Annotated in this window: 35 protein-coding genes (2 of these 35 cut by a window edge); 19 read left to right on the forward strand and 16 right to left on the reverse strand. The window is 41.7% G+C overall.

Translation table 11 applies throughout. The annotated features are described in order from the left end of the window. Positions 1-2,366: the 3' portion of an efflux RND transporter permease subunit gene (locus FEK29_RS07520; RefSeq protein ID WP_138257815.1), read on the forward strand. It extends 877 nt beyond the left edge of the window; 2,366 of the gene's 3,243 nt are visible here — the last part of the coding sequence; its start codon lies beyond the left edge, outside the window; its stop codon occupies positions 2,364-2,366. Further along, a complete protein-coding gene (locus FEK29_RS07525; RefSeq protein WP_138257816.1) occupies positions 2,359-3,810 on the forward strand; it encodes a TolC family protein in 1,452 nt (483 codons plus the stop codon). The genes FEK29_RS07520 and FEK29_RS07525 overlap by 8 nt, the downstream gene beginning before the upstream one ends. 66 nt (positions 3,811-3,876) lie before the next feature. On the opposite strand, the gene FEK29_RS07530 is transcribed toward FEK29_RS07525, so the two are convergent. The 6 genes from FEK29_RS07530 to dinB form a co-directional block, all read right to left on the reverse strand. Then, positions 3,877-5,658: an alkaline phosphatase gene (locus FEK29_RS07530; protein ID WP_138257817.1), complete on the reverse strand. Its 1,782-nt coding sequence runs from the start codon at positions 5,656-5,658 to the stop codon at positions 3,877-3,879. Positions 5,659-5,746: 88 nt separating this feature from the next. After that, positions 5,747-6,793: a phosphatidylinositol-specific phospholipase C1-like protein gene (locus FEK29_RS07535; protein ID WP_138257818.1), complete on the reverse strand. Its 1,047-nt coding sequence runs from the start codon at positions 6,791-6,793 to the stop codon at positions 5,747-5,749. 128 nt (positions 6,794-6,921) lie between these two features. After that, the gene (locus FEK29_RS07540; protein ID WP_138257819.1) at positions 6,922-8,667 is read right to left on the reverse strand and encodes a RagB/SusD family nutrient uptake outer membrane protein; all 1,746 of its coding nucleotides are present in this window, start codon (positions 8,665-8,667) and stop codon (positions 6,922-6,924) included. A gap of 39 nt (positions 8,668-8,706) precedes the next feature. Continuing rightward, positions 8,707-11,793: a SusC/RagA family TonB-linked outer membrane protein gene (locus tag FEK29_RS07545; protein WP_138257820.1), complete on the reverse strand. Its 3,087-nt coding sequence runs from the start codon at positions 11,791-11,793 to the stop codon at positions 8,707-8,709. Between the two features lie 395 nt (positions 11,794-12,188). Beyond that, on the reverse strand, positions 12,189-15,221 hold the full coding sequence (locus FEK29_RS07550; RefSeq protein ID WP_138257821.1) for a DNA polymerase III subunit alpha: 3,033 nt from the start codon (positions 15,219-15,221) through the stop codon (positions 12,189-12,191). A 122-nt stretch (positions 15,222-15,343) separates the two neighbouring features. Further along, the gene (gene dinB / locus FEK29_RS07555; RefSeq protein ID WP_138257992.1) at positions 15,344-16,558 is read right to left on the reverse strand and encodes a DNA polymerase IV; all 1,215 of its coding nucleotides are present in this window, start codon (positions 16,556-16,558) and stop codon (positions 15,344-15,346) included. Positions 16,559-16,686: 128 nt separating this feature from the next. Between dinB and FEK29_RS07560 the strand changes: the two genes are divergently transcribed. After that, positions 16,687-17,508, forward strand: coding sequence for a 3-keto-disaccharide hydrolase (locus FEK29_RS07560; protein ID WP_138257822.1), 822 nt, complete (start codon positions 16,687-16,689; stop codon positions 17,506-17,508). 16 nt (positions 17,509-17,524) lie between these two features. Then, complete coding sequence (locus FEK29_RS07565; protein WP_138257823.1) at positions 17,525-18,493, forward strand: 2-hydroxyacid dehydrogenase; 969 nt, start codon at positions 17,525-17,527, stop codon at positions 18,491-18,493. 42 nt (positions 18,494-18,535) lie between these two features. Here FEK29_RS07565 and FEK29_RS07570 read toward each other — a convergent pair whose 3' ends face one another. Further along, positions 18,536-19,648, reverse strand: a complete 1,113-nt coding sequence (locus FEK29_RS07570; protein ID WP_138257824.1) for a Gfo/Idh/MocA family protein — start codon at positions 19,646-19,648, stop codon at positions 18,536-18,538. A gap of 212 nt (positions 19,649-19,860) precedes the next feature. On the opposite strand from FEK29_RS07570, the gene FEK29_RS07575 reads away from it, so the two are divergent. Together FEK29_RS07575 and FEK29_RS07580 are read left to right on the forward strand one after the other, a co-directional pair. Beyond that, positions 19,861-20,754 (forward strand): hypothetical protein, encoded by an 894-nt coding sequence (locus FEK29_RS07575; protein ID WP_138257825.1) that lies wholly within the window; start codon positions 19,861-19,863, stop codon positions 20,752-20,754. A gap of 99 nt (positions 20,755-20,853) precedes the next feature. Next, on the forward strand, positions 20,854-22,206 hold the full coding sequence (locus FEK29_RS07580; protein WP_240042693.1) for a hypothetical protein: 1,353 nt from the start codon (positions 20,854-20,856) through the stop codon (positions 22,204-22,206). A gap of 229 nt (positions 22,207-22,435) precedes the next feature. On the opposite strand, the gene FEK29_RS07585 is transcribed toward FEK29_RS07580, so the two are convergent. After that, a complete protein-coding gene (locus tag FEK29_RS07585; protein ID WP_138257826.1) occupies positions 22,436-23,521 on the reverse strand; it encodes a Gfo/Idh/MocA family protein in 1,086 nt (361 codons plus the stop codon). Between the two features lie 459 nt (positions 23,522-23,980). On the opposite strand from FEK29_RS07585, the gene FEK29_RS07590 reads away from it, so the two are divergent. From FEK29_RS07590 to FEK29_RS07605, 4 genes are all read left to right on the forward strand, one after another. Next, on the forward strand, positions 23,981-28,126 hold the full coding sequence (locus tag FEK29_RS07590) for a hybrid sensor histidine kinase/response regulator transcription factor (RefSeq protein WP_138257827.1): 4,146 nt from the start codon (positions 23,981-23,983) through the stop codon (positions 28,124-28,126). Positions 28,127-28,433: 307 nt separating this feature from the next. Further along, positions 28,434-29,552 carry an endo-1,4-beta-xylanase gene (locus tag FEK29_RS07595; protein ID WP_205123400.1) on the forward strand — a complete coding sequence of 373 codons (1,119 nt, stop codon included), beginning with the start codon at positions 28,434-28,436 and terminating at the stop codon, positions 29,550-29,552. Positions 29,553-29,562: 10 nt separating this feature from the next. Next, positions 29,563-31,017, forward strand: coding sequence for an MFS transporter (locus FEK29_RS07600; protein WP_138257828.1), 1,455 nt, complete (start codon positions 29,563-29,565; stop codon positions 31,015-31,017). Between the two features lie 5 nt (positions 31,018-31,022). After that, entirely contained in the window at positions 31,023-32,060 is a 1,038-nt protein-coding gene (locus FEK29_RS07605; protein ID WP_138257829.1) for a glycoside hydrolase family 43 protein, read from the forward strand. A gap of 77 nt (positions 32,061-32,137) precedes the next feature. Here FEK29_RS07605 and FEK29_RS07610 read toward each other — a convergent pair whose 3' ends face one another. The 8 genes from FEK29_RS07610 to FEK29_RS07645 all read right to left on the reverse strand — a co-directional run bounded on the left by FEK29_RS07610 (position 32,138) and on the right by FEK29_RS07645 (position 45,091). Continuing rightward, positions 32,138-35,395: a VCBS repeat-containing protein gene (locus FEK29_RS07610; protein ID WP_161595329.1), complete on the reverse strand. Its 3,258-nt coding sequence runs from the start codon at positions 35,393-35,395 to the stop codon at positions 32,138-32,140. Positions 35,396-35,579: 184 nt separating this feature from the next. Then, the gene (locus FEK29_RS07615; protein WP_138257831.1) at positions 35,580-37,112 is read right to left on the reverse strand and encodes a RagB/SusD family nutrient uptake outer membrane protein; all 1,533 of its coding nucleotides are present in this window, start codon (positions 37,110-37,112) and stop codon (positions 35,580-35,582) included. A 31-nt stretch (positions 37,113-37,143) separates the two neighbouring features. Continuing rightward, a complete protein-coding gene (locus FEK29_RS07620; RefSeq protein ID WP_138257832.1) occupies positions 37,144-40,224 on the reverse strand; it encodes a SusC/RagA family TonB-linked outer membrane protein in 3,081 nt (1,026 codons plus the stop codon). Between the two features lie 510 nt (positions 40,225-40,734). Next, positions 40,735-41,085 carry an L-rhamnose mutarotase gene (locus tag FEK29_RS07625; RefSeq protein ID WP_138257833.1) on the reverse strand — a complete coding sequence of 117 codons (351 nt, stop codon included), beginning with the start codon at positions 41,083-41,085 and terminating at the stop codon, positions 40,735-40,737. Then, a complete protein-coding gene (fucP, locus tag FEK29_RS07630) occupies positions 41,082-42,407 on the reverse strand; it encodes an L-fucose:H+ symporter permease (protein ID WP_138257834.1) in 1,326 nt (441 codons plus the stop codon). The genes FEK29_RS07625 and fucP overlap by 4 nt, the downstream gene beginning before the upstream one ends. A 19-nt stretch (positions 42,408-42,426) precedes the next feature. Then, positions 42,427-43,221: an SDR family oxidoreductase gene (locus FEK29_RS07635; RefSeq protein WP_138257835.1), complete on the reverse strand. Its 795-nt coding sequence runs from the start codon at positions 43,219-43,221 to the stop codon at positions 42,427-42,429. Between the two features lie 6 nt (positions 43,222-43,227). Further along, positions 43,228-44,061, reverse strand: coding sequence for an amidohydrolase family protein (locus FEK29_RS07640; protein WP_138257836.1), 834 nt, complete (start codon positions 44,059-44,061; stop codon positions 43,228-43,230). Between the two features lie 13 nt (positions 44,062-44,074). Then, positions 44,075-45,091, reverse strand: coding sequence for a zinc-binding alcohol dehydrogenase family protein (locus tag FEK29_RS07645; RefSeq protein WP_138257837.1), 1,017 nt, complete (start codon positions 45,089-45,091; stop codon positions 44,075-44,077). A 211-nt stretch (positions 45,092-45,302) separates the two neighbouring features. Between FEK29_RS07645 and FEK29_RS07650 the strand changes: the two genes are divergently transcribed. The 9 genes in view from FEK29_RS07650 to FEK29_RS07690 are tightly spaced (at most 49 nt apart) and all read left to right on the forward strand, a layout consistent with a single transcriptional unit that may run on beyond the window. Beyond that, the gene (locus FEK29_RS07650; RefSeq protein ID WP_138257838.1) at positions 45,303-47,774 is read left to right on the forward strand and encodes a glycoside hydrolase family 95 protein; all 2,472 of its coding nucleotides are present in this window, start codon (positions 45,303-45,305) and stop codon (positions 47,772-47,774) included. A gap of 2 nt (positions 47,775-47,776) precedes the next feature. After that, entirely contained in the window at positions 47,777-49,342 is a 1,566-nt protein-coding gene (locus FEK29_RS07655) for a glycoside hydrolase family 43 protein (RefSeq protein ID WP_138257839.1), read from the forward strand. 23 nt (positions 49,343-49,365) lie between these two features. Continuing rightward, on the forward strand, positions 49,366-50,481 hold the full coding sequence (locus tag FEK29_RS07660; protein ID WP_138257840.1) for an alpha/beta hydrolase-fold protein: 1,116 nt from the start codon (positions 49,366-49,368) through the stop codon (positions 50,479-50,481). Positions 50,482-50,502: 21 nt separating this feature from the next. Continuing rightward, complete coding sequence (locus FEK29_RS07665) at positions 50,503-51,669, forward strand: alpha/beta hydrolase-fold protein (protein WP_138257841.1); 1,167 nt, start codon at positions 50,503-50,505, stop codon at positions 51,667-51,669. Positions 51,670-51,698: 29 nt separating this feature from the next. After that, positions 51,699-52,901, forward strand: a complete 1,203-nt coding sequence (locus tag FEK29_RS07670) for an esterase (protein WP_138257842.1) — start codon at positions 51,699-51,701, stop codon at positions 52,899-52,901. A gap of 17 nt (positions 52,902-52,918) precedes the next feature. Next, positions 52,919-54,277 carry a glucuronyl esterase domain-containing protein gene (locus FEK29_RS07675; protein ID WP_138257843.1) on the forward strand — a complete coding sequence of 453 codons (1,359 nt, stop codon included), beginning with the start codon at positions 52,919-52,921 and terminating at the stop codon, positions 54,275-54,277. Between the two features lie 30 nt (positions 54,278-54,307). After that, a complete protein-coding gene (locus FEK29_RS07680) occupies positions 54,308-56,059 on the forward strand; it encodes a glycoside hydrolase family 43 protein (protein ID WP_240042694.1) in 1,752 nt (583 codons plus the stop codon). 49 nt (positions 56,060-56,108) lie between these two features. Next, positions 56,109-57,002 (forward strand): alpha/beta hydrolase, encoded by an 894-nt coding sequence (locus tag FEK29_RS07685; RefSeq protein WP_205123401.1) that lies wholly within the window; start codon positions 56,109-56,111, stop codon positions 57,000-57,002. 36 nt (positions 57,003-57,038) lie between these two features. After that, a protein-coding gene (locus tag FEK29_RS07690) for an alpha/beta hydrolase-fold protein (RefSeq protein WP_138257844.1) crosses the window boundary here: on the forward strand, positions 57,039-57,671 show its 5' portion. 2,079 nt of this gene lie beyond the right edge of the window; 633 of the gene's 2,712 nt are visible here — the first part of the coding sequence; it begins with the start codon at positions 57,039-57,041; the stop codon falls past the right edge of the window.

Here is a 57,671-nt window from a genome sequence, read left to right on the forward strand (position 1 = left end):
AACAGACTTTTGGCAGTAATGCCAGTGATGTTATCGATGCCGTAAAGGACAAGCTTACAGAGTTGGAGAAAGACCTCCCTTCCGGACTTGATTATAAAATCAGTTACGACGTATCCAGTTTCTTAAATGCTTCCATAGAACAGGTAATGCACACGCTCAGGGATGCTTTTATCCTGGTTGCCATTGTGGTATTTCTGTTCCTGGGCGATTGGCGCTCCACGTTAATACCCATCATTGCGGTTCCCGTATCCCTCATAGGTGCGTTTTTCGTAATGCAGCTATTTGGATTGTCCATCAACTTGATAACCTTATTTGCCTTGGTTTTGGCCATTGGTATTGTGGTGGATGACGCCATTGTGGTCGTGGAGGCCGTCCATGCCAAAATGGAAGAAAAACATGTTGGACCATTTGAGGCCGTGAAGGTGGTCGTCAATGAAATTGGGGGCGCGATCATTGCCATTACCTTGGTGATGGTTTCCGTATTTATTCCCATTGCCTTTATGACAGGACCTGTGGGTGTATTCTATCGCCAGTTTTCCATTACCATGGCGGGATCTATCGTAATTTCAGCGGTGGTGGCCCTTACTTTGACACCCGTTCTTTGCGCCATGATCTTAAAAAACAACCATGGAAAGCAAAGAAAGAAATCCCCGTTGGACAAATTCATCGATTGGTTTAACCGTGGATTCGAAAAATTGACCGGTAAATATGGGAAAGTATTGGACCGTATCGTAGCAAGAAGGGTATTGACCTTTGGTATCCTTATCGCATTTTGTGTAGGTATATTTTTCACGAACAAAACCTTGCCCTCCGGATTTATTCCCAATGAGGATCAAGGTATGATCTATGCGATTATCCAAACACCTCCAGGATCAACATTGGAACGCACCAATGATGTTGCCAGAAAATTACAACAGATATGTGAGGAAACAGAGGGTGTGGAATCGGTTTCATCCCTAGCAGGTTATGAGATTATGACAGAAGGCCGTGGTTCCAATGCGGGTACCTGTTTGATCAACCTAAAACCATGGTCTGAACGGCATCATTCCGTTCACGAGATTATGGAGGAACTGGAAGAGGAAACCAAGGATTTGGGTGCGGTAATCGAATATTTTGAACCACCAGCCGTTCCCGGTTTTGGTTCTTCCGGGGGTTTTTCCCTACGTCTTTTGGATAAAACGGACGGAACCGATTACCATGAATTTGAACGTATCAACAATAATTTTATGGATGCGCTATCAAAACGTGAAGAGATTACCGGCCTTTTCACTTTCTACTCTGCCAACTATCCGCAGTATGAACTAAAAATCAACAACAAAATTGCGATGCAGAAGGGGGTGAGTATAGACAAGGCCATGGAAAACCTGAACATTTTAATCGGTAGTACCTATGAGCAAGGATTTATCCGTTTTGGAAGGTTTTTCAAGGTATACACCCAAGCAGCACCAGAGTACAGGGCATTACCTTCCGATCTGGAAAAATTGTTCGTAAAGAACGAGGAAGGCGAAATGGTACCCTACTCTGCCTTTATGACGATGGAAAAACGTTTGGGACCCAATGAAATTACCAGGTACAACCTTTACAATTCGGCATCCATTAGAGGACTTCCTGCAAAAGGATTTACAAGTGGCGATGCCATTGAAGCGATCAAGGAGGTAGCGGAAAAAAAGCTTCCACGCGGGTATGATGTAGATTGGGAAGGTCTTTCGTATGACGAGGCAAAAAGAGGCAATGAATCGCTGTATGTATTCATCGTTGTGCTTATTTTCGTCTACTTTGTATTGGCGGCGCAGTATGAGAGCTTCCTTTTACCTTTTGCAATTTTACTCTCACTGCCCGTAGGTATTTTTGGGTCCTTTGTAATGCTCAAGGCGATGGGACTAGCCAATGACGTGTATGCACAAATAGGACTTATCATGCTGGTTGGGCTACTAGGCAAGAACGCCGTGCTTATCGTGGAGTTCGCCGTTCAGAAAAGAAGGCAGGGAAGTACTATTTTGGCCTCCGCCATTGAAGGGGCCAAAGTACGGTTTAGACCTATTCTTATGACTTCCTTTGCTTTCATCGCCGGACTTATTCCTTTGGTCATCGCCCACGGAGCTGGAGCTATCGGCAACCGGACCATTGGAGGGTCGGCCATGGGTGGAATGCTGTTGGGAACCCTATTCGGGGTACTAATAATCCCGGGTCTTTACTACATTTTCGCAAAGATGGCCGATGGTCGAAGTCTCATCAAGGGAGAGTCCAACGAACCGGTTTCCGAAGAGTTCATGAGAATTTCCGAAGAGGAAAGCAGGACTAAAACGGCCTTAAAGGAAATGAAAAAACTCTTGAAAAAATTAACCAAAAGAAATGACAATGAATAACTACAGAGTACCTAAAATAGAAAGCTACGGTAGGCTTTTCGTCTGTATTGTTCTTTTTGGGGCCTTCCATTCCTGTGTTCCAACGAAAACGCTAAAGCAGGAGGACAAAAGCTTACCGGAAACCTACAGGGCCTTATCCAATGATACCTTGAACACCGCAAAAACAAAGTGGCGGGAATTCTTTTCCGATCCCTACCTTGTATCGTTGATCGATACTGCCTTGGTAAACAACCAAGAGCTGAATATTATGTTGCAACAGATCGATATCGCACAAAATGAGGTAAAGGCCAGAAAAGGGGAATATCTGCCATTTATCGATGTCAATGCTGGTGCCGATATTGAAAAAGTGGGAGAATACACCCGAAACGGTGCGGTTGAAAAAAACCTGAACATTCGGGAGGATGAGGAATTTCCAGAGCCCCTGACCAATTATTCGGCCGGAATTTTCGCTTCTTGGGAACTGGATGTTTGGAAAAAGTTACGTAACTCAAAAAAGGCAGCGGTCATGGAGTATTTGGCCACCGTAGAGGGCAAAAACTTTATGGTCACAAGTCTTATTGCCGAGATAGCGGATTCGTACTATGAATTGATCGCTTTGGATAACCAATTGGCCATCATTGAGCAAAACCTTGAGATACAAGGAAATGCCCTGAGAATGGTACGTCTTCAAAAGCAGGCGGCAAGAGCGACCGAACTTGCGGTACGCAGGTTTGAGGCCGAAGTCCTAAAGAACCAAAGCCATAAATTTGAGGTGCAGCAGCAGATAGTAGAAACGGAAAACAAGCTCAATTTCCTCCTAGGCCGCAATCCCCAAAAAATAAATCGCAACTCACAAAATTTCATTGAGAGCGAAATCGATACCATGTACGCCGGTATACCTGCACAATTGCTTCAAAACAGGCCCGATATCCGCAAGGCGGAATTTGAGCTGGAGGCCGCTAAACTGGATATAAAAGTGGCAAGAGCCAATTTTTATCCTTCCATTGGTATAAAAGCTGGAGTTGGGTTACAGGCATTTAAACCCAAATACCTGACCGAAACCCCGCAGTCCCTTTTATATTCGGCGGTGGGCGATTTGGTTGCCCCCTTGATAAACCGAAATGCCATTAAGGCAGTATACAATACGGCCAATGCCAGACAGGTACAGGCGGTCTATGAATATGAAAAATCGATTCTTCAAGGATATATTGAGGTTACGAATCAATTATCCAACATGGAGAACCTCAAAAAAACCTATGATTTAAAGGCCCGGCAGGTTGAGGCCTTAACGGAATCCATAAACCTTTCAACACAATTGTTCCAATCGGCAAGAATCGAGTATATAGAGGTGCTGTTTACCCAAAGGGAAGCTTTGGAATCCAAAATGGAGTTGATAGAAACGAAACGGGACCAGCTTGTTGCCCGTGTGGCTATTTACAAGGCTCTTGGTGGTGGATGGAATTGATTTCCGCCGAAACCTAAATTAAAAGCCTCCATTCTAGGGGGCTTTTTCTTTTTTTTTAAAGAATGGTTAGTTCTTGGCCTCCATAATTTCCTTGAGCTTTGAAAATATCTCGGAGTTTTCATACACCCCTTGAAAATTTTGAGCTTGTGGCCCATAGGCAAATAAAGGAACCATGATGGCAGTATGATCTATAGTCAAAAAATCACCTTGAACCTCGCCTTGTTCCAAATTTCCGCCCACGATTCCAAAGCCGGACGTTTCATGATCGGCCGTAATCAGAACCAACGTATTGCCCGTTGTATCGGCAAACTTCAATACCTCGGCAACCGTTGCATCAAAGTCCAACATTTCATCTATGATGGTGGCTACATTATTGGAATGACCGCCATTATCTATTTGGGCTCCTTCCACGACCATGAAAAAAGGTTCTCCATCTTTTGAAAGAACTTCCATGGATTTTTTTACGGATTTTGGCAACATATCCCCCCTGCCCATTTCTAGGGTCGGCATCTTGCTTTCTCCCAAAAATATCGCGGTCTTATTTTTTAGATCGGTAAATTCTGTCAGCGTGATTGGCTTAAACACCTTGCCCAATTCAGCAATATAGGAAGCTCCCCCGGCAATAAAAAAATCCAATTTGCTTGTTTTCAGATCCTTTAGAATACCATCGGTATTGTCCCTATCCTTTACATGGGCATAGAATGACGACGGTGTAGCACCGTAAATGGCATCGGTCGTAATTATTCCTGTTCTATACCCTTTTCCGGATGCGACATCGACCAAGTTAGGCAACACCTCATCATTGGGTCCCAACCCAATGGCCCTATTATTCGTTTTTTGTCCCGTGGCCATGGCCGTTGCCCCTGCGGCCGAATCGGTTATCAAATCATCAAACGCGGATGTTTTTATCAACCCAATGTCCTTAATAGTTGTGATACTCAATTGACCCCTATTCGCGAACATAGCGGCCGAAATTTGGGCCAATCCATTACCATCGCCAATCAAAAGCAAGATATTCATTGGTTTAGAATTTGGATCAAACTTGTATTGTGGCCTATATATCGAATTAACCTCGCCCTTATAACTCCTGCTATCCAAAGATTCCAAATAATTATATGCCTTGGCCGGTTGATCGGTGTTGATAAAATCCACCCCCAATGTGGCCAACCGTGCCCAAGCGGTCTTGGTATCTGGGGTTGCCCAAAACCGAAAAGGTTTATTGAACGTATGGGCTCTTTTTATAGCAGCTTTGGCTTGGTTCAGTTCTTCTTCCACCATTCGGCCATATCCGTTCCAAACTGAATACTTTTGAAAGCTAAGGCTGATCATGGCCACCTTTTCCATTGGTACCGTTTCCAAATTGTCCAAATTTTGATGATCAAAGTATATGTAATCCGGATAGTTAACATAATCACTTGGATCCGGACGATTTCCTGATATTACAAAGGAGACTTTATCTCCTTTTATAAGATCAGGATATTTTTTTAATACCTTTTGTATTTCCTTTAGGGTAGGTATTGCAGGGGACTTTAGATCCAGTAAGAGTTGTAAGTTCCGTAGTTCACCTTTTTTCTCTAGTTCAGATAAGGGTTCCAAGTAAAGTGAGGATAGCGTGCGACCTTCCTTGATATTTGATTCCTCGTGGGTAACGTACAGGGTATTATCCTTTAGAAACAAATCAACTTCTATAGATGAAGCGTTATTTATATACGCTTCTACAAAAGGGAAATCCTGATGGTAATCATTATGGGAATGTACTTTGTAAGGTATTTGTCCATAGCCAAAATGTAGGGCAAAGACCAGAATCCAAAGCGATAATAGGCGTTTTAGTAAATCGTCAATTTTCATTTTAAACAAGATTATTCTATGTCCTTATGGTTAAAGTTCTAGTAAGAGGCCCCAAGGTAACCATGGTTTGCGGTATTTGTTGGTTGCGCTATTCTTTTATTCTCTCAAATGTACCCATACCAAAATCAACTTTGTAGTGCGATTCAAAAAGTTTGCTAGGCAGATAATAATCGGTAGTAATTATTTGGGCACCCGAAGCTTTAGCTTTCTCAAACCTTGTATAGTCATTATTTCTTGCCTCAACCGTTCCCGAATCCGCACGAGTGCGGACCATAAAACCCTTGGAAACCAAATTCCGGATTTTGTCAAAATTCCTAACCGGATCATTTACGATCATAAAGGCCGCTTCTGGACTTCCCTCCGGTTTATTGATAAACAGTGCCGCATTTTTAAGTCCGGGGAATGTATCTAGATAGAGATCACACCTAGTCTCACTTTCATCCAAAATAAAGAGAAAACGCCCCTTTACCTCGTCCAAACTGGGCCATCCCTTTTCAATTATGGCACGTTCGAGTGATTCGTGATTCCCTCTCACCATATCCGGAGTTATCAATTTTTCGTTTGGGAGAACCGTTTTTATCTCTTTATCCAAGTTTTCCAATGCATCGGCATCAAAAACCAAAGGATCCTTTAATTGCCGTATTTTCTCGTCTTTCGTGTTCAACGTTATGAAGATTGGAGTATGCTCCGGGTTTTTGTTGGACCAGGTCAAAAGTTCCAGCAGCGCCTCTTGAAAAAGTAATTGGTGGCTTCTAAAATCTATATCCTGAACATGAAATACTTTGAGGCCGGGTTTGTTTAATTTTTTCTCCCTATCGAACGGCAAGAATTTTTCTCCCGATAGCTCTACAATATCCAATCCTTTTGGATTGGAATAGTGTCCACCTTGAGGGTCGTGAAATACATCAAGTTCCAGGTTTCTAAGTCCTAAATCCAACTGTTGGGTCAATGGGATATGCTCATATTGAAGCGATTTTGCCATTGATGAATCCAATTGAAATAGATACTCCCATAAAGGCTTTTCAATTCCTATTTTGTAACTATTGTGACTTCCGATCACCTGGATATCGTTCAACCGTACATTTCCTTTCCCATATTCCTGGGAAAGACAAAAAACAGGAAGAATTAAAATCATAAATACCTGTATTTGCTTATGCATTTTCATAGATTGCGATTAACCCGTTCAAACTAATTTAAAACCCCCAGAAAAGGAAAATACGGCAGGTATTTTCATACCGGCCGTATTTAATTTAATATAGAGCATCAATAACCGGGATTTTGCACCAAAAATCCCTCTAAACTAGATGCTCCATCTATCGCTCTCTGAGGAATGGGAAACAATCTTTTGTTTGGATCGCTATCCGTCTTGCCCGTCCAGGAGCCCTCATATTTGCCAAAACGGATTTGGTATGTTCTTCTCAGTCCTTCCCAATAGAGCTCAAATCCAGATTCACGAAATAGAATATCAAGGTCAATCGTTGCAAGTGCTTCGGGCGTCTGCTCAGGCCTGGCGGTTCTTGAGGTTCTAAGGGTATTAATATCTGCCAAGGCACCGGCATTGTCCCCTTTACGGAGTTTTGCTTCGGCCCGCATCAAATAAATCTCACCCAAACGAAGCAATACTATATCCACGCTACTGTTGCTACAGCAATTGGGAGCTGTACGGCTGAATTGATATTTCGAAAACCGATGTCCAGTGTTGTGCAGACTGCCCTCATCCGTAAAATTAACGTCAAGGTTATGGTCCACATACTTAAGGTCCGCACCGCTTGTCCTTCTGTTTATGACGGGGTAAATACGGACAGACCCATCATCACAGGTGAGAATATTGCCCTGCTCGTCTTTTCGAGGTCCCCAAATTATTCCTCGAATTATACCCCTATCAATTTCAAACTCCTCAGCCGGAACGCAGTAAAAATGGTCCGCATCGTTGTTTGGGTTTACCCCAGTGAGGTCTCTAAGATTTTCTGGGATTACGGTGTTCTCTTGAAAGAAACGGGCATCGGCCACGGCCGCATCAAAATTGCCATAGGCATCTGCCCATGTCTGAATGAAATCAGGGGTTGCCGCAGCGGCATCGGTGCCACGGGTATTGGGAAATTCCGGTCTTGGAATTTGATCGCCCGATATGGACCAGTACTGCCAACGACTGTGTTCTGTCTGCAAAACGCCCCTTTGATCGAGCGAAAATATAACTTCAGGGTTGCTATTGTTGTCGTCATTGAATATGTCAAAATACTCCGGTGACAAAGAGTAGGGTCCTAAAATGATATCATTGGTATATTGAATTACCTTATCCATATCGGCATCCAAAAAATTGGGTGTACCATAAGGATCGCGGTATACGGCGGAATTCAAGTACAATCGGGCCAAAAGGGCCTTCACCGCATCTTTGGTAAACCTACCGGGACCTTGGTCGTTATTGATAACTTCAACCACGGACAATAGTTCACTTTCAATATAATCCACAGCTTCTTGCGCTCTAAGGATTTGGGATATTTCTTCTGAACTTTCTTTTTTAAAAACAATTCCCCAATTATCCAGCGCCAACATATTGAGATAGGCCCTTGCGGCGATCATTTCGTGCAAAGCGCCTTGCGCCTCGGCATTTCCGTTATCAGCCTCAGGACGCAGTCTATCAATGGCGATGACCGCCCTGGATATGGATAAGGTTATTTCGTTCCAGGAATCGCCCACGAGACTATTACCAGGGGTCATCAGATGTTGATGCACTGCGATGAACTTACCACCGTCAAACCAGTCCCTCCCACCACGGTTGGGAATTATGGCTTCATCCGAAGCGATTTCCTGGAGACCAAAATTGCGTGTATGAAGCCATACATTTCTAAGTAGACCGTAAACGGGCGCTATGGAACCACTTACAATTTCGGCCTGACCGGTCCCGGTAAGCGACTCGTCCAGTACATCCTCTTCCAAGTCCGTGCAACCAAAAAATGCAACTAAAAATAGCACTATCGGTAATGCTCTATAAAATCTAATAGTTTTCATGATACTTTTTTATGTGATTTTAAAATCCTTTGTTTTTCATTAAAATGTTATGTTAAGAGCGAAAAGTAAGGTCCTTGCTCTTGGATATGTAAACCTGTCGATACCAAAGGTCTGTATTTCGCCTTGGGTAGCGCCCGTATTGACTTCCGGGTCAAAGCCGGTATAATTGGTAAGAACGAAAAGGTTTTGCCCGGTTAACGAAAAACGGATGTTTTGAAGGGCATCCCCCAAGCCGACCTTTTCCGCGCTCAAATTATACCCTAGCGTGGCGTTGTTCAAACGTAAGAACGAACCATCCTCTAGATAGCGGGTGGATACCGTATTCGAATTGCTCAACGACTCATTGGGAAACTGCACGGCAAAATCCGTAGTGTTGTTAGACCTACCCAATTGCGCTTTGTTGAAAAGGGACATTGTTGTGTGATTGTATACTTCATTACCGGCTACCCCATTGAAGTTTAGCCCCAAATCAAAAGCCTTGTACTTGAAGTTCGCATAAAACGCGTAGATAAAATCAGGGATGGCACTGCCCACTACCCTCCGGTCATCATCCAAGACGGCACCATCTCCATTAGTGTCCTTGAACTGGTTAAGGCCATCGGCTCCAATACCATCGAATTCAAGCATGTAGAAAGCACCTATTGGCTCGTTGTTGATATACCCATTAATGGTTGCACCTGTTTGTCCGGACCCTTGCGCCGCTCCTGTAGTAAGGACCGAATAGGGTGAATCCCTTACTTCGTTTTGAATATAGGTGACGTTGCCCCCAATGTTATATGAAAAATCGCCCTGTGAATTGCTGTTGTAGTCCAATGCCAATTCGACGCCACTGTTATGGATTTCCATATTGTCGATATTATCCCAGAAAGTAGAGGTAGGTTCTACGGGGTCTGCGGGCACTACTTCCAATAAGATATTAGAAGAAACTTTATTGAAATAATCCAGCGTACCCGTCAATTTATAGTCGAATAGCGCAAAATCAAGACCTAAATCAATTTGTGTGGAAACCTCCCATTGTAGATCGGGGTTCGCCAAGCGGGTAAAAACGATACCGAACGGATAATCGTCAATGGAGTTGCCCTGGGTATCGATGGGGTAGGTACTTAGGCTCCCTGCACCCGTTAACAACCTATCTTCCGAAAAACTGGCCTTTGTAATCTTGGAGGGGATTTCTTGGTTACCTGTTTGTCCCCAACTTGCGCGCAGCTTAAGGTTATCAAATACGGAGTTGGCCATAAAATTCTCATTGCTAATATTCCAGCCAAGTGCAAATGCAGGGAAATACCCATATTTGTTATTTGCACCAAATTTTGAAGAACCATCTGCACGCAAGGTGGCAGTCACAAGATATCTATCATCATAGGTATAGTTGGCCCTTCCAAAGAACGATTGTAGCTCGTTCTGCTCTGCGGCAGCTGTTACCGTAGTTGGAAATTCATCCGTATTGGTCTGGTCCTGGAACCGTGGCTCAATATTATTGTTGGCGAAACCTCTATAAAAAAAGGTTCTCCCCTCTACTAAAAATTTCTGATAGGAATGTCCCGCAAGTACGGTTACATTATGAACCTCATTGTTCCAATTATACGTTAGCGTATTTTCAACCAGTTCATTCGTATTGGAACTGATTGTGCTCTCCAATGAGCCCTGTGAGATATTGGATTCATTTACGACCTCTGGAAAAGGTCTGTACTGTTCGTCCCTTGTGGTAGTTGAATAGTCGACCCCTAGGTTTAATTTATAGACCAAACCGTCGAAAATTGTAACTGAAGGCGAAATACTGGCCAAAATACGGTTGTTGATGGCAGTATCGCTAAAGAGTTCGTTCCTTTTTAACGGATTTAAGGCGTTTGTGTTCAAAATTGTTGGAACACCGTTTGTAAGTGCGGGAATTGTGGGGTTCAAACTGAGCATATCACTTATGGTTCCCGTTATTACAGGTCTCAAATTTTGAGTACGCGAGGCGGTGAGGTTATAATCAACGTTCAACTTACCGTTGAACGCTTTTTGGTTCATGTTCAATTTGCCCGAATAGCGTTCAAGGTTGCTGTTTTGCAAAACACCCTCTTGTTCTTGGTACCCCACCGATGCGAAATAGGCAAATTTTTCCGTTGTGGCGCCGCTCATGGAAAAGTTTACATTGTTGGATACCGCTGTTTGTGTCAATTCGTCCTGCCAATTGGTATTGGCCCCAAAATCTTCCAGCGTACCACCTACCGCTACTACTTGGTTGCGAAAGGTGTCCGCATCAAATACATCAATCTTGTTTGAAATGGTGGAAAAAGCCGTGGACGCCGAGAAATTCATTTCGGTTTTGCCCGTTCTTCCCCTCTTTGTAGTAATCACAACGACTCCATTGGAGGCTCGTGATCCGTATACCGCGGTAGCACTGGCATCTTTTAGCACATCAATGCTTGCTATATCGCTGGGGTTCAAAAAATTCAAAGGGTTGGTATCAAAACCATTGTTAGCATTGTCCAGTAAAAAGCCATCAACCACATAAAGCGGCTGTGTACCTGAACGCAAACTTCCAACCCCTCTGATAATCACATTTTGTGCCGCACCGGGCTCTCCGCTATTTGCCGCGATGTTCACCCCTGCCAATTTACCTTGAAGTAATTCCCCAGGGTTGGTTACCACTCCCTGATTGAAATCTTCGCTTTTAACCGATGCAATAGCACCTGTAATATCAGATTTCCTTTGGGTACCGTAACCTACGACCACTACATCGTCCAATTGCGTGGCATCCGGCTCCAATTGTACATTTATAATGGAATTATTGCTTACCACTATCTCCTTGGGACTATAGCCCAAATAGGAAATTTGCAAAGTTGCCCCAGAGCTTACATTGATGGTGAAATTACCATCAAAGTCTGTAATGGAGCCGTTACTGGTTCCTTTTTCCAGCACGGACGCTCCCGGAAGTGGGGCTCCCGTTTCATCCGTAACCTGTCCGGTTATTGGGTTCTGTTCCAGAAAAAATATAAAATCATAGGAATCCTCTACAGATCCCCATGCTTTTTCAATACTTTTATTGGTAGTTTTTGAGTTCCCGAAGAGGAAACTGCTTCCTAAAATCGCAAAAAGTAAGATAAAGCCGATTTTAGTTAGTCGGTTTTTAAGATACATAGTTTTAAAGTGTTGAAGTTTTAGTGATTTTCGATGCTTTTTAGAGAGCCTGTTGCCGCAGGCTCTTTTTTGTTTTTAGATTTCCGATCAAAAGTAATTCTTAAGAAGTAGGTGGTAGGTTACGGATACTTTATGATTAGTTTAATTTAAAATGAGGTAGGACGCTTTCCATCGATACTTTTTGGTGATGCAAAGACGGAAAAATGGTTTTTACCGATTATTTCCCTCGGGTGTTCGAAGAGTTTGCCAAGAAAGTAGCTGTTCTGTATACTTTAGCGGTATAAATAATCGAACACCAAATCCAATACATTATGAAAAAGTGTATTATCCTTCTTGCCATTTATACTGTATTGCTTCTACTCTACTAAGAGCGATTTATTCCAATTGTAGTTTCCCTATTCCAACTTGAGTTCTGAAGGTGAAGCTGCATTCTTTTTATCGGAAAAAATTCTGGCACTGGTCTTCATATCGGCATAACGTGGATCCGGGATGTAATCTTCCTTGCGCATTTTGATGACTTCGATGCTCAAGAAATCGAACTCGCTCACCACCTTTCCGTAAAACCGATAAATACCCCTGCCCCTAAAAGCATACTTGGCAGCTACCGGTGGAAACAACACCGTATCGAAAACCATTCCCTGCTGATCTACCAACGTGGCGAAATACATACGCTTCCCCGTATGGGTACTCGTATTTTTCACCGTAACCAAATACCCATAAATATCTATATAACCGTTTACATAGTTAATTAGATCCTTGCTCCCGTTCGTATTCTTTGGAGGTTCTGCCAAGAGCTCGAACGGACTGCACAGACAAAAACCCAACAGTTCCAATTGGGTAAAGGCGTCCTCTTGACCACTGGTATGCAATGGGGGAATCCTAAAATTTTGATGTACGGCCGGAAAAAGCTTTGGGTGCTCCAGCTTTGTCCCCTTGTTCAAAAACAAATGGGCCTTCCACAATAATTGGTGTTTGTTGACTCCCGTAAACCGGAACGCATCGATACGTATAAGAATACTTATCTGTTCTATGGATATGACCACGCGATCCAAGAAATCCTCCAAGGAGGCAAACTTCCCTTCCCGACTCCTTTCCCTGAGGATACGTTCCGCTACCCTGCTTTCCAAATCGCGTAAATAGCCCAGTCCCAAGAAAATAGCTTCTCCGTAGATTACATTGTTATGATTGCTCCTATTAACACAGGGCGGGTGTATGGTAGCCCCCAGCATGCGGGCCTCGTGGACATAGAATTCCGTCCGGTAGAAACCGCCCCCGTTATTAAGCACGGCCACCATATATTCCAAGGGATAGTAGGCCCTTAAGAACAGGGTCTGATAGCTTTCCACCGCATACGAAGCGGAATGTCCCTTGGCAAAGGCATAGCCGGCAAAACTGGCTATCTGCTCCCACACCTCAAAAATAACACTGTCCGGCTCTCCCTTTTTGCGGCAATTCTCGATAAATTTTAAACGTACCTTTTCAAACTCTTCCCGCGAACGAAACTTTCCGCTCATTCCCCGCCGTAACACATCGGCTTCGCCCAAATCAAGGTCGGCAAAATAGTGGGCCACTTTGATCACATCTTCCTGATAGACCATGACCCCATAGGTCTCCGGCATAATATCCAACATGACCGGATGCGCCTTCTCGGCTGTCCTCCCCTTTTCCCTATGCCTTAGGATGTACTCCCGCATCATACCGCTTTTGGCAACCCCTGGACGGATGATGGAACTGGCAGCCACAAGACCCAGGTAATTATCCACTTCCAGCTTTTTCAACAGCATCCGCATGGCAGGGGACTCCACATAAAAACACCCCATGCATTGGGCAGTCTTGATCAGGTTGTTGATCCTGGGGTCCTTTTTGAACTTTTTGACATCGTGGATATCTATTTCCTGGGTGTTACCCATGCGGTTATAGGCGATGATCTCCAAGGATTCCTTAATTTTCGAGAGGCCCCTTTGGCCCAAAATATCGAACTTATAAAGTCCCACGTCTTCAGATATCACCATATCGAACTGTGTGGTAGGAAACCCTTTGGGCGGCAAATGCGTGGCCGAAAACCAATGTATGGGCCTTTCGCTGATCAAAATACCTCCGGCATGAATGCTCAGGTAATTGGGCATTCCCATGATCAACCGACCATATTTCAACACCAGCCGTGCCACCTCATCAAGCTTTCCCGGATCAAACTTTCCTTCGGCGAGAAAATCGATTTCATTTTTAGGAAGTCCAAATACCTTCCCCAACTCACGGATAACGCCCCTTTCCTTAAAAGTAACGTAGGTACCCAAAAGGGCCACATGCTTAAAACGGTCAAATATATATTGGGTCATAACCGGTCGATCATGGTGTGAAAAATCGATATCAAAATCCGGGGGGTTGGTTCGATAGAGGTTTATGAAGCGCTCAAAATATAGGTCGAGTTCCATGGGGTCCACATCGGTAATTCGCAACAGATAAGCCACGATACTATTGGCGCCGCTACCCCTGCCCACGTAAAAGAACCCACGTTTTCGCGCATAGGAAACAATATCCCAGTTGATCAGGAAATAGGAAACAAAACCTTTTTCCTTGATCAGCCCCAACTCCTTTTTCAAACGCTCCATGATCTCCTCGCCCACCTCTTGGTATCGGTACGGTAGACCTTCCCTACACAATCGCTCGATCATTGCATCATCTTCCTCCTTGGATCCCGTATAGGTTTGTAGGTTTTGGGAAACCCTGTCCTTTGAAAAATCAAAATGGATGGAACAGGTGTTCAACAATTTTTCCGTGTTTTCCAAGATAAAGGAGTATTCTGAAAAAGCGGCCACTAGATTCTCTATAGGATACATTTTTTCATCCTCGCTGCCTTCCTCCGTTTTCTCCAACTTGCTTAACAGCACATTCCTATCAATGGCCCGTAGCAACCTATGGGCATTGAAATCGCCCTTATGCCGAAAGGTCACCGGTTGTTGCACCACCAACTTGTCCCTCAACCCCTTTATTCTTGAAAATGGCAACTTACGCAGGTCTGCTATCGATATTCCTATAAACTCGTGTGCCCCAAAGTGTACCATTTCATTGAGAAGCACCTTTTCAAAAGGATAGACTGCATAGGCATTTTGAAAGCGTGGAGCCCGGGAAGGGAACCTTTTTTCCTCATGAAGATGTTTGGACAGGAAATTGTTCAGTTCCAAATAGCCTTCGTTGTTTTTGGCTATGCCTATAAAACAGGGGTCCACACCATTTCTAAAATCGATTCCCAATAGGGGACGTACATCATATTCAGGAGCCTTGCGTACAAAATTCAGCGCCGCGGACGTGTTGTTGATATCGGTCAGTACCAATTTCGACACCCTATTTTTTTGTGCCATGCGCAGAAGTTCCTCTTCGGAAAAGGTTCCGTAGCGCAAACTGTAATATGTGTGGCAGTTTAAATACAAGGGGCAAATTCAAGTTCAAGTTCAAGTTCAAGTGTCAAGTTCAAAAGCTACTAGTTGTTGGTTATTGGTAATCAATAACATCTAATTCTAACAACTAGCAACTAACAACCAGTAACTAATTTTTACTGTTTCCGATGTGCCAGCACGATGGGCGGTCTCCCATCGAACGGATTGTGCATGCGTCCAATGGTATTCTTTCCCATGGCCGAGGCCCTAACCACGCTCTTTTCCCCAAAGCGGTTCCTAATATGGTCCATGGCATGGTACAGGTTGAGCCGCTCCTCGGTATCGTCAAAAAGATTGATCTGATAATTGCCCGATACCAAATGACTGAACCGGATACCTATCAACCGCACCAATAACCTTCGGTTATACAGTACCCTGAACAGTTCCAAGATTTTGGGAATCAGGATATGGTCCGCACTCGTATAGGGAATCCGTAACTGCTTGGAATAGGTATTAAAATCAGAATAGCGGATCTTTACCGTAATGCAGGCCGTTAACTTTTCGCCCCGGCGGAGCTGGTAGGCAAGGTTCTCCGTCATGGCGATAAGGATCCCTTTCAACTTTGCCACGTCAATAGTGTCCTGATCAAAGGTACGCTCCGTAGAAATGGACTTTCGGTCACAAAACGGGACCACCGGGGAATGATCGATGCCATTGGCTCTTTTCCAAATGACCGTTCCATTTTTACCAAGAACGCGCTGCATGACGTCCATGGGCATTTCCTGTATGGTCCGCACCTTCCGTAATCCCAGATTCCTGAGCGTTTGATAGGTCTTATCGCCAACCATGGGAATCTTTTTTATGGAAAGTGGGGCCAAAAAGGGTTTTTCCAGGCCGTAATCTATCTTCAATTGGTTATTGGGCTTCGCCTCATTGGTAGCCACTTTGGAGACTACTTTGTTGACCGAAAGTCCAAAGGAAATAGGGAGCCCGGTTTCCCTGATAATTCTGTGCCGTAGTTCAGAGGCATATTTATAGGCTCCAAAAAAACGGTCCATCCCCGTAAGGTCCGCATAGAACTCATCAATACTGGACTTTTCAAAAAGGGGCACGCTTTCCTTGATGATATCCGTGACCACATCTGAAAATTGACTATAGGTCCCTGCGTTTCCCCTGATCTGTATCGCTTCGGGGCAAAGTTCCTTGGCCATTTTCATGGGCATGCCGGAGTGCACACCATATCCACGGGTCTCATAACTACATGCCGCTACCACCCCACGGTCACTCAACCCACCCACAAGGATAGGTTTCTTCAACAGTTTACTGTCCAGCCTACGCTCTACGGACACAAAAAAGGTATCCAAATCCAAATGTAAAATCGTCTTGTCCATCATCGATTAAAAAGGGAAGACTAATTTATGGAATAAATCCATATTATTGGAAATAATCCATCTTTATTTTACGCCTTTACATGCAGAATATGATTATTTTTAAAATCCATTCTAAAAATTGAAAAACTATGATAAAACCTGTCGCATTGCTCTGCAAGGGTCTTTTACTAACCGCTTTTATCTGTTCAACCAGCTGTAAGGACAACAAAAAAGCCGCTGAAAAAGTTGTTCCAGAACAACCCAAAGATCAATGGATAGCCATTTTTAATGGTGAAGACCTCAACGGTTGGACCATGAAGATAAACGGATACCCATTAGGGGAGAATTTTGGAAATACTTTTAGGGTAGAGGACAGTATCCTAAAAATACGTTACGATGGATACGGCCCCGAATTTGGCGAGCGCTTCGGTGCCCTTTTCTATGATAAGGACCTGTCCAATTACCGATTAAAAGTAGAATATCGGTTTGTGGGCGAAACCGCTCCCGGTGCCCCGGAATGGGGCTACAGGGACAGTGGGGTACAGATACACACCCAACCGCCCAATACTGTTCAATTGAACCAAGGTTTCCCCATTTGTCTGGAGTACAATCTGCACGGGGGCAATGGTACCGATAACAGACCCCTAGGCGCTATTTGCGGGATAGGAATGAAGGTAGAGATAGATGGGGAACGAAGCGACCTGTTCTGCAATCCGGCCAAAGTGGCCAAAACCTTCCACGGAGATCAATGGATAACGGTTGAAATTGATGTACAAGACGGAAAAATGAAGCATTTTGTGAACGGGGAGGAAATCATGAGCTATGCCAATCCCGTATATGATCCAGAAAACGAATTTGCAAGGGCCTTTATCAAAGAAGGTGATTCCACGGTAAAAAGTGGCTATATTTCCCTGCAATCCAACAGCCACCCCATCGATTTTAGAAAAATAGAACTTTTGTCATACAACTAGCCCAAAAACCATCACCATGAAAGTATTGGTTTCTTTGAACTTTCCTCCCTTGGGTATAGAAATGCTCAAACAAGAAGGATTGGATGTTACCGTTTGGAAAAATGATATCCCTATGACCCGGGAAGAACTTATCCAGGCCACTAAGGAACACGATATACTATTGTCCTCTAGTATTTATACGTTGGATGCCGATTTTCTGGAAAAGAACAAACATTTAAAGCTCATTTCGCAATTTGCCGTGGGCTATAACAACATCGATATAGAAAAAGCGACGGAATTGGGTATCCCGGTCACCAATACCCCGAATGCCATGACCGATGCCACTGCAGACATTGCCTTTGCATTGATGCTGGCCGTCTCCAGAAAAATGTTCCATATGCATAAGACCATTATATCCGGGGATTGGGGACATTTTAGGCCACAAGCCAATTTGGGCATGGAGCTAAAAGGGAAAACAGTCGGCATTTTTGGGATGGGACGAATAGGAAGCGAATTCGCCAGACGCTGCCTAGGGGCCTATAATATGAAAGTCATTTATCATAACAGGAGACCAAACACAGAGATGGAAAAAGAGCTGAATGCGAGCTATGTATCTTTTGAGGAATTATTGAAAGAAAGCGATGTACTATCCGTTCATGCCGGGCTTTCAAATGAAACAAAGGGATTGTTTAATGCCGATGTATTTTCCAAAATGAAATCTTCCGCCATTTTTATAAATACGGCCAGAGGAGGTCTACACCATGAAAAAAGTCTCATTGAAGCTTTACAAAATAAGGTCATATGGGGAGCCGGTCTCGATGTTACCAATCCAGAACCCATGAATAAAGACAATCCCCTACTGAACATGGAAAATGTAGCGATCACTCCCCACATCGGTTCCGCGACCGTTGAGTCCCGCAACGAAATGTCTAGATTGGTAGCCTTGAATATTATCCAATTTTCAAGAGGCGAACCGTTGACAAACCTGGTTAGCCCAGGAGTATAAATTCTGCTTGACACCTCTCTATTATGGAATCGGAAATACATTTTAAATTTCAACCATAACTTTATCCCCACTCTTCGCCGCTTTAAAAATAGCATCGATGATCTTCATATCCTTTACCCCTTCCTCACCATCTACTGGCACAATGGGCTGTTTTCCCTCAAAAATTAGTTCTGCCATACCGTCCATTTGTAACGTTTGATGGGTATAGTGGGGCTGCTCCAGTTCACCCTTGTGGGTGCGCCCTTGAATGGGCCCATACCCGGTGGATGGTTTCATCTCCATCCAGCCCTTGGTACCGGTCATGAAAAATCGGTCCAAATTGTTCATGTTATAGGTAGACAGACAATTGGCCACTGCACCGCTTGGAAAGCCCATTTGAAACTGTATCGTTTCATCTACCCCTTCCTTAAACTTCAACGGATCGGTCTTGGTTTCCTGGGCGGTCACCCAGATAGGGTCTTCACCCAGAACATACCTGGCCCCATTTATGGAATAAATACCTATATCCATCATGGCACCGCCACCGGCAAGCTCCTTATCTAACCGCCATTGCGTAGGATCTCCGATAACGAAACCGGACTGGCCCTGAAAAAATTTTGGCTGGCCGAATTCACCATCTTTTCGCATTTGGATGACGTGCACCGTTTTGGGCTCAAAATGCATCCTATAACCGATCAACAATTTTACATTGGCCGCCTTACAGGCATCCACCATTCTTTGTCCTTCCTCGGCATTCACTCCCATGGGTTTTTCGCAAATAACGTGTTTTCCTGCCTTGGCCACCCGAATGGTCTGTTCACAATGCAATCCGTTAGGGGTAATGACGTATACGGCGTCTATATCCTTGTTGTCCTTTATCGCATCAAAATTCTCATAATTATAACAGTTCTTCGCGGGAATATTGTATTTGGATTGCCAATCGGTAATTTTTGATGGGGTTCCACTAATGACACCTACTAATTTGGCCTTTTTACAATCCAGCATGGCTTCCGCTACCCTAGTACCATAGCTTCCGAGTCCCATAATGGCGACCCGAAGCATTGGGCCTTCATATTTTTCCGCAGGAGCGGCGAAAAGGTGGGTCGGGTTATTTAATAACGAAACACCTATTGATGAAATTGCGATATTCTCTAAAAATTTTCTTCTTGATGCCATGATAATCTATTTTAAATCAACCACATAAAAATAATGTTTTTCATACACCTAATACAGGTTCGCTAAATATATCAAAATAAAAAAATGCCATTTTGGACAATCCAGTATTTGCCCCCAACATTTTGGCAGAAAATACGTTATTATAAAACATCAAATTTTATAGCTTTAACCAAACTAGAAAAAGCGGATATATTTTGATTTTTAAATTATACATGAAATACCCTTTAATTGCATTTCTTTTTTGTTTTATTGGCATCAAAGGATTTACGCAAGAAAGCAAGTCCAGTATAGAGATCACCAATCCGGACCAAAGTACGGTCTGGATCATTCCCCAGGAGGTTTCCTTGGAGTGGACCACCCAAAATATTGGTCCGGAAAAATCGATTCGGTTCTTTTTGGTACGTAATGAAATGGTGGTGCAGGAACTTGGATCCTTCAAGAACAATGGAAGGGCAGACGGGATATCGCTTGCCAAAAACATAGGTTCCGGTAATCAATATCAGGTCGTAGGTATCGAGCTTTTCCCCGATGACAAATACAGCATAGCCAAGTTTGTAACACCATTTTTTTCAATTTCCAACAAGGCTTCGGACGAGCGAAAGAAAAAGCACGAACAGGCACAAGAAACGAAACGGGAACCGACCCGAAAGGAAAAGCGCGAAATGAGAAGAAAACAGCGGGATAAAAAAGAGAAAATCGAGACAATATCTTCCAATACGGTCAAGGAAACACAAAAAACGGAAAATGCTCTTAGGGACGAGTTTGAAGGCAGGAAAATCTCCTATACAAAAGAACTCTCCTTTGACAGTGAGAACATTACCATCAAAATTTGGGACCATGGAAGACAGGACGGGGACATTGTATCCATCTACCTCAACGGTTCGCCGGTCGTGTCCAAACACTATTTGACCTATTACAAACGGGAATTCAAGGTAAAGCTAAACCCCAACAAATCCAACGACCTGTTCCTCTACGCGCACAATTTGGGCGATGCCCCTCCCAACACGGTATCCGTAGAAATATCGGATGGGTCAAAGTCTGAAAACCTGATCTTGAACTCGGACCTTCAAAGTTGTGAAGCGGTGATGATCAGCGTGAACAAGTAGTCTCAAAAGCCCAATTTAATTCTCTTGGAGTCCATAAAGCCAGTGCCCGTCATTTTTGGATAATTTATATGTATTTTTATACAGGTCAGGTAAATTATAATGAAACAGATACTTAGGCTTTGGGCAACTATTGAAATTGGGCGTTTTCTAATGAAGCTCATTCCTCTTTTATCTATTCTCTTTTGTACGGCAATACACTCCCAAAGGGAAAAGGACTCAGTAGAAATTATAAAGCTATTGGAAAAAGAAGGACTTACCTGGCGAGTGGGTGACAAGGAAGGACATGCCGAATGTTGGGAAGCGACTTCCAATGCAATCAATGTCATGTCCAGACCCGATGGCAGCTTTATTGACGTTCCCGTGCCCATAATGATGGACCCTCCATCAAATATTATGGGCAACGGTGGTTTTGCCTTTCACAGCAACCATAAAATACGTATTGATGGGAATTCTGCCATAGTAGGACATAATGAAGTTTCGGTAGACGTTCAAGGTAAGGAAAGCCTTTCCTATGAAGTCCGTTTTTTGGAAAGGTTCGATGGTGAATGGAAAATGGTTGGCCAGTCCATGCATTTCTACGATCATACACCTGAAAACAAAATAGATACGACTAGCTACATACAAACCGTAGATATTGAAACGGGTCGCATTCAGACGGTTCTTCAAATCAACGAACATTTTGAGGCACCCAACTGGCATCCAGAAGGTTATTTGATCGTGAACAGTAAAGGAAAACTATATAACCTGGACCTTAACACGAAAAAATTGAACCTGCTTGATACTGGTTTTGCAAATCAGTGTAACAATGATCATGGAATTTCGCCAGATAACAAGTGGTTGGCCATAAGCCACAACGATAAAAATAATCCTTCCACCAAATCCTATAAATCGGCAATCTTCATCATGCCCATAAGTGGAGGAACACCAAAGCGTGTAACCACAAAAGTCCCTTCTTACTGGCATGGCTGGTCGCCCAACGGCAAAACCTTGGCCTATTGTGCGGAACGGAATGGGAATTACGACGTGTATACTATTGGCGTAAAAGGTGGCGAGGAAAAAAGGCTTACCACAACAGAAGGATTAGACGACGGACCCGAGTATTCCCCAGATGGAAAATATATTTATTTCAACTCCTACAGGACGGGCCACATGCAAATTTGGAGGATGTTGGCCAACGGAAAAAAACCGGAACAGTTAACATTTGATGAAAATTCCAATTGGTTCCCGCACCCTTCACCAGATGGTAAATGGATCGTATACATAGCATACACGACCGATGAAAAACAAAATCACTTATTTGGAAAACAGGTCAAACTAAGACTAATGGACGTTGAAACAAAGGAAATTCGTGATATTACTCCCGTTTTCTTTGGTGGCCAGGGAACTATCAATGTACCCTCCTGGAGCCCGGACAGTAAGAAATTGGCCTTTGTAAGTTATTCCGTGAATTGAAAACTTAGTGTTAAGTATTGAAATAAAAAAGCCAAGACATGAATCTCGGCTTTCCCTTTTGTACTGGAGATGGGAGTCGATTTGAAAGGATCATTTCAAGATACTCACTTGCAAGGTGCTTTCTTTCAATATTTTAAACACTTTGCAAGAAAAAGAAAAACCCCTACTCTTTAATCCTAAGAGGATAACATTCCAATGTCTTTATCCCATACTCATTTTAAGACAGATGCTACAATTTAACCACACAATTTTGTCTTGCAGATTTATAAATCGCCTCAACTACCCTTATGTCCCTTAGACCTTCCTCACCAGGAACCAACATGTTCTGACCATTCATAATGGACAATGCGTCCTCATCCATTTGTTTTGCCTGTTGGCTGTTGATAGGAAAATTAATTATTGTACCATCAGACATACTACCTTTATTTCCATTGTAAGATGAATGCGGTTCCATTTTGAGCCAGCCTTTCTCATAATTTACATGTAAATGGTTCATCTGTATTCCAAAACTGGTTTGGCAAGAAGCAAGTGCTCCACTGGGAAACTCTAACTGAAACATCATGGTCTCTTCAACTTCATGGTAAATCTCCGGCCTAGTGGTGGATGCCTGCGCCAATACGGATATTGGTTCCTCCCCAGTAGCCAACCTGGCACCTTGCAATGCATAGACCCCCATATCTCCCATGGCACCTCCACCCAGGTCCTTTTTCTGTTTCCAATGATCTGTCCTTCCATCAAAATATCCGGCCGCCGATGTTATCATTTTGACCTTTCCAAAAGGTCTTTCCTTGGCCACTTTCATATAAGCTTGAATATTGGGGTCATGTTGGCATCTATATCCTATCGCCAGCTTTACGCCATTACTTTTGCAGGCGTTTATCATCGTTGTACATTCTTCTACCGAGGTTGCCATGGGCTTTTCACACCAAACATGTTTCCCTGCATTTGCAGCCCTAACCGTATATTCCATATGCATTGATGGAGGAAGAACCACATAAATTATATCAATTTCCTCATTGTTGGCAATGGAATCAAAATTCTCATAATTATAAATATTCTTGTCCTGAATACCATATTTTTCCTGCCAAACCGGAATTTTCTCTGGACTCCCCGTAACAATGCCTTTCAGTTCACAATGTTCGGTCAACTGAAGAGCCGGTGCAAGAAGGTCTGTGCTATAATATCCCAATCCTACCAAGGCGACACCCAGTTTTTCTTTATTAGTTCGTGTTGCAGACATTAAAAAACTTGGGGAAAAGCTTGCTGCCGCACCTGCAATTAGCGTATTCTTAATAAAAATTCTTCTCTGGTTCATAATTTACTGTCCTATTTTAAATCAAATTACAAAATAAGATTTGATATCATCTTCAATACTTTAAAATGGTTTTCGACTTATTACTAAACATTCTAAAAAAACATCCTTTACAAAGGACTAGGCGATTTTTACAATAGTGTAAAAATTTAGGAGTCGCTTGGGATAAATTTAGGATTGACATTCCTGTGCAATATTCAAAAGAGCCAATGGAATTAAAAGTAAAAAAGGGTGAATCCTAGCCCGTAATTTCAAAATAATATCTGGCCTCAACCCTCCAATTCAAACCAATAAAATACTATTTTGCATTACCCACTAAAACATTTTCGTAAAAAACCCCATTTTTAGATGAAAGATTATCAGTTACTTGGAAATTTATTGCTAAAATTGATAATTATACGTTATGTAAGAAAAATTATCGAATTTTCAGCTTGTACTGCCTATTAGAAAACATTTGAAACTATGGTCCATCGGAATTATGTTCAAACAAGTTACCTTATCGTATCCTTCTTTTGCTCCCTAATTCTATCCGCTCAAGAGAAGGAAGCGGCATATAACTTTTTGGCTATAGAAGAATCCATTACCCAAAGAGCAGTTTCCTCAATTGTACAGGACAACCAAGGATTGATATGGATGGGAACCTACGGAGTGGGGCTAAACAAATACAACGGAATAGATATAACTACATACAAGCAGGAATTTGACAATCCCAACTCCCTAAACAGTTCATTAGTCCACACCGCTTACGTTGATTCTTCCGGACTGCTATGGGTGGGTACGGAAACTGGATTGGATGTTTATCAAAAGGAGCTTGATAGCTTCAAACATGTCTCCTTTAATAAAAATGGAACCGTCTTAAACAATATTGTCGTTACATCCATTGTAGAAATAAACCAGAACAGTTTATTAATTGGATCAATTGCGAACGGACTTTTTAAAGTGGATATTCAATCTTTAAAGGGATATCCCTTAAAAATAAATGATAACATTCAGACTCCCTCACTTATCAATTGCCTGGTTCAATACGGTGATGAAACTGTTTACATTGGAACGAACAAGGGTCTTTATGCATTTAATGGTGTTGAGGCCACGAAGGTTTTGCTCAAGGAAGATCTCTTTACTCATACTGAAAATGATGAATTGAATATCGAATCGCTCTTTGTAGATGACGAAGGTTCGCTTTGGATGGGAACACATTCCAATGGATTGATAAAATTTTTGGCACCTAATGGAACCGATAGTGAAAAAACAATCGAAACCTTCAATATTACGGATGAGCGCATATTGACCATTGTTCAAGCTCCTGATGATCGGATTCTGTGTGGGACCGAAAATGATGGATTATTCGTACTTTCCAAAAAAGGCGATTTCGTTAAAAATTATCGGTACGATAAATTCGACGGCAACAGTATTAAATCAAACTCTGTATGGTCGCTATTGGTGGATGCACAAGATCGTATTTGGATAGGATATTACAACAAAGGTGTTGGAGTACACGATTACAATTATGATAAATTTCCTGATATACAAAGCATTCCCAATGTTGAAAATTCGTTGCAATCATCTTCCGTAACGGGCATCCTAAAGGATAAGGAAGACAGGCTTTGGATAGCTATGGATGGTGGCGGGATAGATGTTTATGACACTGCAACAAATCAATTTATACATCTTTTAGACCCTAAAAATCCAATAGCCAAGCAATTAAATGCTGACGATGTACAGACCATATTCATGGACAGCCAAGATAACATTTGGGTAGGCACTTGGAATTCAGGCATTTACTTTCTTGAGTCCAACTCAAATGTTTTTGAACATTTCGATAACCAGAGTACTAATGGTGCCTTGAAATCAAATCGGGTCATGAGTTTTTCAGAGGATGCCTATGGTAAAATATGGATTGGGTCCTTCTCAAATGGTTTACATTTCTATAGTCTCGCAGACGGAAAATTTGGTTATGTGGACGATAAAAAGTTCAACGATTTAAAGACAAGCCGTGCGGAAATTCGCAAGGTCATGGTCGATAGAAATAACAACATATGGGTCGCAACCACAAGTGGACTGTTCAAAAGACAGGCCAGTTCAGAGGAATCGTTCAATAAAATTGAGTTAAAGCCAGAGCTTATGAATCCAAATGGTCATATGGTCTCGGTAGACGTGATCGTTTCTCTCTTTGAGGACTCTGAGCATAATGTCTGGATAGGTACGGACGGTGCAGGGGTTTGGAAGTACAATACAACCAATAATTTTTTAACGTGGTACAATAAAGAACAAGGATTGCAGCAAGAAACAATTTCAACGATAATCGAATCCAACGATGGAAGATTGTGGATGGCTGGCAACAAAGGACTTTCGTGCTATGATAAAAGTAATCAACAGATTATCAATTATGACATAAATGACGGTCTTCTCACCAATGATTTTAACTTCAATGCCGCCTTTAAGGATGTTGATGGCACTCTCTACTTTGGCAATTATAAGGGTATAAATGAGGTAAGACCTGTTACATTACCTCAGAACATGTACGAACCACAGATATATTTTACGGATTTTAAGGTCTACAACAAATCTGTAAAAATCGACGATAAAAATTCCCCATTAAATAAGGTGATTTCAGAAACCGAACATGTAACACTCAACCACAAGCAAAGTGTTTTTACTATAGAATATATTGGTATAAACTATACAAGGCCAGAAAAAAATCAGTATGCGTATTATTTGGAAGGGTTCGAGGAAGATTGGAATCTTGTGGGCAATAATAGAAGTGCAACATATACAAACCTGTCCCCGGGCAGTTATACCTTTAAATTAAAGGCAGCTAATAATGACGGGGTTTGGAGCAATGAAATAAAAACCCTCTCCTTTACCATTCTAGCCCCCTGGTGGAAAACAAAAATGGCTATAATCCTTTACCTACTAACCATCATTATTTTTTCATCTTGGTTGTACAGACTTGTAAGGGCGAGAATTCGAGAAAAACGTCTCGTCGAATTTGAACGCACCAAACGCAGTCAAGAGGAAGCGCTGAACAATAAAAAAATACAGTTTTTTACAAATATATCCCATGAGTTCAGAACCCCACTGACCCTTATTTTGAATCCGTTAAAGGACATAATGTCAAATACTGGACAGCCGCTTCCAAAGGAAGTAGCGGAAAAACATACCATAATTTACAAAAACGCAGCTAGGCTCAAACGTCTTATTGATGAGCTTATGGATTTTAGAAAACTTCAGTTAAACAAATTTTCCATTAAAGTTTCTAAAATAGGCATTAATGATTTTGTAAAGGAAATTACAGACCACTTCAAAGAAGAGGCTTTATTAAAGAACATTGCCCTATTGATAGAGCGCGATGAGACAACACCCTATCTGTGGAGCGATGCCGGAATGCTCGAAAAAGTAATCTTTAATATACTTTCCAACGCATTCAAGGTTACACCTGAAAATGGTGCCATAACAGTAAGCGTTTTCAAATCTCCTACAGATTACTGTTTTAGACTTGTAAATAACAAAACACTGCCATGCATAGAGATTTCAATTGAAGATACAGGTAGTGGTATCAACCAAGAGGAAGTGAAAAAAATCTTCGATAGATTCTATCAGGTTAAAAACATGAATAGTCAGTATTATGGAGGTACGGGGATAGGACTAGAGGTGGTCAGGAATTTCGTTGAGTTATTGAAAGGAGAAATTATTATAGATAGTGAAGAAGCTGTAGGGACAAAATTTAGAATACTTCTGCCCTTGGGCAATCAACACTTTAAAGAAGATGAACTATTGAAAGATACGGCCAGCGAAAGTATTTTGCCGGATATGGGCTCATTAAAAAAACCTTTGACCCATAAATTTGGAAATAAATCTGCGAAGACAATTTTAATCGTTGAGGACAATGTTGAACTGAGGTCATACCTCAAGCAGGAACTTTCCTTTGACCATAATGTTTTTGAAGCATCTAATGGCCAACAAGCTCTGGATTTGGCAAACAGAAAAATACCTGACCTAATCATAACCGATGTAGTTATGCCAGAAATGGACGGTTTGGAATTCTGTAGTAAGCTTAAAAACAATATTGCCACAAGTCATATCCCTATTATTATGTTGACCGCCAAGACCATGCCTGATGACATGATAAATGGTGTAAATTCTGGAGCTGATGTATATTTGACCAAGCCTTTTGATATGCGTTTATTAAATTCTTATCTATCCCGTTTGATTGAAAATCGACAAGTTTATATAAGCAAAAATTTGAACGACCCTTCAAAACTTAATTTGTTGGAAAAAACAACTGAATTGGATAAATCCTTTATGAGAAAGGTATTGGACTATTTGAACAAGAATATTGAAAAAGCAGAATTGAACGTTGAACATCTGGCAGAAGATATGTACTTAAGCAGAAGTCAACTGTATAGAAAAATTAAAGCCATGACCGGACTTACCCCTAATGAACTGATTCGCAAGGTTCGTTTGGAAAAGGCGAAAAATATGATAGAAACAGGGTGTGAATCGATTGCCGAAGTAGGGTTCAAAGTAGGTTTTTCTTCCCCATCCTACTTCAGTCGTTGTTTTAAGTCAGAGTTTGGTATCCTTCCTACTGATATTAAAACAAAATAGAAAAATGAACAATCTCTAAACACCCAAATTTTATTAAATAGTAGCATCAGATATACTCTGGGCTTAGCTTCAATGAAATCCATATCCAACCTTGGTTTTAAGGTAGTTCCGTAATACCATAAAATTTTTATACAACATGTTTAGGATACAAAGCCACAAATGTGATATTCTAAGGATTCGATTTCGGTTAGATTTATGGCCTAAATGACCAAATACAATGATTTACATAAATTCTAAAATGATTTGTTCTTCAATTAATAAAGCCGAAAAATTCCGTTCTATTGTGAGACTCGTTTTACAATCCTTCATGTTCATTATTTTAACATCTCTGATAAGTTGCTCGCAGACAAAGGATGAAAAGCCAGTAAAAGTAAAATCACTAAAAGAAGCTTTTGAAAAGGATTTTTATATTGGCGTAGCTTTGAACGGTAGAATAATAGACCAAAGTGATAGTGCCTCTCTTAGCCTGGTAAAAAGAGAATTTAATAGCATTACCGCCGAAAACATAATGAAATCGTCCATTATCCATCCTCAAAGGGATAGTTTTAATTTTGAATTGGCCGATAAATTTGTTGCATTGGGAAAAAATAACGGCATGCATGTACATGGCCATACCTTAATTTGGCACAGTCAGTTATCTCCTTGGTTTGCAACTATCGAAGACAGCTTCGAATTTAAGGATGCAACAGAAAAACATATCAAGGATTTGGCTCTTCACTTTAAAGGTGTCGTTGACTCATGGGATGTTGTGAACGAAGCCTTAAATGAAGACGGTACACTTAGAAATTCCATTTTTCTTGAGAAAATGGGGGATGAATATCTTTCATTAGCATTTAAGTGGACCTCTGAGGTAGACCCTAATGCAAAGTTATTTTATAATGATTACAACATGACAAATCCTGATAAAAGGCAAGGTGCTATCAGAATGATAAAGAAAATCCAGGAAAAAGGAATAAAAGTTGATGGGGTTGGAATGCAGGGACATTGGCACTTGGATTACCCTTCCCTTGAAGAAATAGAAGAAAGCATTTTGGAGTATTCAAAATTGGGGGTCCAGGTAGCAATTACGGAATTGGATATTAGTGTATTGCCAAACCCATGGGATTTGGAAGGGGCCGAAATCAGTCAGAATTTCGAGAACAGCGAAGAGATGAATCCATACACCAAAGGTCTACCCGATTCAATACAAACAAAATTGGCCAATAGATATAAGGACATTTTCAAAATATTCCTAAAACATAGGGATAAAATCAGTAGGGTTACCTTTTGGGGTGTTAATGACAGACAGTCATGGTTAAACGGATTTCCAATTCGTGGTAGGACCAACTATCCTTTACTTTTTGATAGGGAGTTAAAACCAAAGCCAGCTTACTATGGCATAATTGGCCTAAAAGAAAAACTTGACCAATTACAGACAACAAACTAATTTGTAGATTATGAATCCTGATTCACATAAACTATCCATTAAGGAAAAAGTTGGCTATAGTTTGGGAGATTTATCCGCCAACCTTGTGTTCCAAACTTTGGTTACCTACTTGGCGTATTTCTATACGGATATTTATGGATTGGAAACGGATGATGCCTCGGTTATCATATTTGTGGTTGGTATCATTTCCGCATTCGCCTTTAACCCTATTGTTGGTGCACTTGCCGATAGGACAAGGAGTAGGTGGGGAAAATTTAGGCCATGGATATTGTTTACTTCGATACCCTTAGGAATCGTTGCACTTTTAGCATTCAGCACACCCAATTTTGAATATACAGGTAAGGTAGTCTACGCCGCGATAACCTATACCCTATTACTGTTATTGTATGCGGCCAACAACCTTCCCTATGCCGCTCTTAGCGGAGTTATAACAGGAAGTATGAAGGAGCGCAATAGTATTTCATCCTACCGATTCGTTGCCGTGATGTTTGCGCAATTCTTTGTACAGGTTTTCATGTTGCCAATCATAATGTATGCTGGTGATGGCAATAAAGCGGATGGCATTGAAACGGTAATGACCTATTTGGCGGTTATTGGGACCATCATGCTATTGATCACCTTTTTTACAACCAAAGAACGTGTTGTCCCTACCCCTGATCAGAAATCTAGCTTAAAGGAAGATTTAGGCGATTTGGTAAAGAACAGACCCTGGATTATAATGTTGGTACTCACCACCTTGGTGTTCATAACCCTTGCAATGAAGGGAGGATCGTACGTTTATTATTTTGAGAACTATGTAAATGCGGCCAGTTTGGCAGAATTTATCGCTCCGCTTTTAAGGGCTCTTTCCAGCATAGGTTTGGACTTTTTTGGGGACGATCCAACTTCTGCAGGGTTTGGACTGTTCAATGCTGGCGGAATTATTTTTATGATTGTCGGGATTTCATTATCAAAACGTTTGGCGGACAAATATGGAAAAAGAGATGTATTTGGTAGTGCATTGTTCGTATCCACCCTATTTATAGCCATTTTCTACTTCTTTTCTTCTACTTCAGTAGAACTTATGTTCCTTTCGCAAATTCTGCACGGGTTTTTCTACGGCATTACCATTCCACTCTTGTGGGCCATGATTGCAGATGTTGCAGATTATTCCGAATGGAAGAACAATAGACGGGCCACGGCCATTATTTTTTCCGCCATGATGATCGGGTTAAAACTAGGGCTCACTATTGGCGGTTCACTCGTAACGTGGATACTTGGGGTTTACAATTACATTCCTAAGAAATTTGCCTCCAACGGTGCTGTAGTTCAACCGGATAGCGCAATCGAAGGTACAAGAATGTTGGTTAGCATATACCCATCCATAGCATTTTTAATGGGAATAGCACTACTATTTTTTTATGAGATTAATAAAAAAATGGAGACCCAGATTGAAAACGATTTAATTAGAAATAGACAAAAATAAATAGCATGCCTGAAGAGAGTTTAGATCATATAAATTTTGACAAACTGAATGAAAAGGCGATTTCAAGTCCGCTAGTAAAGCATATATATACAGCAGACCCTTCCGCTCATTATTATAATGGTAAAATATACATCTATCCCTCACATGATATAGACGCTGGCGAGGCTTTTGACGACTTAGGGAGTCATTTTGCCATGGAGGACTATCATGTCCTATCCATGGATTCCATTGATGGTCCGGCAGTTGATCATGGAATTGCCCTTCATGTAAAGGATGTTCCTTGGGCGGAGAGACAGATGTGGGCGCCTGATGCTGCGTATAAAGGCGGTAAATATTATTTGTTTTTTCCTGCAAAGGCCCATGACGGCATTTTTAGGATAGGTGTTGCCGTAAGCGATTCTCCAACCGGCCCCTTCACCCCACAACCGCAAGCTATAAAGAATAGCTTTTCCATAGACCCAGCAGTCTTTGAAGATGAAGATGGAAGCTTCTATATGTATTTTGGTGGTCTTTGGGGCGGTCAATTGCAACGATGGCGAAATGGCTCATTTAATGGTAAAGAACCTGAGAGTCCAACAGCACATCTACCCAATGACGATGAAATGGCACTAATGCCCAAGATTGCAAAAATGACCGATGATTTACTTGAGTTTGCTGAAAAACCTAAAGATGCCTTAATCATTGATGAAAATGGCAACCCGCTTTTGGCCGGGGATATCAAAAGACGATTCTTTGAGGCCGCCTGGTTACATAAATACAAAGGAAAGTATTATTTCTCCTACTCTACTGGCGACACTCATTTTATATGTTTTGCCGTTGGTGATAATCCATATGGGCCATTTACCTATAAGGGAAGGATCCTCGAACCGGTTGTTGGTTGGACAACCCACCATTCAATATGTAAAGTAGACGAAAAATGGTATCTTTTCTACCATGATTCCTCATTATCTAAGGGCGTAACCCATCTAAGGTGCATTAAGGTTGCGGAAATTGAACACCTAAGCGATGGAACCATAAAAACGCTCAAACCTTATAGGGATTGATAATAATTTTAAAATTAGACTATTGCTTTTAAAGTACTAAGAAACATAACCGAAGGTTAAAAGAATCGATTTTGTTTCTACTGATTTTTTGAGAGTGGAATCGTTTTTCTAAAATACCTTAAAGTATCGTTTTGTAAACCTAAAATTATTAGTTCATCGTCGGAATGGCTTTTCAGTCTTAACAAAGACCGTGCTTCCCCAGTAATGTCAAAACCACTTTTACTTGATTTGATCAATTCAAATTCACCTTTAGTCTGATTATATTCCAGCGTCTGTCCTATACCTGCATCATAATGGCCGGTTAGGATTTCAGTGTTCATAAAATTACCTACACTCAACAATTCCATAGCATCATCACCATTAATATCGATGTCAATAAAATCGAAAATAGGAGACCATTGCAACTGCTCGGGTAGTGGAGTTTTCCTAAATTTTCCATTTCCCGTATTCTCAAAATACATGGAGGCCAGTTCATATGCTTTGAAAATAGAATTTGAATCCATTTTCTCCTTATCGAATAGTTCCCCAAAAGTTTTCTCCCCGTAATCATGGTAATTTTTTGTCAACTTTCTAATTAATGGCAACTGTTTCATCAAAGTACCCCTTGCCTGTAAAATGTACTCCTTACCCTGATTGAAATACGTTATAATAGGTTCAATGGAGCCATTTTTATCAAAGTCATGGGCGTAAAGTCTTAGTGGTTCCTCTCCAGTTGCGTAAAAGGGATTGTTCAAGCCCCAATTACCGGCTACGAAATCCATATCACCGTCCCCATCAAAATCTCCAGCCCTTATACAATTCCACCATCCGTGTGTGTTTTTTAATCCATTATCGCCCAAATCGAGAGCCAATCGACCTTGTTTGTTCAACAATAGTTGAACAGGATTCCACTCGCCCACCAATATAAGGTCCAACCATCCATCATTATTTATGTCCGACGCAGATGCATCCGTAATCATTCCAGGATACAGCAGTTCTGGCGAAACTTCCTCTGTTACATCCGTAAAAACACCCTGATCATTCTCCAAAAGATAAGATCTTGGTGAAAAAGGAAAGTTATTGGGATCCAAACGACCTGCCACAAAAAGGTCTTCATCTCCATCTTTATCAAAATCAAGAGGAACGACGGTATTGGTTGGAAATGAAATTTTGGGAAGTGCATCGGTTTCCATATTAAAAAAACCATTTCCGTCGTTCAAATAAAGAATGTCTTGGTACAAATCAGGATGTGCATAATTTTCTGAACTTCCGTTTGCCAGATATAGATCTATATCCCCATCATTGTCCGCATCAAAAAAGCAGCCAGCTGAATTTTCACTTCTAATTTCATCTTGGGATTTCTGAAATGGAGATTTAACAAAGTTGCCATTTGCTGACTGTACATAGAAGCTGGCAGGATTATTTGCAGTTCCTCCCACAAAAAAGTCTTCTAGACCATCGCCATTTATATCTCCTCCTAAAAGAATGGGGCCTGGCCTACTGTAGCCTCTAAAAAGCAGCGGCCATTTTTTAAAATCGTCAAAGGTGTTTTCTTGGTGGACATAGGGGGAGTCCAAAGGAGGGGCAATCTCCTCCAAATAGGCTTTTTCAAGTTTTTTTGAAATTTTAACTTCAATCTTTGAATTTCCTTTTATTGGAGCAATCGTTTGATTGGTATCAACATTTTGTAACAATGTTGTAGTATCATCGGGCCAGATTACCCTGATCGAATCGATAATCGCTGCATTTCCCAAACCAAAGTGCATAAAAGGTTCAACAGATGATAGATATCCACGCTGGGGATGGAATTCCCCGTATTGCTTTCCCTTTTTGGAATAGACCCATACCTTGGCCCCAATATTCTCTGCATTTGGATTGAACTTCAACCTTAGATAGCTGGAATTATCCTTTTTAACATCCGTACTTTTATTCTCAAAAAGAAGTATTTCATCATCGATGTTATTGGTAAGAATGTCAAGATCGCCATCCAAATCCAAATCTGCATATACTGCACCGTTTGAATAAGATGGTACCTGTATACCACTGGTGTCCGTTTCATTTTCGAACTTGTTCTGGCCCCTGTTTCTGAAGAAGAAGTTTGACTTTTTTACCCCATCCATTTTTTTCAGTTGATCGACAAGTGCCTTTCTCTTTTCCTCAAAAGAACCAAAGACATTTGAAGAGTTATTGAAATCCACAAAATCCATATCGGTAATATCTTTTTTATAACCATTGGTAATATAGATATCCCGAAGTCCGTCATTGTCAAAATCAGCTATCAAGGGTGCCCAACTCCAATCCGTAGCCGAAACACCGGCAAAATTTCCAATATCACTGAATCCTGAGGGTGTACTCACCTGAAGTACGTTTCTAACGAATTGCGGCTGGTAACCTGCTTTAACCGATGAATTAAACCTGTCGAAAGGTATTTCGGAAAACATGGTTTTCCTTCTTAAATTATCTTCTGGAAACATATCCAAAACCAAAAAATCAAGCCCTCCATCATTGTTGATATCGGCTACATCTATACCCATACTATTGTGGCTCTGATGCTTAAAATATTCAGAAACTTTATTGGTGAATGTGCCGTTTCCATTATTCACGTACAGCACATCATTGGACAGAAAGTCATTAGCTACGTAAATGTCCGGATATTGGTCCCCATTAATATCCATTACAGCAACGCCCAAGCTCCATCCCTCAATAGAGATTCCCGCTTCCCTTGAAACATCCTCAAACTGGAGAATGCCATTTTTATTGGTTCCGTTGTTCCTGTAAAGTTTATCCGTACTTTTTCCCCTGCCGTCCTTTCGTTGACCAAAAGCATTGTTCTTAGGGTATTCTTCTTTGGAATTGTTGGCCAAAAAAAGGTCCAAATCGCCATCCCTATCATAATCCAGCCAAACGGCCTGCATCGTGTAAGAAGAATCTGCGATGTTCATTTCACTTGCAAGGTTCCTAAATTTTATTTCCTCCTTGGATTCCGTTTCATTGAGGTAAAAATAGTTTTTAGTGTTTCCCAAGAAAAGATCGTGGGCCGTCGAAATATGGATATCCGGTTTCCCGTCATTGTTAATATCAACAATGGACACACCGGTACACCAAGCATCGGTTATGATTCCGGAAGACGAAGTGACATCTTTAAACTGAAGGTTCCCAATATTTTGATAGATACGGCTAGTGACCATGTTACCAGAAAAAACGACATCAGGCAGACCATCTGAATTAAAATCCCCAATCCCCACTCCACCTCCATTAAACAGATATTCATAATCTATAATATTCAATGTTTCATTCTCTGTAATAGTGTTCCTGAAAGTGAGGCCTGAGTGTTCGGTCGTTACCTTTTTAAACAATGTATTTTCAGGCTTTTTGGTCTCACAACCAAATAAGAGAACACATAAAATAAAACCGCTAATCCAACGCATATAGTAAAATACTAAATAATATAGATAAGTATAAAAGGGAAGTGCCAAAACCCTCACGGTTTTGGCACTACCAATAAAAACTAACTCAATCTAACTAATATTTATATGACTTCTAATAACCAGGGTTTTGATCAGATTCCGACAATTTAGCATTGTTATCAATCTCACTTTGTGGTATAGGAAGTAGTTCCAATTTTGGTTCAAAATGTGAAATGGGTTCGGCAGGCAACTTACCTTCCTTTCTCCATCTTAAAATATCCCTATTCCTAATTTGCTCTGAACTTAGTTCTACACGCTTTTCATGGATAATGGCTTCCATAACCTCGGTTGGGTTACTAACAGGAAAATTAGTAGTAGGATATGGCGGCATATCTACACTAGGCCTTGCACGAACTTGATTCAATAACGCTATTGCCCTTGCAGGGTTACCTAACTCCAATTCACATTCTGCCAAGTTGATCAGGACTTCCGCATAGCGAATTACCCTCATGTTGATACCTCCTGTTAGGAATCCTCCAGGATCGGTTTTGTACATAAGCGAATACTTTCTCCAGCTTATTTTTGTGGTAACGCCCTCAAACGTGGTCTCCTCGCCTTGGACATCTGTCAAAACACTTTCTCCATTATTAAAAGTATCACCCAAGGAATAAAAACTTTTTGCAAATCTTGGGTCATCTTTCGCATCGCCTTTGGATACACGTTCAAACTCATTTAATAGACCATCTGAAGGTATTAAGTTTCTCCAACCCACAGCAGAATATTCCTGTGTTCTAACACTTTGCTCGTTACCTACGCCGTCACCCGTTCCGTTCCAGTTGAAACCACCAACGTTCGAGTAACCAATCTCTGCAATGGACTCCCTATTATATTCATTCTCCTCTTGAAAGTTATCATCGAACTCATCTACCAAGGCGTATTCACCTGAGTCTACTATGGCTTCAAAAGCGGTTTTTGCTCCTGCATAGTCACCTGTAAACATTAAAGCACGTCCTAACATTGCCTGAGCGGAACCTTTTGAAAACCTGCCCGGTTGTTCAGTCTGTGATGCCAAAGGCAATCCTGCTGCAGCGTCCCTTAGGTCTTGAATGGCCAAATCCAGTACTTCTTGCTGTGATGATTTTGGAGCACTGTCCTCAAATGTTCCAGCATAGGTGGTATAGATGGGAACTCCTCCCCAAAGACTTCCTAACTCAAAATAGGCCCAACCTCTTGTGAACTTGGCTTCTGCAATTAAGGCCGTCCGTAAGCTTTCGCTTATATCCGCTACTTCAGGCCCTTGGGTTATTACAATATTTGACCTTAAAATTACAGCGTAGAGGCCTGTCCATACATCTCTAGCGACCGAATTACCAGGGTCATTGGTACCTATTAACAACTGATTTCTAGGCGTTTCTAATTGGCCTCCGCCGGCTTTATTATCATCGCCCCTTAAATCGTGTAAAAAGAAATATTCCCTTGCATACAACTGAAGACTCTGTAGGGATGCATAGATGGAGTAAACACCGCTCCTTAACTCGTCTCCGTTCTTGTAGAATGTAGCAACAACGACTTCATTAGGGTTCGTTAGATCCAAATCTTCCCTTCCGCATGATAAGCTGAAGAGAAAAGCCGCAATTATGGCAATCGTGGGTTTTAAGTTTTTCATATTTTTCATTTTATTTTCTTTTATAACAATTTTAAAATCCTAGTTCCAATCCTATTAAGATAGTACGGGGTCTTGGATATTGCCCGTAATCCACACCTTGGATATTCAGGTTGTTGTTTCTTGCCCCAATTTCAGGGTCATATCCTTGGTATTTTGTGAAAGTCAACAAATTGTTTCCAGAAAGATACACGTTAAAATTGCTAAGACCGGCCAAGCCCCTGTCCAACCAATCTTGTGGAAACCTATAGCCAATTTTTAGGTTCTGCAATCTTAAAAATGAGGCATCCTCCACAAAGCGATCTGATGTTCTGGTATTCTGGTTGGGATCACCATTTACCATTCTTGGTATGTTCGTATCTGTGTTGGTAGGGGTCCAAGCATCCAATACCTGGGTTCCATGATTAAACAGTCTTAACCCTCCTTCCGTATATACCCTTGTAGCATTGTAAACATCATTTCCTTGATTTCCATACCAGTACATATTAAGATATAAATTTTTATAGGAAGCGTCAAAGTTTAAACCGTAGGAGAAATCAGGAATAAAACTACCAATGACATCACGGTCGTCCGCAGTTATATCACCACTGCCATCCAAATCCTGAAAAATAAGATCTCCAGGCGCAGCATTACTTTGATACGGTGTGGATGCGTCACCATCAAGTGCATTATATTGATCAATTTGAGCTTGGCTTTGGAAAATACCCTCGACCTTCCATCCATAAAAGGATTGAATAGGGTCGCCTACAGCGGTACGGGTTATGTCAAAACCACCCGCATCGGCATTTTGACCACCAAAAATACTAGCGGATTCAGTAGCTAATGCCACTACCTCATTTCTAAAAAGCCCAACATTTGCAGCAACGTTCCACTGAAATTCGGTTCCTGGTTTTGAATAATAAGAAGTGCTAAAATCCATACCCCAGTTTTCCATACCCCCTACATTGGCAATCGTGTTTCCTGCGAAACCAAGTGAGGCAGGAATAGGAACATTAAGAATCAAATTGTCCGTAGTTCGCTTATACCATTCCGCAGACAACTGAACCCTATTTTGATATAAGCCCAAATCAAAACCTACGTTGGTCATAGTGGTCACCTCCCACTCCAATTCAGCATTGGCAAGACGATTGAAAAAAGCTCCTTGTACTTCCTCATTGTTTATGATTGCGTTGGTGTTGGTAGAGATACCGGCCTGACTTTCAAAATCACCGATTCCTTCGAAACCAACTTGACCCCAACTTCCCCTAATTTTTAATTCTGACAAGTTTTCAAGTCCTTGCATAAAAGGTTCTTCAGCTATATTCCAACCAGCGGATATTCCCGGAAAGGTTTTCCACTTGAATCCATCGGAAAATTTTGAGGAACCGTCACGCCGTAATGAAGCGCTTAACAAATAACGACCACCAAAATCATAGTTCAATCTTCCCAAGAAGGAATAAATGACATTTGAGCCTTCCGTTCCGCTAACTGTTTGTGCCTGGGTTCCCTGGAGAACATTTAAGTCATTACTTAGACGACGACCATTACCGGTTATAGTGTAAATATCAAAATCTTGTCTTTCTGCAACGGCTATGGCATCGATATTATGCTTACCAAAAGTCTTAACAAAGTTCAATTGGTTTGAAAAATAATTTCCGGTGGAGGTATTCTGTTGATCTATTGTAATATTTTCTACCCTACCCGCAAATCCGTCAAAATATATGGGTTGCAATTGCAGGTTTCTGAAATTGTTCCAATCGATACCCGCTGTAAAACGATAATCCAATCCATCAAAAAGTTTAACATTGGCGTAGGCCGTACCAAAAATCCGTACATTGGAATTTGTATTTCTGTCTATTACCGCGGGTCTTAATGGGTTTTCAGGATCCGTACCATCAGCGCCATCTGGCGCTCTAAGACCTCCTGGCAATGTTGGGTCCCTCAACGGTATATAAGGTATACCTCTTATAATGTTCTGAATCTGGGTTCTTCCTCCCAACTCCGCTTCATTTAGTCTTTCACCATTGGATATTGTGAAAGATTCTCCAACCGATAACCAATCATTGATATCATGATCTGAGTTCACCCTAAAATTATATCTAGAAAAACCGGTTCCCAACATGATACCGTCTTGCTTAAAATAGCCAAATGAAGCATACACCCTAGAAGCTTCAGAGCCTCCCCTAACACTAAGGTGATGCTGGGTGGTGATACCCGTGGTAAAAACGGCATCCTGATAATCTGAATCTGTTTCAGCATAGGTTTGGGTTGCGCCAGGATAAATAGGGGTATTCAATTCACTCCAACGGGAAGGATACGTGGCTCCAGCATTATCCAATAATTCCCTTCCAAATTCGAGATATTGCTCTCGGTTCAATAAATCCAATTTGTTGGAAGCATTTGCAAACCCGCTAAATGTGCGATAATTCAGTTCAACCCCATTTGCGGCCCTGCCTTTTTTAGTGGTGACCAAAATAACACCGTTGGCAGCCCTTGAACCATATATGGCCGCAGCACTGGCATCCTTAAGTACAGAAATGGAAGCGATGTCATTATTATCGAAGTCGCCCAGGCCACCTACCGGATATCCATCTACAACGTAAAGAGGACTTGATGCAAAACTAATGGAGCCAATACCACGAATACGCACAATTGGATCGGTACCTGGTCCCCCTGAATTATTGATTTGGATACCAGGAACACGACCTTGGAGTGCCTCGGCAAAACTCACAACGGGGAGCGCAACGATATCTTGAGAAGAAACGGTAGAAACGGCTCCGGTTACAGATTCCTTTTTCTGAGTACCATATCCTATTAGAACTACCTCATCCAGCGCCTCCGTATCCTCTAAAAGAACTAAGTTTATTGTAGACCGACCATCGACCTGAATTTGTTGTGTCTTAAATCCAATGTAACTAAAGGCCAAGGATCCATTGGAGGGAACGTTTGAAAGAACGTAGTTTCCATCAAAATCCGTCTGGGTTCCATTGGAAGTGCCAGCCACTAAAATTGATGCTCCAGGAAGTGGTGTCCCTGAGTCATCGGTAACTGTACCGGTAACGGTCAACGTTTGGGAAAATGCCAATTGCAATCCTAAGATAAATGTTGCAATCAAGGCTGTTTTAAATCTATTCATAATTAAGTGGTTAAAGTTTGTTGCAATCAATAGTAATGTTAATCAAGTTTAATTGTCACCAATAAACTGAAACCAAATGTATTCCAAAGGGGAAAGAAATATTAAAACAGATGATGCGCTTTCTTGAAATATTGTTGCACCCAACTGATTATATTGTTAATTATTCAAACAACACCCATTTATCAGGGTATAATTTTAACAGTACTTCATCTTATTGCCCCAAATAATGCAAATTACTTAGGAATGATTAGATCCCATAAAACTAGATAAAACTCTATAAATTAAAATTTTACACCTCTTATTTTACGTTGGAATGGACCGAATAACTGTTAATAAACGATGTTATGAGGCTGTTTTGAAGTTTAGGTTTGATTCTCGCTGATAAAAACTATAAATAAAATGTCTTCAAAATGTACAATCGCCATCGAATTCCAAAAATATAGGGACACAATGCATTTTTTATAAGAATAATTTAGAGCATGTTTAAAATTGTACGATTGATTTTATCACTTATCGAGATAGCTTGAATATACATTCGGTTGGTATCCATTTTTCCCCATCACGTGCAGACGGTAAGGCCTGTTGGAACGTCCACATCAATTGTTCCCATTCCTGAACTTTGGCATTTTCCTTGTCAATTTTTTGTTTCCGTTCAAAGGAAAAGCTTTCGTCCACTTCCATAATCATAAAAAGCCTATTCTCGACCAAATAAATTTCCATATCCAAAATACCGGCATCTTTAATACTTTCAGTAACCTCTGGCCAAACATTTCCAGCTTCATGATATTCCCTATATTTCTTTATTAAATCAGGCTCATTTACCAAATCACAGGCAAAACAATAGCGTTTGGTTGGTTTCATAATGTAGGATTGTATATTGTATACACATTGCGTCCATAGATTCCAACAAGAATAAAACATAACAATGGTAGAACAAATGAGAAATTCACTTCAGGTACTCCCAAAATCGATATATCCGTGTAACCGGTTCCCCCCAAATCCAAAATCAATCCTTGTAAGGTGGGCATCAACGCACCGCCAACGATGGCCATTACCAAAAAGGCAGCCCCAAATTTGGAATCATCTCCCTGCCCTTCCAATGCAATACCATAGATTGTTGGGAACATAATGGACATAAAAAAGGAAATGCCTACCAAAGCGATCAATCCTACCATACCCGGAACAAAAATGGTTATCAATGTAAAAATGGATGCTCCTATGGCGAATATAAACAGTAGCTTTCCGGAACTTATTATCCTGAGTAGTGCGGTTCCCACCCATCTACCAGTCAAAAATATGACCAACGCCGCAATTCCAAAATTTACCGCCTTCTCATTGGTAATACCAAAGGATTCCGCATATTGATAAAGGTAGGTCCAACACATAATCTGTGCCCCTACATAGAAAGCCTGTGCCACTACACCCCCTACAAATTTTTTGGACTTAAAAAGTCTTTTTATGGATTCCGATACAACCACTTTACCTTCCTGTCTTTCGTTACGTGGCATTTTGATCAATGCAATGACCACAAAAAATGCAATGACCACAAGACCCAAGATTACATATGGATTACGAATTACTGCCAGGTCCGATGTCCTTACCAATTCCTTAGCTGTTTCTGACAAAGTTCCATAAACAGGCGCTCCGTTAGGCAAAAGGTCATCTGATTGCAATGACGCCAGAATGAATTTTTGTGCTACCAAAAGACCTAGCAGTGCTCCAATTGGATTAAAGGCCTGGGCCAAATTAAGGCGTCTTGTAGCAGTTTCTTCGGAGCCCATTGAAAGAATATAAGGGTTTGCTGTAGTTTCCAAAAATGCCAATCCAAATGTCAGAATATACAAGGCCGCCAAAAAAAACCCAAATTCCTCATAGGCCGCTGCCGGATAGAAAAGAAGGGCTCCTACGGCATACAAGGCAAGGCCCAGCAAAATACCTTTCTTATAGGAATATCGGTTAACGAATATCGCGGCAGGTAGGGCCATGGTAAAATATCCACCGTAAAATGCCAATTGAACCAAAGAGGCTTGGAAATTATCCAGTTCCAACACTTTTTTAAATGCGGAAACCATTGGATTGGTTATATCATTTGCAAAACCCCAAAGGGCGAAAAGGGAAGTAATAAGTATAAAGGGAACTAATACCGATCTTTTAAGTAATGGTGTTGGGGTTTGGTTTGCCATGATTTTAGGTTGGGTTGGTTTATTTTGTGGATAACAAAGCTCTATCCAAATGTACATACCCCCCGTCTACAAAAACAAACTGACCTGTAGTATGGGAGGATCTTTCCGATATTAAAAAAAGAACGGTATCGGCTATTTCAGACGGTAACGTCATTCTTGAATCCAAGGGAATCCTGTTTTTTATCTCCTCTAATTTCTGTTTTCCGTTCTCCAAACTATTTATCCAAGACTCATACGCGGGTGTATAGCTTTCGGCAATCATCAACGCATTGGAGCGTATGCCAAATTTTATCAAATCCACTGCCCATTCCCTGGTAAGTCCCAAGACGCCGCCCTTGGCGGCCGCATAACCAGAAGTACCTCCCTGCCCGGTAAGGGCTACCTTGGACCCAATGTTCAATATGTTGCCCCGACTTTTTTTCAATAGGGGTAAGGCAAATTTGACCGTTGCAAAGTAGCTGATAAGGTTCAGTTTTAATGAGGCAACAAAATCCTCAATGGATTTGTCCAAAGAGGCCCCATCATTTACGCCCACATTATTTATGATCACATCAATACGACCATATTTTTCTGAAACTTTATCAATCGCATTTTCGATTTGGATTACATCGGTCATATCCGTTTGAATAAAAAGGGCATCCAACCCAGTTCGCCGTAACTGGTTTTCGTACTCAATCCCTCTAATGTTTCTGTCGATAAGTACCGGTATGGCACCTTCCGCTGCCAAGGCAAATATTATTGCATGTCCAATGCTACCTTCCATCCCGGCGGAACCCGTTACTACAACGATTTTGCCTTTAAGATTTAAATCCATGCTGCTTCAATTTTTTAGGTTATATATTCTCCCTGCATTATTATGATAGAAATCCTGTTGCTCATTTTCGGAAAGTTCATTGGCAAATTCTTTGGCCAATTCCAGGACTTTGCCATAATTTCCGGCTACAAGGCAAACGGGCCAATCAGAACCATAAAGTATACGCTTGGTACCAAAGGACTCCAGAGCCACTTCCAAATAGGGCAGCAAATCCGGAACCGTCCAATTCCTGTAATCCGCCTCCGTAATTACACCCGATATTTTACAGTGTACATTTTCAACTTTCCCTAGTTCCTTCATGAGTAATTTCCATGCTTGGATATATCCTGATTTAATATAGGGTTTGCCCATATGGTCAAGTACGAAAGTTATGTGGGGAAAAAGCCTCACGAATTCCAATACGGAAGGTAATTGATGCGGAAAGACCAAAATTTCATAGATCAGGCCGCGATTCTGCAGCTCTCCAATACCCTCCAGGAATTCTTTCCTTAAAAGAAATAATGGGTCTATTTCGGCCTGTACTACATGTCTATACCCCTTGACAATGGGGAATTGCCCATAAATGTCCAAATCATGATGAAGACGTTCACTTCGCAAATCGACCCAACCTATGATGCCTTTTATAAAATCGTGCTTACTGGCCAAGTCCAGGAGAAAATCGTTTTCCTTAAGGGTTTGGTCCGCCTGTACGGCAATACAACCACCCACCTTGTTTTCATTATAAATGGGCTCCAAATCCATCGGTAAAAAATCCCTTCGGATGTTGGCCATATTATCATCGATCCAGGCATGTTTTTCCTTTTCAAAAATCCAGAAATGCTGATGTGAGTCAATAATCATAAAAACGAACTTTTCATTTCCAATCAAAAGTAACCATGGCCTTGACCACATTTGTTTCTGGTAATAACCAAGAGTCGAAATGTTCAATCATTTCAGAATAATGAACCTTATGCGTTATAAACGAATCTGTTGGGAAATCCTTGATATGATCGATTACGAACTGAAAATCTTCCAAAGTAGCATTTCTACTGCACATCAAAGTCGTTTCCTTGGCATGTATCTGGGGGTGCACATAGGTAAGTTCTCCTTTGGAAAGGCCTACCAAAACAAATCTGCCACCGTGTGACATATAGGATACCCCAGACTCCAAAGCATGTTTGTTTCCAGTAGCGTCAAATACAGCGGTAGCCAAGTCACCATTGGTAATTTTATCTATCTTTTCAAGGGGGCTCTCCCTAACGTCCAAAACATGGGAAACCCCTATTTGATTGGCAGCGTAATTCAATCGGTCTTTATTCATATCCAAGGCAATAACCTTGGCACCCTTAATTTGGGCCAACTTCATGAGGCCGATACCTATAGGTCCACAACCAATTACTACGATTGTTTCGCCTTTATGAATAGCTGCCCTTCTTAGGGCATGTGCCCCAATAGCCAAAGGCTCTATGATGGCCATTTCCTCGAGGGAAAGATTATTTGCGGGAATAAGCAGATTTTTAGACAGGCTTATAATTTGTTGCATCCCCCCATCCACATGTACGCCTAAAACATTGATTTGGGTGCAGCAATTTGTTTTTCCATTTCTGCAGGCCACACAGGTGCCGCAACTTACATAAGGCATGACGATTACTTGATCGCCAATTCTGAAATCATCTTCATCTTGGGCAATATCCAATATCTCCCCGGCGAGTTCATGACCCAGTATTCTTGGGTATTTGAAAAAAGCTTGATTTCCACCATAGGCATGTAAATCCGTTCCACAAATACCTACACGATGTATTTTGACCAGTACTTCCCCGGTCCTTCTAACCGGTCGTTCTTTTTCCTTCAATTCAAAACGGCCAGGTTCCTGGCAAATGATATATTTCATGGTGCTGCGTCACTTATCTTAAACCAAAAAAATTAATAATTCGGTTCACAAATGTTATAAGTCTCAAAATAACGGAAGTTATTCTAACAATTTATTGGTTTTTTTTAGATTCCTTCACAATTTTTCAAAAAATACTTTTTAAAAATAAAATTTAAATCGGCTTTATGTGTATATTGAACACTTAAATTTAAACCTTCATTTTATAAGTTAGATGGTAACCCTAAAAAAAGTAATATATACGGCCATTCTCCTAGCTCCATTTTTATTGTTCGGACAACAAAATTCTGACCTAAAATTATGGTATGATGAACCTTCCGGGAAGGATTGGGAAAATGCTTTGCCCATAGGAAACGGACGCATAGGAGCCATGGTTTACGGCAATGTGTCTAATGAAATTTTTCAATTGAACGAGCATACCGTATGGAGTGGAAGCCCTAATCGAAATGATAATCCCAATGCACTGGAAGCTCTGCCAGAAGTGAGAAAGTTAATCTTTGATGGTGAATACAAGGCCGCCGAACAACTGGCCAATGAGAAAATCATTACCAAGAAATCACATGGACAAATGTTCCAACCCGTGGGCAACCTGGAACTGTCGTTTTCAAACCATAACAATTACAACGACTATTATCGGGAATTGGATATCAGCAAGGCCGTTAGTAAAACCTCTTACCAATTAAATGGGATTACCTATAACCGAGAAGCATTTGTTTCTTTGGCCGACCGTGTGCTAGTTATCAAAATTTCGGCTGATGAACCGGGTAAAGTTTCATTTACGGCAAACTTTAATACGCCCCACCTAGAACCAAGAATTGAGACTCAGGGTAACGACCAACTTTCACTTTGGGGGAAGACGAGCGACCACGAAGGAGTAGAGGGTAAAGTGGAGTTCAATGCGCTGGCCAGAATAAAAACTACTAACGGAACGGTCACCCAAACCAATTCCTCCGTTGAAGTTAAAAATGCGGATGAAGCCGTTATCATGGTTTCCATTGCTACAAACTTTAATTCATACCATGACTTGAGTGGTGATGAAACGGAACGGACAAAAGCGTATTTGGATGCTGCTTTTGAAAAAGAATATGACCAATTAAAGTCTGACCACATTAAAAAATATCAAAAGCTCTTTGATAGGGTTGTTTTGGATTTTGGAAGTTCGGAGGCTTCAAAACTCGCAACAGATGAGCGCTTGGCGAATTTTAGAAATACCAACGACCCTTCGTTTGTGGCTCTTTATTTTCAATTCGGAAGATATCTATTGATATCTTCTTCCCAACCTGGCGGACAACCGGCAAACCTACAAGGAATATGGAACGGACGCATGAAACCCGCATGGGACAGTAAATATACGATCAACATAAACGCCGAAATGAACTATTGGCCTGCGGAACGCACCAACCTTTCGGAATTGCACGAACCCTTTTTGACCATGGTGCAAGAGCTTTCGGAAACAGGAAAAGAAACCGCAAAAGTGATGTACGGCGCAAAGGGTTGGATGGCGCACCACAATACTGATATATGGCGAATAACCGGCCCCATAGACGGTGCGTTTTGGGGTATCTGGAACGGTGGAGGTGCATGGACAAGCCAGCATCTTTGGGAACATTATTTATATACGGGCGACACCTCGTTTTTACAATCTAGCTATCCTGCATTGAAAGGTGCTGCCGAGTTCTATGCCGATTTTTTGGTACAGCACCCTAACTACCCCTATTTGGTAGTTGCTCCTGGAAATTCTCCCGAAAACGCCCCAGAGGAACATAAAGGCTCTTCCATTACGGCAGGTTCTACAATGGACAATCAATTGGTTTTGGATGTTTTCAATACGGCAATCAAAGCTTCAGAAATTTTAGAAAAAGATGGAGCCTTTGCCGATTCCCTTAAAACGTTACGGAAGAAACTACCACCCATGCAAGTGGGCAAGCACAATCAATTACAGGAATGGTTGGATGATGTGGACTCGCCCAAAGATCATCATAGACATATTTCCCATTTGTACGGTCTCTTTCCGTCCAACCAGATTTCACCGTATAGAACCCCCAAACTTTTTGCAGCTTCAAAAAGCACATTACTGCAACGTGGTGATGTCTCTACAGGATGGAGCATGGGCTGGAAGGTAAACTGGTGGGCCAAAATGCAGGACGGCAACCATGCCTATAAATTGATAAAAGACCAACTGACCCCGGTGGGTATCAACCAAGGTGGAGGCGGTACCTATAATAACCTTTTCGATGCGCACCCACCGTTTCAAATTGACGGGAATTTTGGGTGTACCTCCGGTATCGCCGAAATGTTGTTGCAAAGTTCCGATGGGTCGGTTCATTTACTCCCCGCCATTCCCGATGCCTTAAAGTCAGGTTATGTAGGCGGATTAAAAGCTCGGGGCAATTTTGAATTGGTTTCGATGGAATGGGAGGATAAAAAATTGGTGGTCGCTACGATAAAATCGAATTTGGGAGGAAACCTTCGGCTTCGAGTTCCAAACGCTGTAGAATTAGTCGGAATAGGAACCTTTAAAAAAGCGGAAGACGAAAATCCGAATCCACTCTTTTATGTACCTGAAACGGCTGCACCCATAATTTCCAAGGAGGCCACCTTGAAGAATCTAGAATTGGCAAATACGTTTCTATACGATTTGGAAACTGAAAAAGGAAAGACATACACCTTTATAATGGAGAAGTAAGCATGATCCGATTTTTCACCCATACTATTTTGCTCGTTTTACTGATGCTTCAGTTTTCCGCTCATGCCCAAAAGCAAAACGCACAGAACCCCATTTTGTTTGCGGATGTTCCGGACGCATCCATGGTGCGTGTAGAAGACACGTACTATATGAGCAGTACCACTATGCATTTGAGTCCGGGGGTTCCTATCATGAAATCCAAAGACTTGGTCAATTGGGAATTGGTGAACTATGCCTATGACCGACTCGGAGAAGTGGATGCCATAAATATGGAAAACGGTAAAAATGCCTACGGCAGGGGTTCTTGGGCCAGTTGTATACGCTACCATAATGGAACATTTTATGTCTTCACGTTTGCAGCCACCACCGGAAAAACCTACGCCTTTTCTACCAAGGATATAGAAAACGGTCCTTGGAAAGAAACCTCGTTTGAACCTTCCTATCACGACTTGACGGTCCATTTTGACGATGATGGCAAAGTATACATGATTTGGGGTGCCGGGAAATTGATGATTGCCGAACTTGAAAGCGATTTGTCCGGCGTAAAAAAAGGAACGGAAAGGGTCTTGATTGAAAACGCCAGTGCCCCGGCCGGTGACAATATAATGTTGGGTGCAGAAGGTTCACAACTCTTTAAAATCAACGGAAAATTCTATCTTTTCAACATTACCTGGCCCAGGGGTGGGATGCGTACCGTATTAATTCATCGAGCTGACGACATCAACGGTCCTTGGGAAGGCAGACTTGCCCTTCAGAACAAAGGAGTTGCCCAAGGCGGCCTCATAGATACCCCGGATGGGAAATGGTTTTCTTATCTCTTTAGGGATTATGGCTCCGTGGGTAGAATTCCATATATAGTTCCGGTCAAATGGGAAGATGGTTGGCCCATACTTGGCATAGATGGAAAAGTACCTAATACCTTGGATTTACCTCCAAGCGAAGGATTGATTCCGAATATCGTGGCTTCGGATGAGTTCAAGCGTAAAAAAAATGATGTAATACTTCCATTGGTTTGGCAATGGAACCATAATCCTGTGGACAGTTTATGGTCGCTTTCAAACCGTAAAGGTTTTTTACGATTGACCACAGGGCGAACGGACGAAACATTGGTGGATACCAGAAATACGCTTACACAACGAACGATAGGTCCCGTTTGTCAGGGTGTTACTTCCATAGACGTTTCCAATATGAAGGAGGGTGATAATGCCGGATTGGTGCTTCTCCAAAAAAACTACGGTTGGGTCGGTGCAACCCAAGTAAAGGGCAAAAAGAAAATTGTCATGGTTTTGGGTAACGATGAAGGTGAAAAGATTGTAGAGGAGCTTCCTCTCGACCAGAATACACTCTATCTAAAAGCAAGCTGCGATTTTACCGATAAAAAGGATGTGGCTTGGTTCTATTATAGTTTGGATAACAAAAATTGGAAGAGAATAGGGTCGGAATTAAAAATGTCCTACACCCTACCCCACTTTATGGGATACCGTTTTGGGCTCTTCAATTATGCCACTTCCCAAACCGGAGGCTTGGTGGATTTCGACTATTTCCGAATTAAGAATGAACTGGATTAAAACAATACTATAATCAATATAAAATGAACAGAAAATTACCACTAATCGCTTTACTCACTATTGCAGTGAGCTATATAAGCAGTGCTCAAAATAGCCCATCTATTATTGAGGATTTCAAACCTTCTACAAAAAACCAACCGGGCAAGGAATATCCCCAGGTGAATTCACAAGGTTATGCCCGATTTAGAATTGAGGCACCTGCCGCGGATAGTGTACGGGTCAGTTTAGGCTTAGGTGGCAGAGGTGGCACTAAATTGGAAAAAGGAGAAGACGGATTTTGGGTGGGTACTACCGAAGGCCCTATGGACGAGGGATTCCATTACTACCACGTGAATGTGGATGGCGGTACCTTCAATGACCCTGGCGCCAAGAACTATTACGGTTCTGTACGCTGGGAAAGCGGTATAGAAATTCCTGCACATGACCAAGAGTTCTATGCACTAAAGAATGTTCCTCACGGTAAGGTGGAACAAATCTTATTTCCTTCACCCAGTACGAATACATCAAGAAGAGCATTTGTCTATACCCCTCCAGGATATGCCGAAAATCCAAACAAAAAATATCCGGTATTATACCTACAACATGGTTGGGGCGAGGATGAAACCGCATGGAGCAATCAAGGCCATGCCAATTTGATTATGGACAATCTTATTGCCGAGGGTAAAATTGAACCCTTTATCATTGTAATGACCTACGGGATGACGAACGAAATCAAGTTCGGGGGACTCCGTAATTTTGACATCACCCCTTTTCAAACTGTAATGGTGGATGAACTGATTCCTTATGTAGATAAAAATTTTCGTACTATGGCCGATGCATCCCATAGGGCCATGGCGGGACTTTCCATGGGTGGTATGGAAACAAAGATGATTACCTTGAATAAGCCTGATGTATTCGAATATTACGGTTTGTTAAGTGGTGGTACGTACGCTCCTGAGGATATCGACAAAGAAGATGTGAAACTAATATTTCTAAGCTGCGGCAGTAAGGAACGTCCAGAGCGCATAAAGGAAGCTACAGAAAAATTAAAAGAGGCCGGTTACCCAGTGGCCTCCTATATTTCTGAAGGCACGGCCCACGAATTCCAGACATGGCGTCGCAGTTTGAAAGAAATGGCCCCCATGTTGTTTGCCAAGTAAAATCCTGAATTCCGAGAACACATGAAAAACAGCATTTTTACGCTGACGCTAATCGCTTTTTTTGGATACGGATACAGTTTTGCCCAATCCAAAAGCAGTGATGGGTACAAGCCATCGGAGACCAATCAACCTGGAAAAGAATTTCCGCAAGTCAATTCCGAAGGAAAAGTACGAGCCCAAATTTTGGCTCCTCATGCTACCGATGTCCGTTTGGATATCGGAGGGGTTAAATATGAGATGGTCAAAGATGAAGACGGTCTATGGACCGGGGAATCGGAACCGCAGGATGAAGGATTTCATTATTTCCAATTGAATGTGGATGGGGCATCGGTTCCCGATCCGGGCACCAAATACTACTACGGCGCTGGCCGATGGGGAAGCGGAATCGAAATACCATCAAGCGACAAGGAAATTTATGCCCTTAAAAAGGTGCCTCATGGTTTGGTTTCGGAAAAAATCTATTTCTCGGAGATTACCAAGGGCTGGAGACGCTGTTTTGTGTATACCCCGCCAAACTACCTTAAAGAAACCAACAAACGTTATCCTGTACTCTATTTGCAACATGGTAGTTTTGAGGATGAAACGGGGTGGACCTCCCAAGGGCATACCAATCTGATTTTGGATAATCTGTTAGCCGAAAATAAAGCGGAACCGATGATTATCGTGATGGATAACGGCTATGCTTACAGACCGGAAGAACTGGAGAAAAGTCAGTCCGGTGGCAGACCCGCCTCCGCTTTCGAGGAAGTGATGATGACCGAAATCATTCCCATGATCGATGCTGAATTCAGGACCAAAACGGACCGGACGCAAAGGGCTATTGCTGGCCTATCCATGGGAGCCAACCAGACCATGCGTATCTGCATGAACAACTTGGATACTTTCGCTTCATACGGAGGTTTTAGCGGTACTTCCAACTATCCCAGTAGTGATGCCATTGATACTACTACTTTCTTGAACGGGGTATTTGATGATGGTGTGTCGCTTGATGAAAAAATGGATGTTTTCTTTTTGAGCATGGGTACTAAAGAACCAAACCCTTTTCCCGGGTCTATCGGCGCCTTCAAGAACATGCTTGACAAACAAGGTATTGACTACACCTTTTACGAATCGCCCAAGACGGCACACGAATGGTTGACTTGGCGTAGAAGCCTTTATGAATTTGCCCAGCTCATTTTTAAAAATTGAAGCAGGCGATGAAACTTTAATACACTACTATGAATTTTAAGAATTTTTATTTACAAATTTTCACCTCGGCTCTGCTGTTAACTGCAGCCCTTGGCTTTGGTCAGCAAGCGAATGTCAACTTGGACTATAACCCTCAGAAAGATACGGAAGGGTTGATTCCTTTTAGTGCAGCGGTAAATTCTCCCGAAGTGCATGATGACCGCACCGTTACTTTTCGGGTAAAAGCTCCCGACGCAAAAAATGTGGAATTGAACCCCGGTGCCATCAACACTGCCTTGGGCAAGGGAAGAGAGCCCATCCCTTTTACCAAAGGTGATGATGGGGTCTGGTCATTGACTATTGGACCGCTTCCGGTGGATATGTATTCGTATCATTTTAGGGTAGATGGTGCACAAATTGCAGATCCCAATAATACTCAGGCCGCTTTTACGGCCATGCCACCATACAGTACTTTGGTGGTGCATGGTGACGAACCTTCGTATTATGATGCGAAAAATGTACCCCATGGAAATGTCACGCGTCACGTTTATCATTCGGATGTCACCAATGGCGAACGGGAATTGTATGTATACACGCCTCCCAGCTATGATTCCAGTAAAGAATATCCCGTACTCTATTTGGTCGGAGGTAGTGGCGAGCTACCATCCAATTGGATTTATGATGGAAGAGCGAACTTTATTATGGATAATCTTTTGGCAGAAGGCAAGGCAAACCAAATGATTATTGCCATACCCAACAATCAGGTCATTCATCGGAATCATCCTGAGCATGCACAACTGACCTTTGATATTTTTGAAAAGGAGCTACGAAACCATGTGATTCCAATAGTAGATAAAAATTACAGTACGATAGAATCTCCTAAAGGAAGGGCCATTTCCGGATTATCCATGGGAGGCCGTCACAGTATGTTCATCGGTTTTAGGTCGCTCGATCTTTTTGCGAACTTTGGAATTCTCAGTGCTGGAGATACCGATGCGGAAACTTCTTTGAAAGATTTCTTAAATGATCCAAAAGTCAATGACAAGGTCGATTATCTTTTCGTAGGTCAAGGAACCAAGGAAGCGGAAGGTTTTTTCAATGCTAGGGTCCAAGGCCTCGTCGATGCATTGAACAACCATGACATAGAACACGAATACTATGTGGGCGGCAAGGGTGGACATGACTGGTCTACTTGGCGGCACCTCTTATATTATAGGTTTCTGCCCAACCTTTGGAAAGACCTTGATAACTGAACAAAAATCCTTCCAACGTGAAAAAAATACTATACTTCTTTATTTTCTTAAGTACTATCCTAGTAGGTGCCCAGAATAGTGATTTGTCAAGGGATAGTATCGCCAAGTATACCCGACAAGATTTTGCACAAATGAAGGAGCAATTGGGGATTACGATTCCCAATCGTCCAGGACCATCAGGAAATCCTACTGACCCCAATGCCGCTAATACGGATGAGAACAAAGTTGGTTTCTATTCCCTACCCGACCCTTTAGTTACTTCAAACGGAACTCCAGTAGCAACAGAAAAAGCTTGGTGGAACATTAGAAGACCAGAAATAGTAGCACAGTTTGAAGAGGAGATGTACGGTCATGTACCCGAAAACATCCCCGATATAAGCTGGACCATCGTGTCGGAAAAAGACACCACCGCCGGTCCGTATCCGGTAATGGAAACGCTACTTATCGGCAAGGTGGACAATTCCAACCATCCCAATATCGAAGTTAATATTGAGTTGCTGATAGGCCTTCCCAAAATCATTGAAAAAGCAGTCCCTTTGGTCACCCGTTTTGGCTTTATCACTTGGCCTTTTGGTCATCCTCCTAAAGAACCTAGCAGTTATTTGCTATCCTCGTACGAACCGTTATGGAAACAACAACTCATCTCACAGCACTGGGGCTATGCCATTTTGGTACCCACAAGTGTACAGGCTGATCATGGGGCCGGACTCACCTCGGGCATCATTGGCTTGACAAACAAAGGAAAACATAGAAGTCCCCAAGATTGGGGCGTGCTTCGTGCTTGGGTCTGGGGCGCAGAAAGAGCCATGGACTACTATGAAACTAATCCTAAAATCGATGCCTCAAAAATCGGTATTGAAGGAACCTCTCGCTATGGTAAGGCGGCCTTGGTCACTATGGCCTTTGACCCACGGTTTTCTTTGGGCTTTATTGGTAGCTCTGGTGCTGGAGGAGCTTCCCTATTACGAAGGAATTTTGGTGAGATGGTAGAAAATTTGGCTTCTAGCGGCGAGTACCACTGGTTTGCTGGCAATTTCATTAAGTACGCTAGCACGCTCACGGTAAATGACTTGCCCGTTGATGCCCATGAACTCATTGCCCTATGTGCGCCAAGACCCGTCTTTATTAGCGTAGGTTCGCCACTCATCGAAGGAAATTGGGTGGATGGAAAGGGCATGTTCCTTGCAGGACTTCATGCCACCCCAGTATATACCTTACTCGGCAAAAAAGGTATGGAAAGCGAAGAATATCCGGTAATTGGTCAAGCTTTAACTTCTGGAGAAGTTGCTTTTAGGCAACATGCGGGCGGGCATAGCACAGGACCCAACTGGAGTACATGGATTGCGTGGGCACATAAGTACTGGAAAGATAAATAAGAATTAATACAACTTTTGAATACTTTAAAAATGAGAAAAAGAAATACACTTTTAGCAATGGTCGTTTTATCGCTGTTTGCCATGGTAAGCTTTACGGTTGCGGAATACAGTACGTATCCACCTAAAAAAAACGTCCCCATATTTACGAAAGTCATCTATGAGGGTAACGATCAGGTCTACAACGATTATCCATTGGAAGAAGGGGAATTTTATAACCCCATTTTACAGGGTTGTTACCCAGACCCTTCCATTACCAGAAAGGGAGACGACTATTATATGGTTTGCTCCTCTTTTGCCATGTTTCCCGGCGTGCCGATTTTCCACTCAAAAGATTTAGTTAATTGGACCGACTTAGGTGGTGTTCTAGATGATATTACAGAGTTCAATCCTCATGATACCGGTATTAGTCAAGGTGTTTATGCCCCTGGTATAACCTACAACCCTCATAATGATACATTTTATATGATTGTTACGGCTTTTTCTGGGGGACTAGGAAATATCATCGTAAAAACAAAAGATCCTATGAAAGGATGGGGTAGCCCAAAAAAGCTAGATTTTGGCGGAATTGACCCTTCCATTTTCTTTGATGATGACGGTAAGGCTTATGTTGTACATAATGATGCCCCGGATAAAGGAAAAGAATTATACAATGGGCACAGGGTCATCAAGATATGGGAATATGATATTGAGAAGGATCAAGTAATAGCCGGCACAGACGAAATCATTGTAGATGGTGGCGTAGATATTACCGAAAAACCTATTTGGATCGAGGCACCACATATCTATAAAAAAGACGGAAGTTATTACTTAATGTGCGCGGAAGGTGGTACGGGCGACTGGCATAGTGAAGTGATTTTTAAAAGTGATAGCCCAAAAGGACCCTACATTCCTGCTCCAAGTAACCCGATTTTGACCCAACGTTACTTTCCAAAAGACAGAGAAAATATGGTGGACTGGGCCGGTCATGCCGATTTGGTTAAAGGTCCGGACGACCAATATTACGGCGTATTCCTTGCCATTAGGCCCAATGAAGAAAATCGCGTTAATACGGGTCGGGAGACCTTTATTCTACCCGTAGATTGGTCCGGTGAATATCCTGTCTTCGAAAATGGTTTGGTCCCTATAGAGCCAAAGCTTAAAATGCCGAAAGGCGTAACCAATAAAACCGGTCAAGATGGTTTTATACCCAATGGAAACTTCACCTTTGAAGAAGATTTCTCTTCGGATAAGCTGGATTATAGATGGATTGGTTTAAGGGGTACACGGGAAGCGTTCATCAAACAAACAAAGAAAGGCTTGGAAATAACCCCGTTTAGTACCAACATCAAGGAACGAAAACCTACCTCAACGTTATTTCATCGGCAACAGCATAAAACCTTTTCCTTTACAACTACTTTGGAATATGAGCCGAAATCGGAAAAAGACATGGCCGGAGTTACGGCCTATCAAAATGAAAATTCCAATTATGTATTCGGTATCACAAAAAAAGGAAAGCAAAACTATTTAGTTCTTCAGAAAAACAGTAAACCCAATTGGCGTGGCGAAACAGTTTCTAAAATCATAGCAACGGAACCGATTGATTTGGATGGCCCAATTGACTTGAATATATCGGCCGAAGGGGATAAATATCAATTCAGTTATGCGGTAAACGGTTCGGATTTCAAAACGGTTGGCGGAACAGTTTCTGGGGATATTCTCTCTACCGATGTTGCCGGAGGTTTTACCGGTGCCTTGTTAGGATTGTATGCAACATCAGGTAACGACATCATACTGGAGGATTAGTACAATTATTTTTTGAAAAGTAATTACCGAGTAACTTAAAATCTACTTAGTGGGGAAAAATATTTTTTATCATATAGTTTTATTCTTCTTATCATTTTCCGCTATAAATGCTCAGGAAATAATAAATCTATATTCTTCTGAAATTCCAAATTCAAAACCCTCTGAAATAAAAGAATCTGGAGAAGGTTTGTATAGGAATGTAACCAATCCTACCCTGGAATATTTTAAACCAAATCCCGAAAAAGCAACAGGCTCAGCCGTTATTCTTATTCCCGGCGGCGGTTATAGTGTTGTTGTTTATCAAGGTGAAGGCATTAGCAATGCAAAAATTTTAGCTGAAAAAGGTATTGCCTCTTTTGTTCTAAAATATCGCTTACCAAATGATGAGATCATGGTTGATAGAAAAATTGGCCCTTTACAAGATGCCCAACAAGCCATAAAAATAGTACGTGAAAATGCTGAAAAGTGGGGGTTGAACAAAGATAAAATTGGTGTAATGGGGTTTTCTGCTGGTGGGCATTTAGCTTCAACTGTTTCCACCCATTTTGAAAAAGCCCACATAGAAAATGCAAAGAACACAAGCTTACGGCCCGACTTTCAAATTTTGGTTTACCCAGTGATTAGCATGACCAGTAATTTAACCCACGATGGTTCTCGAAATGCTTTAATTGGTGAAAATCCCAGTGAAGAAGATGTTCAACTTTTCTCCAATGAATTACAAGTGAATACAAATACACCAATTGCTTACATAACGCATGCTGCAGATGATATCACTGTTGATGTGGACAATAGTATTGAATATTTTGAACAATTGAGACACAATAAAGTAAATGTGGAAATGCATATATATCCAAAAGGAGGTCATGGATTTATTTTTAAACACTCCAGCTGGATTACTCCCTTATTTGATTGGATAAAAAGGAACCAATTAATCAATGACTGATATTTTTAATTGTAAACTAGATACACAACACTAAAAATGAAAAAACTAAGAATCCACATCGGCGTTTTGGCAATGCTCCTGATATCTTCCATAAAAATTATGGGTCAGGACCCAAACTTCCATATTTATTTAAGTTTTGGTCAGTCAAACATGGAAGGCAATGCGCGTATAGAAGCACAGGACACTATTGATGTAACGGACCGTTTTAAGGTTTTGGCAGCAGTAGACTGTCCGGAACTTAATCGAAAGAAAGGAAATTGGTACACGGCCATACCGCCCCTATGCCGTTGTAAAACAGGCCTTACACCTACAGATTATTTCGGAAGAACAATGGTAGAAAGTTTGCCCGACAGCATTACAGTTGGGGTCATAAATGTAGCGGTAGGAGGTTGCAAAATTGAGCTTTTCGACAAGGATGGTTATGAGGATTATGTCAAAACAGCCCCAGATTGGATGCTGAATATGATTAAGGAATACGACGGAAATCCATATGGTCGTCTCGTAGAGATGGCAAAGATTGCTCAAAAAGATGGTGTTATAAAGGGTATTTTATTACATCAGGGAGAATCGAACACCGGGGACACCCTATGGCCCAAAAAAGTAAAAGTAGTATATGACAACCTGCTTAAAGACTTGGGGCTCGAGGCTTCCAAAACACCTTTAATTGCC

The sequence above is a fragment of the Maribacter aurantiacus genome (genome assembly GCF_005780245.1).
Classification (GTDB): domain Bacteria; phylum Bacteroidota; class Bacteroidia; order Flavobacteriales; family Flavobacteriaceae; genus Maribacter; species Maribacter flavus.

Coding starts and splice junctions, on each gene's coding strand:
- FEK29_RS07525 (WP_138257816.1), top strand. CDS start 2,359: ATGAATAACTACAGAGTACCTAAAATAGAAAGCTACGGTAGGCTTTTC.
- FEK29_RS07530 (WP_138257817.1), bottom strand. CDS start 5,658: ATGAAAATTGACGATTTACTAAAACGCCTATTATCGCTTTGGATTCTG.
- FEK29_RS07535 (WP_138257818.1), bottom strand. CDS start 6,793: ATGATTTTAATTCTTCCTGTTTTTTGTCTTTCCCAGGAATATGGGAAA.
- FEK29_RS07540 (WP_138257819.1), bottom strand. CDS start 8,667: ATGAAAACTATTAGATTTTATAGAGCATTACCGATAGTGCTATTTTTA.
- FEK29_RS07545 (WP_138257820.1), bottom strand. CDS start 11,793: ATGTATCTTAAAAACCGACTAACTAAAATCGGCTTTATCTTACTTTTT.
- dinB (WP_138257992.1), bottom strand. CDS start 16,558: ATGGACAAGACGATTTTACATTTGGATTTGGATACCTTTTTTGTGTCC.
- FEK29_RS07560 (WP_138257822.1), top strand. CDS start 16,687: ATGATAAAACCTGTCGCATTGCTCTGCAAGGGTCTTTTACTAACCGCT.
- FEK29_RS07565 (WP_138257823.1), top strand. CDS start 17,525: ATGAAAGTATTGGTTTCTTTGAACTTTCCTCCCTTGGGTATAGAAATG.
- FEK29_RS07570 (WP_138257824.1), bottom strand. CDS start 19,648: ATGGCATCAAGAAGAAAATTTTTAGAGAATATCGCAATTTCATCAATA.
- FEK29_RS07575 (WP_138257825.1), top strand. CDS start 19,861: ATGAAATACCCTTTAATTGCATTTCTTTTTTGTTTTATTGGCATCAAA.
- FEK29_RS07580 (WP_240042693.1), top strand. CDS start 20,854: ATGAAACAGATACTTAGGCTTTGGGCAACTATTGAAATTGGGCGTTTT.
- FEK29_RS07585 (WP_138257826.1), bottom strand. CDS start 23,521: ATGAACCAGAGAAGAATTTTTATTAAGAATACGCTAATTGCAGGTGCG.
- FEK29_RS07590 (WP_138257827.1), top strand. CDS start 23,981: ATGGTCCATCGGAATTATGTTCAAACAAGTTACCTTATCGTATCCTTC.
- FEK29_RS07595 (WP_205123400.1), top strand. CDS start 28,434: ATGTTCATTATTTTAACATCTCTGATAAGTTGCTCGCAGACAAAGGAT.
- FEK29_RS07600 (WP_138257828.1), top strand. CDS start 29,563: ATGAATCCTGATTCACATAAACTATCCATTAAGGAAAAAGTTGGCTAT.
- FEK29_RS07605 (WP_138257829.1), top strand. CDS start 31,023: ATGCCTGAAGAGAGTTTAGATCATATAAATTTTGACAAACTGAATGAA.
- FEK29_RS07615 (WP_138257831.1), bottom strand. CDS start 37,112: ATGAAAAACTTAAAACCCACGATTGCCATAATTGCGGCTTTTCTCTTC.
- FEK29_RS07620 (WP_138257832.1), bottom strand. CDS start 40,224: ATGAATAGATTTAAAACAGCCTTGATTGCAACATTTATCTTAGGATTG.
- FEK29_RS07625 (WP_138257833.1), bottom strand. CDS start 41,085: ATGAAACCAACCAAACGCTATTGTTTTGCCTGTGATTTGGTAAATGAG.
- fucP (WP_138257834.1), bottom strand. CDS start 42,407: ATGGCAAACCAAACCCCAACACCATTACTTAAAAGATCGGTATTAGTT.
- FEK29_RS07635 (WP_138257835.1), bottom strand. CDS start 43,221: ATGGATTTAAATCTTAAAGGCAAAATCGTTGTAGTAACGGGTTCCGCC.
- FEK29_RS07640 (WP_138257836.1), bottom strand. CDS start 44,061: ATGATTATTGACTCACATCAGCATTTCTGGATTTTTGAAAAGGAAAAA.
- FEK29_RS07645 (WP_138257837.1), bottom strand. CDS start 45,091: ATGAAATATATCATTTGCCAGGAACCTGGCCGTTTTGAATTGAAGGAA.
- FEK29_RS07650 (WP_138257838.1), top strand. CDS start 45,303: ATGGTAACCCTAAAAAAAGTAATATATACGGCCATTCTCCTAGCTCCA.
- FEK29_RS07655 (WP_138257839.1), top strand. CDS start 47,777: ATGATCCGATTTTTCACCCATACTATTTTGCTCGTTTTACTGATGCTT.
- FEK29_RS07660 (WP_138257840.1), top strand. CDS start 49,366: ATGAACAGAAAATTACCACTAATCGCTTTACTCACTATTGCAGTGAGC.
- FEK29_RS07665 (WP_138257841.1), top strand. CDS start 50,503: ATGAAAAACAGCATTTTTACGCTGACGCTAATCGCTTTTTTTGGATAC.
- FEK29_RS07670 (WP_138257842.1), top strand. CDS start 51,699: ATGAATTTTAAGAATTTTTATTTACAAATTTTCACCTCGGCTCTGCTG.
- FEK29_RS07680 (WP_240042694.1), top strand. CDS start 54,308: ATGAGAAAAAGAAATACACTTTTAGCAATGGTCGTTTTATCGCTGTTT.